This is a genomic window from Roseibium album (genome assembly GCF_001404515.1).
In the GTDB taxonomy this organism is placed as follows: domain Bacteria; phylum Pseudomonadota; class Alphaproteobacteria; order Rhizobiales; family Stappiaceae; genus Roseibium; species Roseibium album.
On the sequence record NZ_CXWE01000006.1, the window covers coordinates 344,643 to 401,964 of the forward strand.

54 protein-coding genes (3 of these 54 cut by a window edge) are annotated in these 57,322 nt (G+C 56.1%); 31 read left to right on the forward strand and 23 right to left on the reverse strand.

Features of this window, described 5'->3' with window-relative positions; genetic code table 11:
* Positions 1-17 carry the end of a DUF4344 domain-containing metallopeptidase gene (locus LA5095_RS21325; protein WP_055118563.1) on the forward strand. 853 nt of this gene lie to the left of the window's left edge, so the window shows 17 of its 870 coding nt (coding positions 854-870); the start codon falls outside the window, past its left edge; its stop codon occupies positions 15-17.
* Here the strand turns inward: LA5095_RS21325 and LA5095_RS21330 are convergent.
* Positions 1-1,024, reverse strand: the 5' portion of a protein-coding gene (locus LA5095_RS21330) for a helix-turn-helix domain-containing protein (protein ID WP_055118565.1). Its footprint begins 44 nt before the window's first position; only the first 1,024 of its 1,068 coding nucleotides appear in the window; it begins with the start codon at positions 1,022-1,024; its stop codon lies beyond the left edge, outside the window. The genes LA5095_RS21325 and LA5095_RS21330 overlap by 61 nt on opposite strands.
* Before the next feature lie 137 nt (positions 1,025-1,161).
* Between LA5095_RS21330 and LA5095_RS21335 the strand changes: the two genes are divergently transcribed.
* From LA5095_RS21335 to LA5095_RS32815, 3 genes are all read left to right on the forward strand, one after another.
* Positions 1,162-2,238, forward strand: coding sequence for an alpha/beta hydrolase family protein (locus tag LA5095_RS21335; RefSeq protein WP_082442824.1), 1,077 nt, complete (start codon positions 1,162-1,164; stop codon positions 2,236-2,238).
* A 106-nt stretch (positions 2,239-2,344) separates the two neighbouring features.
* The gene (locus LA5095_RS21340) at positions 2,345-4,228 is read left to right on the forward strand and encodes an ABC-F family ATP-binding cassette domain-containing protein (protein ID WP_055118569.1); all 1,884 of its coding nucleotides are present in this window, start codon (positions 2,345-2,347) and stop codon (positions 4,226-4,228) included.
* 333 nt (positions 4,229-4,561) lie between these two features.
* Positions 4,562-5,767, forward strand: a complete 1,206-nt coding sequence (locus LA5095_RS32815) for a hypothetical protein (protein WP_158510424.1) — start codon at positions 4,562-4,564, stop codon at positions 5,765-5,767.
* 17 nt (positions 5,768-5,784) lie between these two features.
* Here LA5095_RS32815 and LA5095_RS21350 read toward each other — a convergent pair whose 3' ends face one another.
* The 3 genes from LA5095_RS21350 to LA5095_RS21360 all read right to left on the reverse strand — a co-directional run bounded on the left by LA5095_RS21350 (position 5,785) and on the right by LA5095_RS21360 (position 8,596).
* A complete protein-coding gene (locus tag LA5095_RS21350; protein ID WP_082442851.1) occupies positions 5,785-6,162 on the reverse strand; it encodes a rhodanese-like domain-containing protein in 378 nt (125 codons plus the stop codon).
* 32 nt (positions 6,163-6,194) lie between these two features.
* The gene (locus LA5095_RS21355) at positions 6,195-6,647 is read right to left on the reverse strand and encodes a DNA polymerase III subunit chi (protein ID WP_055118573.1); all 453 of its coding nucleotides are present in this window, start codon (positions 6,645-6,647) and stop codon (positions 6,195-6,197) included.
* 449 nt (positions 6,648-7,096) lie between these two features.
* Positions 7,097-8,596 carry a leucyl aminopeptidase gene (locus LA5095_RS21360; protein WP_055118575.1) on the reverse strand — a complete coding sequence of 500 codons (1,500 nt, stop codon included), beginning with the start codon at positions 8,594-8,596 and terminating at the stop codon, positions 7,097-7,099.
* Positions 8,597-8,834: 238 nt separating this feature from the next.
* Here LA5095_RS21360 and lptF point away from each other — a divergent pair, with 238 nt between their 5' ends.
* The 7 genes from lptF (at position 8,835) to LA5095_RS21400 (ending at position 17,680) form a co-directional block, all read left to right on the forward strand.
* The gene (gene lptF / locus LA5095_RS21365) at positions 8,835-10,019 is read left to right on the forward strand and encodes an LPS export ABC transporter permease LptF (protein ID WP_055118577.1); all 1,185 of its coding nucleotides are present in this window, start codon (positions 8,835-8,837) and stop codon (positions 10,017-10,019) included.
* The gene (gene lptG, locus LA5095_RS21370; protein WP_055118579.1) at positions 10,016-11,110 is read left to right on the forward strand and encodes an LPS export ABC transporter permease LptG; all 1,095 of its coding nucleotides are present in this window, start codon (positions 10,016-10,018) and stop codon (positions 11,108-11,110) included. The genes lptF and lptG overlap by 4 nt, the downstream gene beginning before the upstream one ends.
* A 5-nt stretch (positions 11,111-11,115) precedes the next feature.
* Positions 11,116-13,488: an LPS-assembly protein LptD gene (locus LA5095_RS21375; RefSeq protein ID WP_055118581.1), complete on the forward strand. Its 2,373-nt coding sequence runs from the start codon at positions 11,116-11,118 to the stop codon at positions 13,486-13,488.
* A gap of 196 nt (positions 13,489-13,684) precedes the next feature.
* Positions 13,685-14,605: a SurA N-terminal domain-containing protein gene (locus LA5095_RS21380; RefSeq protein WP_104705127.1), complete on the forward strand. Its 921-nt coding sequence runs from the start codon at positions 13,685-13,687 to the stop codon at positions 14,603-14,605.
* 5 nt (positions 14,606-14,610) lie between these two features.
* Positions 14,611-15,630 (forward strand): 4-hydroxythreonine-4-phosphate dehydrogenase PdxA, encoded by a 1,020-nt coding sequence (pdxA, locus tag LA5095_RS21385; protein ID WP_055118585.1) that lies wholly within the window; start codon positions 14,611-14,613, stop codon positions 15,628-15,630.
* Between the two features lie 10 nt (positions 15,631-15,640).
* A complete protein-coding gene (rsmA, locus tag LA5095_RS21390) occupies positions 15,641-16,492 on the forward strand; it encodes a 16S rRNA (adenine(1518)-N(6)/adenine(1519)-N(6))-dimethyltransferase RsmA (RefSeq protein ID WP_055118587.1) in 852 nt (283 codons plus the stop codon).
* Between the two features lie 276 nt (positions 16,493-16,768).
* Positions 16,769-17,680 carry a LysR family transcriptional regulator gene (locus LA5095_RS21400; RefSeq protein WP_055118592.1) on the forward strand — a complete coding sequence of 304 codons (912 nt, stop codon included), beginning with the start codon at positions 16,769-16,771 and terminating at the stop codon, positions 17,678-17,680.
* Positions 17,681-17,700: 20 nt separating this feature from the next.
* Here the strand turns inward: LA5095_RS21400 and gmk are convergent, their stop codons facing one another.
* From gmk to fabD, 7 genes are all read right to left on the reverse strand, one after another.
* Positions 17,701-18,396: a guanylate kinase gene (gene gmk, locus LA5095_RS21405; protein WP_055118594.1), complete on the reverse strand. Its 696-nt coding sequence runs from the start codon at positions 18,394-18,396 to the stop codon at positions 17,701-17,703.
* 5 nt (positions 18,397-18,401) lie between these two features.
* A complete protein-coding gene (locus LA5095_RS21410) occupies positions 18,402-19,295 on the reverse strand; it encodes a YicC/YloC family endoribonuclease (RefSeq protein WP_055118596.1) in 894 nt (297 codons plus the stop codon).
* Positions 19,296-19,363: 68 nt separating this feature from the next.
* On the reverse strand, positions 19,364-20,494 hold the full coding sequence (mltG, locus tag LA5095_RS21415; protein ID WP_055118598.1) for an endolytic transglycosylase MltG: 1,131 nt from the start codon (positions 20,492-20,494) through the stop codon (positions 19,364-19,366).
* 123 nt (positions 20,495-20,617) lie between these two features.
* A complete protein-coding gene (gene fabF, locus LA5095_RS21420; RefSeq protein WP_082442821.1) occupies positions 20,618-21,883 on the reverse strand; it encodes a beta-ketoacyl-ACP synthase II in 1,266 nt (421 codons plus the stop codon).
* Positions 21,884-21,966: 83 nt separating this feature from the next.
* Positions 21,967-22,200, reverse strand: a complete 234-nt coding sequence (locus LA5095_RS21425; RefSeq protein ID WP_008194310.1) for an acyl carrier protein — start codon at positions 22,198-22,200, stop codon at positions 21,967-21,969.
* A gap of 245 nt (positions 22,201-22,445) precedes the next feature.
* Positions 22,446-23,183: a 3-oxoacyl-[acyl-carrier-protein] reductase gene (gene fabG / locus LA5095_RS21430; RefSeq protein ID WP_055118603.1), complete on the reverse strand. Its 738-nt coding sequence runs from the start codon at positions 23,181-23,183 to the stop codon at positions 22,446-22,448.
* A 61-nt stretch (positions 23,184-23,244) separates the two neighbouring features.
* On the reverse strand, positions 23,245-24,189 hold the full coding sequence (gene fabD / locus LA5095_RS21435) for an ACP S-malonyltransferase (protein WP_055118605.1): 945 nt from the start codon (positions 24,187-24,189) through the stop codon (positions 23,245-23,247).
* A 447-nt stretch (positions 24,190-24,636) separates the two neighbouring features.
* Between fabD and LA5095_RS21440 the strand changes: the two genes are divergently transcribed.
* The 13 genes from LA5095_RS21440 to LA5095_RS21500 all read left to right on the forward strand — a co-directional run bounded on the left by LA5095_RS21440 (position 24,637) and on the right by LA5095_RS21500 (position 36,157).
* Positions 24,637-25,188, forward strand: coding sequence for a VPLPA-CTERM sorting domain-containing protein (locus tag LA5095_RS21440; protein ID WP_144436145.1), 552 nt, complete (start codon positions 24,637-24,639; stop codon positions 25,186-25,188).
* 349 nt (positions 25,189-25,537) lie between these two features.
* Positions 25,538-25,975 (forward strand): 30S ribosomal protein S6, encoded by a 438-nt coding sequence (gene rpsF / locus LA5095_RS21445; RefSeq protein ID WP_055118609.1) that lies wholly within the window; start codon positions 25,538-25,540, stop codon positions 25,973-25,975.
* 6 nt (positions 25,976-25,981) lie between these two features.
* Positions 25,982-26,230, forward strand: coding sequence for a 30S ribosomal protein S18 (rpsR, locus tag LA5095_RS21450; protein WP_029066450.1), 249 nt, complete (start codon positions 25,982-25,984; stop codon positions 26,228-26,230).
* A 109-nt stretch (positions 26,231-26,339) separates the two neighbouring features.
* Positions 26,340-26,936 (forward strand): 50S ribosomal protein L9, encoded by a 597-nt coding sequence (gene rplI, locus LA5095_RS21455; RefSeq protein WP_055118611.1) that lies wholly within the window; start codon positions 26,340-26,342, stop codon positions 26,934-26,936.
* A 368-nt stretch (positions 26,937-27,304) separates the two neighbouring features.
* Entirely contained in the window at positions 27,305-28,789 is a 1,485-nt protein-coding gene (locus LA5095_RS21460; RefSeq protein ID WP_055119039.1) for a replicative DNA helicase, read from the forward strand.
* Between the two features lie 249 nt (positions 28,790-29,038).
* Positions 29,039-29,302, forward strand: a complete 264-nt coding sequence (locus LA5095_RS21465) for a PilZ domain-containing protein (protein ID WP_158510425.1) — start codon at positions 29,039-29,041, stop codon at positions 29,300-29,302.
* 173 nt (positions 29,303-29,475) lie between these two features.
* Complete coding sequence (gene alr / locus LA5095_RS21470) at positions 29,476-30,618, forward strand: alanine racemase (protein ID WP_082442819.1); 1,143 nt, start codon at positions 29,476-29,478, stop codon at positions 30,616-30,618.
* Positions 30,619-30,629: 11 nt separating this feature from the next.
* Complete coding sequence (radA, locus tag LA5095_RS21475) at positions 30,630-32,030, forward strand: DNA repair protein RadA (protein ID WP_055118617.1); 1,401 nt, start codon at positions 30,630-30,632, stop codon at positions 32,028-32,030.
* Positions 32,031-32,098: 68 nt separating this feature from the next.
* Positions 32,099-32,710, forward strand: a complete 612-nt coding sequence (locus LA5095_RS21480) for a CvpA family protein (RefSeq protein ID WP_055118619.1) — start codon at positions 32,099-32,101, stop codon at positions 32,708-32,710.
* A 140-nt stretch (positions 32,711-32,850) separates the two neighbouring features.
* Positions 32,851-34,323, forward strand: a complete 1,473-nt coding sequence (gene purF, locus LA5095_RS21485; protein WP_055118621.1) for an amidophosphoribosyltransferase — start codon at positions 32,851-32,853, stop codon at positions 34,321-34,323.
* A 10-nt stretch (positions 34,324-34,333) separates the two neighbouring features.
* Entirely contained in the window at positions 34,334-35,059 is a 726-nt protein-coding gene (locus tag LA5095_RS21490; protein WP_055118623.1) for an SDR family NAD(P)-dependent oxidoreductase, read from the forward strand.
* A 69-nt stretch (positions 35,060-35,128) separates the two neighbouring features.
* Complete coding sequence (locus LA5095_RS21495; RefSeq protein ID WP_158510426.1) at positions 35,129-35,743, forward strand: HAD family hydrolase; 615 nt, start codon at positions 35,129-35,131, stop codon at positions 35,741-35,743.
* A gap of 42 nt (positions 35,744-35,785) precedes the next feature.
* Positions 35,786-36,157 carry a VOC family protein gene (locus LA5095_RS21500; protein ID WP_055118627.1) on the forward strand — a complete coding sequence of 124 codons (372 nt, stop codon included), beginning with the start codon at positions 35,786-35,788 and terminating at the stop codon, positions 36,155-36,157.
* A gap of 6 nt (positions 36,158-36,163) precedes the next feature.
* Here the strand turns inward: LA5095_RS21500 and LA5095_RS21505 are convergent, their stop codons facing one another.
* The 8 genes from LA5095_RS21505 to LA5095_RS21540 all read right to left on the reverse strand — a co-directional run bounded on the left by LA5095_RS21505 (position 36,164) and on the right by LA5095_RS21540 (position 43,714).
* Positions 36,164-36,964 (reverse strand): inositol monophosphatase family protein, encoded by an 801-nt coding sequence (locus LA5095_RS21505; protein ID WP_055118628.1) that lies wholly within the window; start codon positions 36,962-36,964, stop codon positions 36,164-36,166.
* An 84-nt stretch (positions 36,965-37,048) separates the two neighbouring features.
* Complete coding sequence (der, locus tag LA5095_RS21510) at positions 37,049-38,476, reverse strand: ribosome biogenesis GTPase Der (RefSeq protein WP_055118631.1); 1,428 nt, start codon at positions 38,474-38,476, stop codon at positions 37,049-37,051.
* A 152-nt stretch (positions 38,477-38,628) separates the two neighbouring features.
* The gene (locus tag LA5095_RS21515; RefSeq protein ID WP_208992804.1) at positions 38,629-39,849 is read right to left on the reverse strand and encodes an outer membrane protein assembly factor BamB family protein; all 1,221 of its coding nucleotides are present in this window, start codon (positions 39,847-39,849) and stop codon (positions 38,629-38,631) included.
* Positions 39,850-39,980: 131 nt separating this feature from the next.
* A complete protein-coding gene (locus LA5095_RS21520; RefSeq protein WP_055118633.1) occupies positions 39,981-40,661 on the reverse strand; it encodes a tetratricopeptide repeat protein in 681 nt (226 codons plus the stop codon).
* Between the two features lie 198 nt (positions 40,662-40,859).
* Positions 40,860-41,438, reverse strand: a complete 579-nt coding sequence (locus LA5095_RS21525; RefSeq protein ID WP_055118635.1) for an NnrU family protein — start codon at positions 41,436-41,438, stop codon at positions 40,860-40,862.
* Between the two features lie 181 nt (positions 41,439-41,619).
* The gene (locus tag LA5095_RS21530; RefSeq protein WP_055119041.1) at positions 41,620-42,027 is read right to left on the reverse strand and encodes a Fur family transcriptional regulator; all 408 of its coding nucleotides are present in this window, start codon (positions 42,025-42,027) and stop codon (positions 41,620-41,622) included.
* 39 nt (positions 42,028-42,066) lie between these two features.
* The gene (locus LA5095_RS21535; protein ID WP_029066466.1) at positions 42,067-42,885 is read right to left on the reverse strand and encodes a metal ABC transporter permease; all 819 of its coding nucleotides are present in this window, start codon (positions 42,883-42,885) and stop codon (positions 42,067-42,069) included.
* Positions 42,878-43,714: an ATP-binding cassette domain-containing protein gene (locus LA5095_RS21540; protein ID WP_055118637.1), complete on the reverse strand. Its 837-nt coding sequence runs from the start codon at positions 43,712-43,714 to the stop codon at positions 42,878-42,880. Before LA5095_RS21540 ends, LA5095_RS21535 begins: the two co-directional genes overlap by 8 nt.
* A gap of 179 nt (positions 43,715-43,893) precedes the next feature.
* Here LA5095_RS21540 and LA5095_RS21545 point away from each other — a divergent pair, with 179 nt between their 5' ends.
* The gene (locus LA5095_RS21545; RefSeq protein WP_055118639.1) at positions 43,894-45,288 is read left to right on the forward strand and encodes a mannose-1-phosphate guanylyltransferase/mannose-6-phosphate isomerase; all 1,395 of its coding nucleotides are present in this window, start codon (positions 43,894-43,896) and stop codon (positions 45,286-45,288) included.
* A 100-nt stretch (positions 45,289-45,388) separates the two neighbouring features.
* Complete coding sequence (gene pcaF / locus LA5095_RS21550) at positions 45,389-46,594, forward strand: 3-oxoadipyl-CoA thiolase (RefSeq protein WP_055118642.1); 1,206 nt, start codon at positions 45,389-45,391, stop codon at positions 46,592-46,594.
* On the opposite strand, the gene LA5095_RS21555 is transcribed toward pcaF, so the two are convergent.
* Entirely contained in the window at positions 46,561-46,902 is a 342-nt protein-coding gene (locus LA5095_RS21555; protein WP_144436146.1) for a hypothetical protein, read from the reverse strand. The two genes, pcaF and LA5095_RS21555, sit on opposite strands and share 34 nt — an antisense overlap.
* A gap of 246 nt (positions 46,903-47,148) precedes the next feature.
* On the reverse strand, positions 47,149-47,532 hold the full coding sequence (locus LA5095_RS21560) for a winged helix-turn-helix domain-containing protein (RefSeq protein WP_055118646.1): 384 nt from the start codon (positions 47,530-47,532) through the stop codon (positions 47,149-47,151).
* 1,016 nt (positions 47,533-48,548) lie between these two features.
* Here LA5095_RS21560 and LA5095_RS21565 point away from each other — a divergent pair.
* Positions 48,549-49,280, forward strand: coding sequence for a VPLPA-CTERM sorting domain-containing protein (locus LA5095_RS21565; protein WP_055118648.1), 732 nt, complete (start codon positions 48,549-48,551; stop codon positions 49,278-49,280).
* A gap of 497 nt (positions 49,281-49,777) precedes the next feature.
* Here LA5095_RS21565 and puuE read toward each other — a convergent pair whose 3' ends face one another.
* Entirely contained in the window at positions 49,778-50,698 is a 921-nt protein-coding gene (puuE, locus tag LA5095_RS21575; protein WP_055118652.1) for an allantoinase PuuE, read from the reverse strand.
* Positions 50,699-50,879: 181 nt separating this feature from the next.
* Here puuE and LA5095_RS32820 point away from each other — a divergent pair, with 181 nt between their 5' ends.
* Positions 50,880-51,029, forward strand: a complete 150-nt coding sequence (locus LA5095_RS32820; RefSeq protein WP_158510427.1) for a hypothetical protein — start codon at positions 50,880-50,882, stop codon at positions 51,027-51,029.
* 51 nt (positions 51,030-51,080) lie between these two features.
* On the opposite strand, the gene LA5095_RS21580 is transcribed toward LA5095_RS32820, so the two are convergent.
* On the reverse strand, positions 51,081-51,437 hold the full coding sequence (locus LA5095_RS21580) for a hypothetical protein (protein ID WP_055119043.1): 357 nt from the start codon (positions 51,435-51,437) through the stop codon (positions 51,081-51,083).
* A 320-nt stretch (positions 51,438-51,757) separates the two neighbouring features.
* On the opposite strand from LA5095_RS21580, the gene LA5095_RS21585 reads away from it, so the two are divergent.
* The 3 genes in view from LA5095_RS21585 to LA5095_RS21595 are tightly spaced (at most 24 nt apart) and all read left to right on the forward strand, a layout consistent with a single transcriptional unit that may run on beyond the window.
* Positions 51,758-52,309: a PadR family transcriptional regulator gene (locus LA5095_RS21585; protein WP_055118654.1), complete on the forward strand. Its 552-nt coding sequence runs from the start codon at positions 51,758-51,760 to the stop codon at positions 52,307-52,309.
* Between the two features lie 24 nt (positions 52,310-52,333).
* Entirely contained in the window at positions 52,334-53,437 is a 1,104-nt protein-coding gene (locus tag LA5095_RS21590; RefSeq protein ID WP_055118656.1) for an efflux RND transporter periplasmic adaptor subunit, read from the forward strand.
* Positions 53,434-57,322, forward strand: partial view of an efflux RND transporter permease subunit gene (locus tag LA5095_RS21595; protein WP_055118658.1) — the 5' portion only. 71 nt of this gene lie beyond the right edge of the window; 3,889 of the gene's 3,960 nt are visible here — the first part of the coding sequence; its start codon is at positions 53,434-53,436; its stop codon lies off the right edge, out of view. The genes LA5095_RS21590 and LA5095_RS21595 overlap by 4 nt, the downstream gene beginning before the upstream one ends.

Below are 57,322 nucleotides of genomic sequence, written 5' to 3' on the forward strand. Positions count from 1 at the left end.
TGTCTGGCGAGGACTGAATGTTCTTGCGATAGGCACCCGGTGCCTCTTCAAACATCCGCTGGAATTCCCGGTAAAAGTTCGAACGGGTCAGAAACCCGACCTGTTCGTGAATTCTGGTCACTGGCGCATTTGTCTCTGCCAGCAGCCTTGCAGCCTCTTCCAACCTGATCTGATTGACAAACTGGCTGACATTGACACCGACAACTTTGTTGACGGCCTGAGACAGGTCCCTGTCCGGAGTTCCGGTCCGTCTTGCCAGGCGCGTCAGCGTCAAGGCGGGATCGCGATAAAGCTCCTGCTCCAACAGGATCCGTCTTGCCGCCTCAACAAGGGCGACCTTGTCGGCTTGTGCTGCCGATACATTTTTTTCTGAACGACGAGGCGGACGATAGCGCAAAGCAAGCACGGCAAGTCCAAAGGCCGCGAGCAGAAAGGCCAGACTGGCATAGGAGATGATATCCGCGGCCATCGCGAATTTCTGCTGCGCAAACAGCAGAGCAATCCATGCATCTGTTGCAAGTGTCGCGGCCATGACCAGAATCGCCACCAGCTGAAGCTTGTGCAAAAGACCGCTTTGACCGGTGGGCGCCTCCGATAACCTGTCAGGCCCGCCGATCCAGACCAGAAACAGGGCCAGGCAGTAAACCGCGAAAGTCATGCCAATGACGACGTCCACAAAGCCTGGGATCGGGACCGGCAACATCATGGCTAGTGTCAAGAAGGTGGCGACCAGAGCGTTCAAACGGATCAGACGCTTCGCCCCGTCGAAAGGTACCGTCAGGGTCGCAAAGGCAAGATAGAGAGTTGGTGCAATCCAGACCGGCAGACTTCTTTGCAAGGCAAGAAAATCGACGTTGCCGTGCGCAAAGCGCAATCCAACCAACCCGGCTTCCACGCAAAGCAATAAGAAAAAGACCGCAAAAAGCAGTCGGGAGAAGAGCGGTAGCGCCCGCCAGAAAACCGCCAAAAGACCGAGTCCGAGGAAGATTGCTGCAAGCAGAAAGGAAACCGGAATGCTGATCATGTCTTTGCCTGCAGGGGGGACGGGCTGGCCACCTGTCCTTTATCACGTTTAAGGACAGGACAAAGCTTTCCCCGCGATTGTCAACACCTGCAGTCCGCACCCACGTTGGTGGAGTTGTCAATCGAACCGGAGGTCCCATGCCCTCACTCTTCTTCCGCCACCGCCTCGCGCAAAGACTTCTGCTCCCGGCCGCATTTGTTGTGGCTTGTTCTCTCGCTGTGAACGCAGCACAGGCCGACAGCGAAACTGCCCTGCCCTACGGTCCGGGCGTCGCTAAAATCAACGTCGCAGACGAGCGGCCCGAAAGACCGCTTTCCGGTGACCTCTGGTTTCCGACGCCAACACCTGGAAAGCACAGCCGCGCAGACAAGAGCAAGGTCTGGCAAATGGCGCTTGCGGACACGCGTGGCACGGTCGCCGATGGCACATTTCCGCTGGTAGTGGTTTCACACGGCATGTACGGCAACACGTTCAATCAGGCTTGGCTCGCATCTGAACTTGCACGCCGTGGATATGTCGTCGCAATGATCAACCATCCCGGGACCAGCACTTTCCTGCGCGACGCGGACCAAGCCCGTGAATTGTGGCAGCGGCCCGTCGATCTTTCCAGGCTGATCTCTTTTCTCATCGACAAGAGCGAATATGCACCCGTCATCGACCGGAACAGGATATACGCCGCGGGTCATTCGCTGGGCGGCTTCACGGTGATGATGCTGGCGGGTGCGGAATTCGACAACGCCCGGTACAGGACCGTGTGCGATGGCCAAGACCTTCCCGTGGCCTGTGAAGTTCTGAGCGGCTGGTCTGTCGCGGAAACGAAAGACGATCAGGCCGAAATGGCAACTTCCCGGAAGGATGACAGGATCAGCAAAGTCATCAGTCTGGATCTTGGCGGCACTCCCGTCTTCTCTCGAGACAGTCTTGCCCGGTTTGACATACCGGTCCTGGTGCTGGGTTCCGGACGTGCAGACATGCTGAACCAGGAGATCGAATCCCGTGCGCTCGCAACTGCCCTGCCAGGGCAAAAAGTCAAACACCTTGAACTGCCGGATGCAGGCCACTTCGATTTCATGGGAGTGTGCAAGCCGGAAGGTTACGCCATTTTGGAAGAACACGAGCCTGGCGATGAAATTGTCTGCATCAAGGGACATCGCGAGCGTCAATCGCAGCATCAGCGCATCTTGAAGGAAATACTGACTTTTCTGGACAAGTGAGTGTGCGGGCGGCGGGCATTGCATCGAAGCCACAGCCCACCGTCGGATGACGGGGACCGACGCTTTCCGCTTGCATCCCCGGCCATGCTCCGCCAAACATCCGGCCATGTTGCAGATTTCAGACCTAACCTATCGGATCGGGGACCGTCTCCTGATCGAAAAAGCCAGTGTGACGCTGCCCGGCAAAGCCAAGACCGGGCTTGTCGGCCGCAATGGTGCGGGCAAATCCACCTTGTTCAAGATCATTACCGGAGATCTTTCCACCGAGACCGGCTTCGTTCAAATCCCCAAAAGAGCGCGGATTGGACAGGTCGCTCAGGAGGCTCCGGGAACCGAAGACACCTTGATGGAAGTGGTTCTGGCAGCCGACAAGGAGCGCAGCGGACTGCTACGCGAGGCCGAAACGGAAACCGATCCCGAACGCATAGCTGATATCCACACGAGGCTTGCCGATATCGGTGCCCACACGGCGGAAGCACGAGCAGGCGCCATCCTGGCCGGACTGGGATTTGATGCAGCCGCCCAGCAACGACCCTGCTCCTCCTTTTCCGGTGGCTGGCGCATGCGTGTCGCGCTGGCAGCGGTGCTTTTTTCCGAACCCGATCTCCTGCTTCTGGACGAACCAACCAACTATCTTGATCTCGAAGGGACGCTCTGGCTCGAAAACTACGTCGCCCGTTACCCGCATCAAGTCCTCCTGATCTCCCACGACAGGGATCTTCTGAACAAGGCCGTTGACAGCATTGTTCACCTGGAGCGCGGCAAACTGACCTACTATTCCGGTGGCTACGACAGCTTCGACCGTCAGCGCCGCGAAGCGTTGGTGCTGGCGGAAAAAGCCAGGGAGAAACAGGATGCCCAGCGCAAGCACATGCAGGCATTTGTCGACCGCTTTCGCTACAAGGCCAGCAAGGCCCGTCAGGCTCAATCCCGGCTCAAGATGCTGGAACGGCTGCAGCCAATCGCCGCGCTGACGGAAGCAAGCGGCAAGCCGATCCAGTTTCCGGATCCGGAAAACCAGCTCGCGCCGCCGATCCTGAAACTGGAGAATGTGTCGACAGGATACGGTGACACAAAAATCCTGTCGCACCTGACACTGAATATCGACACAGATGACCGTATTGCGCTGCTTGGCGCCAACGGCAACGGCAAATCCACCTTCGCCAAGTTGATTTCGGGACGCCTTGGGGCGATGGACGGCGAAATCACAAAGGCGTCAAAACTGAAGATCGCCTTCTTTGCCCAGCATCAGCTTGATGAGCTGAAGCCTTCGGAAAATTCCGTTGCGCATGTCCGAGCGCTGATGCCGGATGCGCCGGAGGCAAAAGTCCGCGCCCGGGTTGCACGCTTCGGATTGCCGACAGACCGCATGGACACCCCGGCAAAGGACCTGTCAGGCGGAGAGAAGGCAAGGCTCCTTCTCGGGCTTGCGACCTTTGACGGTCCGCATCTTCTGATTTTGGATGAACCGACAAACCATCTCGACATCGACAGCCGTGAAGCCCTGGTCATGGCCCTGAATGACTATCAGGGTGCCGTCGTCCTGATCAGCCATGACCGGCATCTGGTCGAGGCCTGTGCCGACCGGCTATGGCTGGTCGCCGATGGCAAGGTCGACCCCTATGATGGCGACATGGAGGACTATCGCCGGCTGATCCTGCAAGGCCCGGAGGCCGTTCAAAAAGCTCGTATGCGGGCGGCCGAAGAAGCCGAAAAGGCATCCGCACAGGAAAAACGCCGCGAGGCCGCCCAGAAGCGCACACAGCTCAAGCCGCTCAGGCAGAAAATCGAGGCGGCGGAGAAGGAAATGGCGCGTCTGCAGGACAAGATCGCCAAGCTTGACGAAGCCCTGGCAGACCCCGAGTTTTTTCTGCGCGAAGCGGATCGCGCGACGAAATTCGCCAAGGAACGCGCTTTTTGCGAGAAAAAACTGGTCAAGGCGGAAGAAGACTGGCTGGAACTGTCAGCCGAATATGAGGACACCGGCTGACGCTACGAAACGTCCGGTTGCCATGGTCTCATGACCAACTCTCTCCCAAGCTTGAAACCAAAGTATTCGTGACCAAACTGATGTATCTAAAACCCATGGAAGCGGCCGGCTCGCACACTCAACCAACGCTTGCTTTCGCGAAAAATCAACGGGTGCGACTAGACGGTTAAAATAAAAAAACAAAACCCGTGTCACTCAAAATTATTTCAAATTCTCCACAGCACGCGCATAATTCATTCGGAATTGGATCCCAGTATTAATACCGCTGCGAAGAAAAAAGCGTTCGTTTGCGCTTGCAATTTCCTGAATAGCGAAATGCGGAAGGTCGAATTTATGTCCCGGAAGAATTCCCTTCTCGTCCTTATTTGTACCGGAACTCTTGTGCTGGCACCCGTCGTAACCCCTGAGCTCATTCCTTTCCTGGAAACGAACGGCGAGGCTTACGCGAAAAACGGGAATGGAAATGGTAACGGGAACGGGAACGGGAACGGAAACGGCAACGGTGGTGGAAACGGGAACGGGAACGGGCATGGCGGCAACTCAAAGAAGTCGGGTAACGCTAATCGTGCGGGCGGGAATGGCGGGTTCGAAATATTCAACAACCGCAAGAACAAAACCCATGCCAGAAAGAACAAGGACAATTCAAACGGCTTGAAGGGGTTCTTCGGCAACGTTTTTGGAAACAATGCAGGGAACGGAAACAAAAAATTTAGTCGGCGCGGATCCTCCAACTCCAACTTTCGTCTTTCAAAGGCCGAGCGTGCGAGTCTTGGCAGTGTTGCCACAATACCCGCACGGAGACCCAGCCTGAAGGAGAAAAATCTCAATGCCAGACTGGGGCGCTTGAATTCTCTCAAAAGGAATTACAGGGCCTTCCTGAACTCCAATGACCCTCATCTTGCCTCGGTCAAGGAATTCATCGGTTCTTCGATTGAATTTCGCGAGGCAACCGAAACTCTCAAAGGTCTTACCGATGAATTTACTAAGGCACGCGACCGGCTGGCAGACGTTCTGGAAGGAAACGAACTGCCTGATGATTTCGAAGATCTTTCATCTGACGAAATATCGGATCGGATCGCGGAGCAAATAAAATCGCTGGAAGACGAGATTGCGGAACTGCAAGCCTCCACCAACCCGGATGGCAGATTCCCGAACGAAGAGGAAGTTGCAGCACTGCAAGAAGAGATCGATAATCTGAGCGATTTCCTTGGAAGTCCGGAGTTTGAACAATACGCAAAAGCAGAGGCAGCGTTCAGCGATGCCGAAGATAGTGTAGCTGAGTTGCAGGAGAGTGTCTCGGATGAGGCACTTAGGGAGGCACTGTCGGAAATGATCAACGACAATCGGGCCGACGCTGTTGATGACGAAATGGTCGATTGGGCGAAGTCGGTTCTGGATGGAAAGATAGAAGAAATCCGGGACGCCTCGGAGGATGAGGAAGAATTCGCCAAACCCGAAGCAACCCCGGGGGAAAATGCAAGCTTGGATCCGGATCTTCTTCCAGACGAAAACGATCTTCGCCCGACACTCGCCAACTGAAACCCGCCAATAGGAACTTAGGGCGACTGTTCCACCGGCCCGCCCTGCTTTGCCCAATCGTTGAATCCGTCTTTCAGGTGAGCGGCCTCAAACCCCATGTCGTTGAGGGTCGACACGCTCAAGGCCGAGCGCCAGCCGGAAGCGCAATGGAAGACGAACTTCTTGTCTTCGGCAAATACATCCTTGAAATAGGGACTTTCCGGATCAACCCAGAATTCGAGCATACCCCTCGGGCAATGGATGCTCCCCGGAATAAACCCCAGTTTCTGACGCTCGCGGACGTCGCGGATATCGACGAAGACGACGTCAGGGTCCTCAAACAGCCTGATGCCCTCTTCCGTCCCGATCTCCTCGATCCGTTCCTTTGCCCGTGTCACCATTTCGGCTGACGACATCTTCAGTTTCTTCACACCCGTCTCCCCTGGCTTCAAGCCTTTTTCTCCCAGCCGCCAACTTGCGTCTGTTGCCAATAGGCGATCTCAAACCCTTCGGATTTCGCCTCTTTCCAACGCCTGCGCGCTTCCTCGAGCGCTGTCTGGTCGTTGCCGTCAAACATGTAGATCGCCCGTTTGTAATCCTTCAGAGATGGCGGATCGGCCCTGTCCACCAGAAAGCGCACCTCGGCAGCGTTTGGATTGTCCTGTTCCGACGTCAGATAAATAGGTTGTTGTTCCGCAAAACCGTCCGTTTTGGTTCCGTGGGGAAGAAAACTGTCGTCGGCAAAGGTCCAAAGATGCGCATCGAGTGCATTGCAGCGCTCCTCGCTTCCGGTCTGAATAACCACCTTCCAGTCACGTTCAAGGCATTTGAGCAGAAGTTGCGGCAAGGCCGCTTCGAGCGGCTTGTGCAGCAGATGGTAGAACATCACTTCCACGCTCATTTTCCACTCCGGCGCATGTTGCACGCGTATCGGTTTGATCGCGGCAAGTGTCGATATGGACCTCCCGAGTGATGCGCTCGTGCAACAGCGTCTCACACAAATCCGTTTCATCGCAATTGCGACATAGACAGGTCACAAGACTCGTATCATTAACCCTTCGCAAATGTCGATTGACTAGGGTTTGTTCCCGGGGACGATCCAAGGATCATTTCTGGGTGGCCGGTGTGCGGTGGTCCCGAACCGGCCAATAAGGGGAATAGTGAATGATTGCACGTGTTGTTGTGTTTTGTGCATTGGTAGCCGTTGTTGCAGGCGCCACGCTTGGAATGGGAATGCTGGTCGAACCGGCAACCGCTTGTCAGACATACAAAACCTGTTGAGCAAGCCGGATAGTCTTGAAAAACCCGCCTTTCCGGCGGGTTTTTCTTTTGCTTTCATGACAAGGCTACTCAGTTTTCGTAGTGATCTGCGACCAGTTGGTTGAGCAGCCGCACCCCGTATCCCGACGCCCAGCTTTGGCAGATATCGTCTTTCGGGGCACCAAACGCGGTGCCAGCGATGTCCAGATGTGCCCAGGGAACGTCATTGGCGAAGCGCTGAAGAAATTGCGCTGCCGTAATCGAGCCGGCCCAGCGGCCGCCGGTATTCTTCACATCGGCATTTGGTGTGTCGATGATCTTGTCGTAGTCCTTTGACAAGGGAAGCCGCCACAGCGGTTCACCACTTGCCTTCGCAGATGCAAGCAGCTTGTCGGCCAAGTCGTCATTGTTGGTAAACAGACCTGCATTGAGATTGCCGAGCGCGACTAGGACCGCCCCTGTCAGCGTTGCAAGGTCGATCATGATTGCAGGCTTGAACTTCTCCTGGGTGTACCAGAGTGCATCCGCCAGAACGAGACGTCCCTCGGCATCCGTATTAAGAATTTCAATCGTGGTACCGGACATTGCGGTGACGATGTCGCCGGGACGCTGGGCGTTTCCATCCGGCATGTTCTCCACCAGCCCGATTACACCGATGACATTTGCTTTCGCCTTGCGAGCGGCGACTGCATGCATTGCCCCGATGACCGCGGCGGCACCGCCCATGTCACCCTTCATCTCTTCCATGCCACCAGCCGGCTTGATTGAAATGCCACCGGTATCAAAGACTACACCCTTGCCGACGAACGCAACCGGAGCATCGGCTTTCTTGCCACCGTTCCAGCGCATGACGGCCAGCCGCGGCGGACGAACGGAGCCTTGAGCAACGCCAAGCAGTGCCGCCATCTTCAGCTTTTTCATTTCCTTTTCGCCGAGGATTTCAACTTCAACGCCGAGCTTTTCCAGATCGGAGGCTTTCCTGGCAAACTCTACAGGACCGAGAACATTTGCCGGTTCATTGACCAGATCCCGCGCCAGAACGACACCATCGGCAACGGCCTGCGACACACCCCAGTACTTTCTCGCCGACTTCGGATCTGTGACTTTCAACGTGAGCTTGAGATCCTTGCTGCCCGTCTCGTCCTTCTTTTTGGTTTTGTAGGCATCAAATGCATACGCCCGCAGTTTTGCGCCCATAGCGAATTCGGCCACCGCACAGGCAGGGATATCCACTCCCTGCGGCGCCTCAAGGAGAACCTCGACGGTCTCTGCCTTCACTTTCTGCAACTCCGCGAATACGGCGCCACCGAAAGACCGCCAGTCTGCGTCGGTCAGGTCTTCGGCCTTGCCGATGCCGAATGCGATCAGGCGATCGAGACCAAGGCCTGCAGGGGCGACAAGGTCCAGGCTTGTTTTTTTCTTTCCCGAAAAACCCGCGATACCGGCGACCCGCTCAAGGCCGCCCTCCAGGCCGGCAACCACCTCTCCTGAGATTGCCCCGAGGCCGAGCCCATCGGCAACCAGTACAACGGCTACTCCCTTCTTCGGAGCGTCAGCCTTGGAAAAGGAAATTTTTGCAAGCTTGGTCATTCGTCGGTCCTTGTTGAAATTGCTGATTGATCCTTGACTGCCGGCGCACCAGATCGCCCACTCTCAAAGAAGCCTGATTTGTCCGCAAATCATGGCGTTTGCACACCTTTTCGGCAAGAGCCAGCAAAATTAATGTATATTAACCATTCTTATTTATGCGGCGTTCACCACATTCCGTGTTATTCGGTGGCTGAGCGGAATTTTCACCGAAAAAACAAGGGACCTGGTCCGGCCAGACATGAAAACGCTTGAACGCTACATAATGCGCCGGACACTGTACGCATTCACGCTGACGATTGCGGCAATGACCGGTGTTGTATGGGCGACACAAGCTTTGCGGCAGCTGGATCTGGTGACTTCCAAAGGGCAAACGATTGTCCAGTTCATCGGCATCACGATGCTCGCCTTGCCGTTTCTTATCATGATTGTCGCGCCTTTCGCGCTGATGCTTGCGCTCATCCTCGTACTAAACGCTCTTTCCGGTGATAGTGAACTGATTGTCATCGATGCAAGCGGTGGCTCGAGATTTCTCGTTCTCAAACCCGTATTGCTGTTTTCATTTGCCGTCATGCTGTTGATCGGCAGTCTGTCGCTTTACATCGCCCCGGGCGGGCTGGCACAGCTGCGCACTGAAATCACCCGGGTCAGGGCTGATCTTGTTGCCAACATCGTGAAACCCGGCAAATTCATCTCGGTCGAGGGCGGTCTGACGTTTCATATCAGAAACCGGACCGGCAACGGCACGCTCGACGGCCTTTTGCTCCACGACACACGCGACGCAGAAACCGCCTTCACCTACCAGGCGGATACAGGACAGATTGTCGAAGCGGCTGATCGCACTTTGCTCGTGATGAACAACGGAACGATCCAGAGACGTCCGAAGCAGGAAGGCGACATATCCATTGTCCGTTTTCAGTCCTATGCGTTTGATCTGTCCAATCTGATACCAGAAGCCGGAGAACCGGTCTTCAAGGCAAGCGAACGCACCACGGCCAATCTGTTCGCTCCGGGCAAAAACGACGCGTATGCCCTGAAAAATTCCGACAAACTGACGCAGGAACTACACGAGCGTTTCAGTCAACCTCTCTATGCGATCGCATTTGGACTGATTGTTTTCGCTTTTCTGGGCAAGGCAAGAACCACCAGACAGGGGCGCGGTGCCGCCATCGTGGGTGCGATTGCCTGCTGTGTGATCCTGCGTACGTCCGGGTTTGGCGTAACGGCGATTTCCGGCGGGCCGACGGCACTGCTGGGTCTGCTTTATGCCGTGCCGATTGCAGGATCCGTTCTGGCGCTCATATCGATATTCAAGGAACAGCGTTCGCAGCCCAGATGGCTGAGCAATCTGCAGCACACTGTACAGGATCGCATCGAGGCAATCGGCAATCGGCTGAACAACCGGCAGACCGGGGGAGCCTCATGATCCTCGGAAGAACCCTGTCGATTTATTTCTCTAACCGGTTCCTCAAGGCCATACTGGGACTGTTTCTTTTCGCGGCTGTCCTCATTTTTCTGTTTGACGTTCTGGAACTGGTTCGCAGGGGTGGCGACCGCGAAGGATTTTCCGTTTTGCGGGTCGCACTCATCTCCGCGCTGCGCGTGCCCTTGCTTCTCGAGCAGGTCATTCCTTTCACCGTCCTTTTCGGTTCTATCGCGGCTTTTGTTACACTTAGCCGTGCTCTGGAACTCGTGGTTACCAGAGCCTCCGGAATTTCGGTTTGGCAATTCTCCCTGCCTGCGATCCTGGTTGGCATCTGCCTCGGGATATTATCCGTAACAGTCTACAATCCGGCGGCAGTCTGGTTCCAGAAGAAGTCCGACGAGGTCGCGACCGGCCTTTTCGGTTCGGACCAGACATTTTTGCTGCAGAACAGCAATGAGGTGTGGGTCAGGCAGGATGGTCTCGACGGTGAGTCGGTGCTTCTTGCCCGGCAGTTGCTTGACGGTGGAACACGACTTCTCGGCGTTACGGTTTTTACCTTCGACAAGGATGGCACGTTCCGGGAGCGTATCGAGGCAGATGAAGCTCGGCTCGGAGATGAAATCTGGTATCTCAATGACGCTATCGTCTATACGACCGAGCAAGATCCACAGCCTTATGGACAATATCAGGTCAGCACATTTTTAACGGCAACCGAAGTACGCGAGAGCATCGGTTCGCCGGAGTCCATCTCGTTCTGGAACCTGCCGCGCTTTATTGAACTGGCAAGAAACGCAGGGTTACCCGCATATAGGTATAATTTGCAGTACCAGACTTTGTTGGCACGGCCGCTTCTTTTGGTCGCCATGATTTTGATTGCAGCCGCAGTTTCCCTTAAAGTTTCACGGTTTGGTGGATTGGGAAGTATGATTCTGGGTGGAATCCTGTCCGGGTTCGTGCTTTACGTTCTCACCGAGTTGGCCAAGGATTTCGGGGGCGCGGGTATCGTCCCCCCCTTGGTAGCAGCATGGGCGCCTGGAATATTTGGAGTACTTATGGGTTTGACTATTCTCTTGCATCAGGAGGACGGATAAGGCCGATGTCTTTACCGGTTTTCCTGAAGACAGAGATGTGGGCCAAAAGGGGCAGCCTGCTGGCGGCGGCAAGTACGCTCGCCATAGCCGTCTCCCTGTTGCAGGACGTCATCCCCGGCGCGAATGCGCAAGACCTTACAAGCGGGCTGGCCGGCGAAGTAGACCCGAACAAGGAACTGCTGCTCGAATCCAGTGAAGTTACATACGATTTCGACAATGACGTCATTCTGGCGACCGGCAGCGTGCAGGTCTATTATGACGGCAATACGGTTCAGGCCCATCAGATTGTCTTCGACCGAAAGAGCGGACAGCTGACGGCAAAGGGCAATGTTATATTCATCGAGTCGAACGGAAATGTCGTTCGCACCTCCGAATTGACGCTTTCTGAAGATTTTGCCGAAGGATTTGCAAGAGCCCTGCAGATCGACACGACGAAACGCACACGTTTTCTGGCGGAAAAGGCGCGACGTGAGGGAGACAACGTCACCTCGATCGAAAACGGCGTCTATACCGTTTACACCAAGCCGACCAATCCGCCCGACAAGCCGCCTCTCTGGCGCGTTCGAGCCGAAAAGATCATTCACAAGCAGCAGGAAAAAATTATCCGGTTCGAGAATGCTGCATTCGAAGTCTATGGAAAGCCCATTGCGTATCTGCCGTATCTTTCCATGCCGGACCCGACCATCAAGCGCAAGTCAGGTTTCCTGATCCCGAGCGGTATTGTGAACGACAAGCTCGGCTACGGAGTTACGGTTCCTTATTATTGGGCGCTCAGTCCGCACTACGACCTGACGACGACACTCACGCCGCTGACCAAACAGGGCCTGTTCGGCGACGTTCAATACAGGCACAGGTTTGAAGCTGGACAGGTCAGTTTTTCTGCCGCGGGTCTTTTCCAGGCGCAACCGGGTCAGTTCACCACGTCGCGGGCCGATGAACGCTGGCGCGGCGCGGTCAATTCCACGGCCTCATTTTCGTTGAGCAAGGACTGGACGCTCGGCTGGAATGTTACCTACAAAAGTGACCGTCAGTTCTTCCAGGACTACTCGATGGCCAGCTTTTCGGGTGGTGATCCGTCCGAAGTCTTTTTCGAAGGCAGAAATGAGCGCAACCTGCTGTCGGTCAGGGCCTATGCCTTCCAGATCAGTCAGGAAGATTACGAGGACAGCGAATTCGACGCGCTCGGGTTCTCGCCAGTCGGCAGTTCGCTGCAGGACAAACAGCCACTTGTCCTTCCTGTCATCGACTACGACTACGTATTCGCCGACCCTGTCCTGGCAGGTGAACTTTCCCTCGCCGCGAATTTCACATCCCTGACACGGGATGAAACCGACGCGTTTTCGATCGACGGGGGAACAACCGCCAAGTTCCGCGGCGTTGACGGAACCTTTTCCCGCCTGTCGCTGCAAGGTGATTGGCGGCGAACTTTCATAGATCCTCTCGGTCAGACATTTACACCCTTTGCCTATATGCGCGGAGACCTTTTCTTCCTGGCGTCGCCGGATGCAGATGTTACCGCGCTTGCAGGTGAGAGCTTTGTCGGACGGGCCATGCCCGCAGTTGGTCTCGAGTACCGCTATCCGATCATTGCTGCCTTCGACGGCGGCAACCAGGTGTTCGAACCGATTGCACAGGTTGTCGTGCGCCCCAACGAACAACGGATAGGCGAGCTTCCGAATGATGATGCACAAAGTATCGTCTTCGACACGACCACGTTGTTCGATTACGACAAGTTCTCCGGCTTCGATCGGGCCGAGGGCGGTACACGCCTGAATCTCGGCCTGAACTACAAACTTCAACTCAACAGCGGCTACTACCTGAGTGGCCTTTTTGGCCGCTCTTACCAGCTTGCGGGTGAAAACTCCTACGCAAATCCCGACATTCTCGGGGCAACAGCCGATTCCGGTCTTGCGTCCGATCTTTCGGATTATGTGGGCAGCCTCTATCTGGACACCCAATACGGCGTAAAATTGGGCGCACAGGCGCGCTTCGACAAAGACGACTTTTCCGTCAACCGCCTGCAGGCGCAGGCCAGCGCGATCTACGGACCTGTCGTGTCTTCCCTTGCCTACGCGTTTCTCGGTGAACAACCGGATGTCGGTATCGACAATCCCCGCGAGGAGATTTTGGGGTCTGCGAGCCTGCGGCTTCAGGAAAACTGGCGCGTTTTTGGCTCGATGCGCTACGATATTGAAAATGCCAACATCGTGCAGGACGGTGTCGGGATCGGTTATGATGACGAAGGTTTCTCGCTTTCAGTCTCCTACGCTGAAGACCGAAGCCGGAATGACGGCGACTCCGTCAACCGGACGCTCTATTTCCGCATCGGGCTGAGAACGATCGGCAACACCCAGGTTTCAAGTGGCGCCCTGAACTAAAGTGACCCCAGGCAACAGGAAATTCGCTCAGGGATCACGATATTATGTGCGTATTGTTTTCACTCAGACATTTTGCCGCCATGAATTCAGGCATCATGCCGGTAATATTTTGAATTTGTGACTGTGATATGCGAGAAAGCAGACCACAATAACATTAACTTCGGTTTGGCTTCAGGCCTGCACGGATGGTTGAGCAATGCGACTCCGTTTTGTCCCGGTAATTATGGGCCTTTTTCTGGCATTGGCCATGCCGATCGTCACCCCGGCTTACGCTGCCATCAAGGTGATCGTGAATGATACTCCGATCACCGACTACGATATCAGTCAGCGCGCCAGGTTGATCACGCTTACTCAGCGAAAATCCGCCTCCATAGCGAAGCGCCAGGCGGAACAGGAGCTGATCGATGATCAGGTGAAGCTTGCGGAAGCGGAAAGAATGGGGATCGAAGTTGGTTCCTCCGAGATCGACAACGCATTCAACAACATTGCGCGCAACGTCAAGATGTCACCGTCCCAGCTTTCCAAGGCTCTGCGAAGCGGTGGGGTCAAGCCGGAAACCCTGAAGGCGCGCCTGAAGGCTCAACTGGCCTGGAACCAGCTTCTGAGACGTCGGTTCAGCGGCAAGATTGAAGTCGATGAGTCGGATATTATCGCTGCTCTCCAGAAGAAGGATGAAGCAGACAGGCAAAAATCGGTTGAATACGACCTCAAGCGTGTAATCGTTGTTGTCCCGAAAAATTCCTCCGGCGGCTTCAAGTCGAAGCGCAAGCAGGAAAGCAACAAGATCCGTGCTGCATTCAGCAGTTGTGAAGAAGTCGGAAGCGTTCTGGGTCAATACAGCGAAGTCGTTGTTCAGCCCATCGGACGCCGCCTTGAGACCGAGTTGCCTGCAGAAATGCGGGAGGAAATCAATTCTCTCGGCCCGGGCAAACTGACCAAGCCATCGGCCACGCCTGTGGGTTATGAGATGATTGCCATATGCGGCAAGCGGGAAATTGCCTCCGATATCGCGGTGCGCGCCGAACTGGAAAACGAGCTGCGCGCCAAGGAAGGCGAGAGCCAATCCAGAAAGTATCTCATGGATGTTCGGCGCCGCGCGACGATCATCTATCGCTAAGCTGAATGAAAACTCGTCACAAGCCGATTGCCGTCAGTATGGGTGAACCGGCCGGAATCGGCCCCGAACTCGCCCTTCTTGCCTGGACCAAACGTAAATCGCTTGGACTGCCGCCGTTCTATGTGCGTGGCGACCGATCGCTGTTCATCGAACGGGCACGGACAATCGGCTTGAAACCGCAGATCAGTTCCTGTGCAGCCGAAGATGCTCCGGATGCATTTAACAAGGGACTTCCGATTGTTCAGACAGGCAACACCCTGTCAGACTGTCCCGGGATCGAACAGGAAGAAACGGCATCAACAGTCGTTGCGTCCATAGAACGATGCGTTGAAGATGTGCGCGATGGACTCGCGACCGGCGTCGTCACCAACCCGATCAACAAAGCCGCACTTTACAGGACCGGCTTTTCCTTTCCAGGTCATACGGAATTTTTAGGCGAGCTCGCCTCAAGGCACTGGCCTGGCGAGCGAGCACGGCCCGTCATGATGATAGCAGGTCCCGACCTGATGGTCGTTCCGGTCACCATTCACATTCCGATCAAGGACGTGCCCTTGGCGCTGACGGAAGATCTCATCGTCGAAACCGCTGAGATCATCGCGAGTGACCTCAGGAATCGCTTTGGGTATTCCCAACCAAGGCTTGCGGTCTGTGGCCTCAATCCGCATGCCGGTGAAGGCGGGACCATGGGCACGGAAGATCTCGACATCATTGCGCCGGCAATCGCCAGACTAAAGGAAATCGGCATCGAGGCTTCGGGTCCCCATCCCGCCGATACCCTGTTTCATCCGCCAGCTCGCCAGAATTATGACTGCGCGCTCGGCATGTATCACGATCAGGTTCTCGTTCCGGCCAAGACGATCGGGTTTGATGACAGCGTCAATGTCACTCTGGGGTTACCGTTCGTGAGAACCTCACCGGACCACGGTACGGCCTATTCGCTCGCCGGATCCGGAACGGCCCGGGTTGATAGTTTTGCAGCGGCCCTGCGCATGGCACACGTGCTTGCAAATCCGGATATGTTCTGACGGTAAAACCATGGCACAGATCGATGACTTGCCTCCTCTGCGCGATGTAATTGCTGCGCATGGCCTCAATGCGAAAAAATCACTCGGCCAGAACTTTCTTCTGGATCTGAACCTCACATCCCGCATTGCACGCTCTGCGGGAGACCTGACGGATTGCACGGTTCTGGAAGTTGGCCCGGGACCAGGTGGTCTTACTCGCGCGTTGCTTGCAGCCGGTGCCAAAAAAGTGGTGGCGATTGAAAAGGACAGCCGTTGCCTGCCTGCCCTTTCTGAAATCTCGAGCCACTATCCCGGTCGACTGGACGTGGTCGAAGGCGATGCGCTCAAACTGGACCCAGTCACACTGACAGGCGGTGACAAGGTCAGGATTGCGGCGAACCTCCCCTACAATGTCGGAACGCAGCTGTTGCTGAACTGGATCACGACGCCCGACTGGCCTCCGTTCTGGTCTTCGCTGACGCTGATGTTCCAGAAGGAAGTAGCCGAACGGATCATTGCAGAGCCGGGATCGAAAGCCTTTGGCCGACTGGGCGTTCTGGCGGGATGGCGCTGCAAAGGCGGGATCCTGTTCGATATCAGTCCCAAGGCATTCACGCCGCCTCCGAAGGTCACATCGGCGGTTGTTCACCTGACACCCAATGACAGTCCCCTGCCCTGTAACCTGAAATCGCTGGAACAAGTAACAGCGGCTGCATTCGGCCAACGCCGAAAGATGCTGCGTGCCAGTCTCAAGTCTCTCTCTCGCGATGCGGAAGAGCTGATCGTCCAGGCGGGACTGAAACCAACAGCACGAGCCGAAGAGATTGATATTGCAGGATTTGTGTCGCTTGCAAACATGATCAGTAAAACGGAAAACAGCTAGGTTTCGGATCGCTCGCACTTCTGCCATTGCAGCGAAGACGGCTGGCCTCTTCCGCTTTTCCGGATCGTTCATCCAACGCCAGGTCCCGCACAAGCCAGGACGGCCAGCATGATGGGTCGCGCGACAGATAAAGAGCGGCCGGAATGACGGTTTTTCGCCGCCGTTTGAATTTCTTGAGCCAAAAAAACAGCACTACATCCTCCTGTTTCATCGTCGGGAGAATGTCTGCTCAACTTCTATTTGTATCTGAATGTTATTGCATGATATTATTCATTAATGAAAAATATGGACTGGAATTCCATTCGCATCTTTCTCGCTGTCGCGGAGCAAGGCAGCCTTAGCGCAGCCGCACAGGTGCTGTTGGTCTCGCAACCAACAATCGGACGACAGATTTCGCGCCTAGAAGATCAATTGGGCTTGCGGCTGTTTGACAGGCGCCAGACGGGCTATGAACTAACCGAAGAAGGAAAACGGCTGGTCACAGAAGCTCAGGCAATGGCACGCGGAGCAGCCGATTTCAAACGGGCGGTCGATTTTGAAAAATCGGCTGCGCCGCTTCAGGTCTTCAGAATTACGCTTGGCGAATGGGGTCTTCATTTCCTGTCCGGGAAAATGGAGGCAGTTGTTGCGGGTGTCGACGGGGTAAGGCTGGAATTGTATGCAGATGATGCCTTTTGGGATCTCGGCATGAATTCCGCGGATATTGCGATCGGGAATCAGGTTCCCAAACGCTCGCATCTGATAACCCAGAAACTTGGAGAAAGAAGTTTCTACGCATACGCGTCCGAAAGTTATCTGCGGTCGCATCCCGATGCAGTAAACGCCGATAGCTGGGACAGGCAGGTCTGGGCCGGGTACTGCGGAAGCAGGGCCCGCCTGAAGTCCGCACAGGTTCTGAGTGAAATTCTGGCTGGCAACGAATGCAGCTTCGCCGTGAACAGTTCGGTCGCCCTTCTGAAAATTCTCTTGTCAGGCCGTGCCATGGGCGTGCTACCGGACTGGATCGGAGAACATGAGAATCTGATCCGCCTTTCAGATCGTCCTCTTGCGCGAAACACTTCCTGGATGAGTTTTCACGAGAGACTGAAACTTCGTCCCAAACTGTCTGAAGTCAAACGCAGGATCGTGGGGATCTATAAGTCCCGGTACGAGTTGACGGACCGCATCGTGGTGACAGGCGGCCCCTGAGTTCAATCGGACCGCGCCGACTAGTCTTTATCCCTCAGTTCCATTTCCAGATCATCAACCATGCCCTGTATCAGCGGTCCGATTTTCGGCGAACGGAACTGTTTCAGGCGCTCAGCGCGCAAGATGGCGCGGACATTCTCGTACGCGCGTTCCAGATCGTCGTTTACGACAACGTAGTCGTATTCCGACCAGTGGCGCATTTCGCCGACGGCAGTCTTCATGCGTTTGGCGATGATTTCGTCCGCATCTTCGGCCCGTCGGAACAAGCGCGATTTCATTTCGGCGATGGACGGCGGCAGAATGAAGACTGAAACCACGTCCGAGCGCATCTTGTCATAGAGCTGGTATGTGCCCTGAATGTCGATATCGAAGAGAATGTCGCGACCGCTCTCGATCGCTTCCTCCACCGGACCTCTCGGCGTTGCATAATAATTGCCATGAACTTCCGCCCATTCCAGAAGCTCGTCGTGCTCCCGCATCTGCTCGAAGCGTTTCGGGTCCAGAAACTTATAGTGGACGCCGTCGACTTCGCTGGAACGGCGCGGTCGTGTCGTGACAGAAATGGAGAGTTCCAGATTGTCTTCCTTGTCCAGAAGCAGACGGGCAATCGTGGATTTCCCAGCACCTGAAGGAGATGACAGCACGAGCATCAGGCCCCGGCGTTGTTGCTCTGCCTCTTCCGCACTGACAATCGTTGCAGCGGGTGCTTCGGTCATGGGAACTACTCCAGGTTCTGTATCTGCTCGCGCATTTGATCGATAACCGCTTTCAAGTCCAGTCCGATCGCTGTCAGATCCACATCATTGGACTTTGAACACAAGGTGTTGGCTTCACGATTGAATTCCTGGGCAAGAAAATCAAGACGTCGTCCGATGGCCCCGCCGGTGCCCATCAGGTCCCGGGCAGCAGCAACGTGAGCATGCAAGCGGTCCAGCTCTTCACGAATGTCGGCCTTGGTTGCCAGGAACACGGCCTCCTGATGAAGACGCTGCGGGTCGAATTGGCCGTCCGAGGCGTCCATCAGGTCTGACACCTGTTTTTTGAGCCGTGCCTTGATCGCCTCGGGAAGTCTTGCGGGAAGGTCTTCTGCCGCCTGTGTCAGCCCGGCGATTCTGTCTATCTGTCCGGTAACGACCTGATTGATCGCCTGACCTTCGCTATGGCGCATGTCGACAAGATCAATCAACGCGCCGTCAAGCGTCGTCAGCAGTGTCTTGTGCAGCGCTGCCCGTGTTTCCTCGTCGTCTTCCGGTTCCTTCAGCTCAAAGACACCCTTTTGCGAGAGGATTCCGTCGAGCGAGGGTGGCGCTAGGTCCGGCACCTTCTCCTTGAGAAGGTCGATGGTCGACAGAACCGCCTCAAGAGCGACCTCATTGACCTGAAGCTGCTGTTCCGACTGATCCCGCTGCATGGCAAGCCCGATCGTGACATTGCCACGTCTCAGGATCTTGCTGCACCGTTCTCTGATCTGGGGTTCCAGTGTTTCCAGACCGGCGGGTATGCGGATACGCAGGTCAAGCGACTTGCCGTTGACCGATCTCAGTTCCCAGGTCCAGCGCACCGCCCCCATTTCCCCGAGGGATCTAGCAAATCCTGTCATGCTGGCAAGCGCCATGTGCCCCTCCGGAAGTCTTTGATGGCTTACTGCGCTGCAGACCTTGGTGTCAGGCGCAAAAAAATCACTTAGTTGGACGTCTCAGGCTCAACGTCCTGTTGCTGTTCAGCCTGCCGGCGCTGCCGCTCGACCTGACGCCATTTGCGGACATTTTCCTGGTGCTGTTCATAGGTTTCGGCAAAGGCATGACCGCCCGTACCATCCGCGACAAAAAACAGATCCTGCGTGCGTGAAGGATTGGCAACCGCTTCCATCGCGGCGCGGCCCGGATTGCCGATCGGCCCCGGTGGCAACCCATCGATCTGGTAGGTGTTGTATTCGTTTTTCGCGTCAATCTCGGACTGCTTGATGGCCGACCGATCTTTTAACCAGGCTTCACCGCCATAAAGGCCGTAGAGAATCGTCGGATCGGATTGCAGTCGCATGTTCTTGTTCAAACGGTTGACGAACACACCTGCGACGCGAGAACGCTCATCGGCCAGTGCAGTTTCCTTTTCCACGATGGACGCCAGAATCACCAGTTCCTCGGGTGAGTTGACCGGCAATTCATCCGTACGTCTTTCCCAGACCTCGGCGAGCAGACGTTGCTGTGCCTGTTTCATCTGGTTGAGAACTTCCTGGCGGCTTGTTCCCCTTGCGAAAGTGTAGGTTTCAGGCAAAAGGTCTCCTTCAGCAGGGACCTCGGTGATTTCACCTTCCAGAATCGGATGTGCCCGAACACGTTCGATGATTTGCGCGGTTGTCCATCCTTCAGGAACGGTAACCGAATGGGTAACGGCATTGCCTTCCACGAGATCCGTCATGATCTCGTGCATAGAGACACCTGGCGCAAAGGCATATTCGCCGGCTTTCAACGCCGTCGCATTCTTGTAAAACCGAATACCGAGATTGAAGACCCATTCGTCGAACATGCTGTCATTGATGACACCCTTGCCGGCAAGACGGTCGGTAATGCCTGACAAACCGGAACCGGAGGAAATCACCACCATTGCCTCCTCGGACAAGGGTCCTGGTTCCTCGAATTTCTGCTTGCCGAAATAAAGCGCGCCACCGACGGCCGCAAGACCGAAAACCGCGAGGGTAATGATCAGATTGCTCAGGATCACAAGGGGATTGCGCACGTGCCGGGAGCGTTGCGGCGGTTCCGGAGCCGGCTCGGGTTGCAGGGCTTCACGCGGGCTTTTCGGCTTTATGCGCATATCGGGTCACATCTCCAAGATTGATCCCAAAACCGTGACACAGGCTCAAGCAGACCAGTTGACACAATCAAATTCTCAGGCCGGGCAAGAGAATCAGGCCCGGCCTGAGAGAACTTGAAAGGGTTATGCGGCAACTTTACGGAAGACGAGCGATGCATTCGTGCCGCCGAAACCAAATGAGTTCGACAACGCGACGTCAATATTCATCGCCTTAGCCGTGTGCGGCACCAGATCGATCTCGGTCTGGACCGAAGGATTGTCCAGATTGATCGTCGGCGGCGCCATACCGTCCCTGATCGCAAGAACAGAGAAAATCGCTTCCACGGCACCCGCTGCCCCCAACAGGTGGCCGATCGAGGACTTTGTCGACGACATGGTCAGGTTCTTGGCATGCTCTCCTGCCAGCCTGCTGACCGCACCAAGCTCGATTTCGTCTCCAAGCGGAGTGGATGTTCCGTGTGCGTTGACGTAGTCGATATCGCCAGGCGTTATTTCTGCGCGTTTCAATGCGGCTTCCATGCACCTGTAGGCGCCATCGCCATCAGATGACGGTGCCGTAATGTGATGGGCATCGCCGGAGAGACCATAGCCGATGACTTCGGCATAGATCCGGGCCCCGCGCTGAACAGCGTGCTCGTACTCTTCCAGCACAACCACGCCAGCTCCCTCGCCCATGACAAAACCGTCCCGAGCCACATCATAGGGGCGTGAGCCCCTTTCAGGGGTGTCGTTGAACCCGGTCGACAAGGCCCGACATGCGGCAAATCCGGCGATTGCCAGACGGCAGAGAGGTGATTCCGCCCCGCCGGCAACCATGACATCCGCATCACCGAAGGCAATCAGGCGAGAAGCATCACCGATCGCGTGCGCCCCTGTGGAGCACGCGGTCACAACGGCGTGGTTCGGTCCCTTCAATCCGTGGCGAATGGAAACATAACCGCCCGCCAGGTTGATAAGACGCCCGGGAATGAAGAACGGGCTGATCCGCCGCGGACCCTTCTCCGCAAGGAGATGAGCCCCTTGTTCAATTCCCTGCAATCCGCCAATGCCGGAGCCGATCAGAACACCGGAGCGTGCCTGCTGTTCGTACGTTTCCGCCTTGAAACCGGAATCGGCCATTGCCTGATCGGCCGCGGCCATGGCGTAGACGATAAAGTCATCAACCTTGCGCTGTTCCTTGACGTCCATCCAGTCATTGGGATCGAACGCGCCGTCCTCGCCCGGATCACGCGGAATCTGGCAGGCAATCTGGCAGGCCAGATCGTCAACCTTGAAATTCGTGACCTTGTTGGCCCCGCTCTTTCCTTCGAGGATCTTTTTCCAAGTGGCATCGACGTTACCGCCAAGCGGCGACACCATGCCCAACCCAGTTACGACAACTCGCCTCATTAACCCGCACTTACGTTGGAAGGGCCTGGCGGAGCTTTCCCCGCCGGCCCGGTCGTCATTCAGAACTCAAGCAGGGTTGCCCCTTACTTGTTGGCTTCCAGAAACTTGACAGCGTCGCCGACGGTCAGGATCGTTTCCGCAGCGGTGTCGGGAATCTCAACGCCGAACTCTTCTTCAAATGCCATGACCAGCTCAACGGTGTCGAGGCTGTCTGCGCCCAGGTCATCGATGAAGCTTGCGCCTTCCACAACCTTCTCCGCGTCTACACCCAGGTGCTCAACAACGATTTTCTTTACCCGATCCGCGATATCGCTCATCTTTCACTTCCTTGTTTTTCGTCTATTCGTCGCTCGCGATATTGTACCGGACCGGTTTTCAAAAAACGTCGGCGCCAACTCACGGCTTGAAGATGTCTCAGCATCATCGGACCAGTTCAACAGACTCGACAACGCAATTCGTAACAATCGGCGGGTAGGTAACACACTTTGTTGACCATTACCAGCCAGTCCCGGCCGCTTCAAAGCGGTCCGGATTCTTTTTGCCAGTTTGGCAAAACTCTCTTTTAAATCATGGCCATGCCACCGTTCACATGCAGTGTCTGGCCAGTGATGTATGCCGCCTCGTCGCTGGCAAGATAAAGCGCGGCAGAGGCAATCTCCGCCGACGTGCCCAGACGGCCTGCCGGAACGCTCGTCAGAATTGATTCTTTTTGCTTGTCGTTCAGCGCATCGGTCATCGCTGTTTCGATAAATCCGGGCGCAACCGTATTGACGGTGATGTTTCTGCTGGCCACCTCGCGTGCCAGAGACTTGTACATTCCGATCATTCCCGCCTTTGCGGCAGCATAGTTGACCTGCCCCGGATTGCCGGTCACACCGACAACCGATGTGATGCCGATGATACGGCCGGTACGACGTTTCATCATGCCCCTGATTGCAGCACGGCAAAGGCGGAAACCGGAACTCAGATTGACCTCCAGAACCTGGTCCCACTCTTCGTCCTTCATGCGCATGAAGATATTGTCACGGGTAATTCCGGCATTGTTGACGAGAATGTCTACAGAACCCATTTTCTCTTCAGCCAACGGCAACAAGGCGTCGACCGCATCACGATCGGACAAGTTTGCAGGTGTCACGAACGCGCGTTCGCCAAGGTCCGCCGCAAGGGCTTCCAGCTTTTCGGCACGTGTGCCTGACAGGGAAACCGATGCTCCCTGGGCATGCAACACCCGGGCGATTGCCTCGCCTATACCACCGGTCGCGCCGGTGACGAGCGCGTTTTTGCCTTCCAAGCTGAACATCTAAGGTCCTTCCCTCATCGTATTGCGTACCAGAATGTGACCGTTGCCGGCAGAACCGTTCCTATCCGCCGATCTTTGCCATCAGCGCGTCAATGTCTTCCGGCGTGTTCACGGACAAACCCGTGGATTCCTTGTGAATGCGTCTGACCATGCCCGACAGGACCTTGCCGGTCCCGACTTCTACAAAAGTATCGACACCTTGGCCAGCAAGCCACAGAATACTCTCACGCCAGCGAACCGTACCGGTCACCTGCTCGACCAGTCTGGAGCGGATCTCGGTAGGGTCCGTGATCGGTTCAGCAAGAACATTGGCGACCAGCGGAACCACCGGAACGTTGATTTCAGCATTCGCGAGTGCATCGGACATGGCGTCTGCAGCCTGCGCCATCAAGGAACAATGGAACGGGGCACTGACCGGCAACATGATTGCCCGACGGGCGCCTTTGGCCTTTGCTATCTCGACCGCGCGCTCTACGGCTGCAAGATGACCTGAGACAACGACCTGTCCCGGCGCATTGTCGTTCGCCGCCTGACAGACTTCACCCTGGGAGGCCTCCTGAGCTACTTCCACCGCAACATCGAAATCCAGTCCCAGCAAAGCCGCCATTGCACCAACGCCCACCGGAACGGCGTTCTGCATCGCGTCTCCGCGTACCCGCAACAATCGGGCGGTGGTGGCAATATCGAGACTTCCGGCTGCCGCAAGCGCGGAATATTCGCCAAGGGAATGACCTGCGACAAAGGCAACGCTCGACTTCAAGTCGAGGCCCCTGGCTTCAAGCACCCTCATTGTTGCAAGACTGACAGCCATCAACGCCGGCTGAGCGTTCGCGGTCAAAGTCAGAGTATCGTCAGGTCCGTTCCACATTACATCGGACAGCTTCTGTCCCAACGCGTCATCCACTTCATCAAAGACGGCCTTTGCTTCGGGGAAGGTTTCAGCGAGAACCTTGCCCATTCCAACGCTCTGGCTGCCCTGGCCGGGAAAAGTGAATGCTATGGTCATCTTGGAAACGCCTCCGTTGAAACGTGCGCGGGCCTGCCTCTTTCATAAGGTGTGGACCATCGGCTTTGGAAGAAAGCGAATTGCCTGCCCTGCTCTGGGCTGACGTCATACTTGGCGCGAGGCTATGGTACGCTCTTGCCCGACCTGTCAAGGCCCAGACAAAAATCAAGCGCAGATTCTTGCTTTTTTAAAGGGAATTTCGGTTTTTACGATGAACCGTTCTCTTTCTACCGGCACATTGTGCATGGAACAAAAGAAGGGTTTCAACCGGCAATCGCGGGAACAACTGTCGTATTTGGATGAAACGTTTGGGTTAGAGACCGGTCCGAAATCACCCTGTTGGACGATGCGAGCCCTGCAATCAACCTGCCAGTGTCACATTGCCACTTCACACTCTCGCCAAAGTAGCGTAATTGACAATTTTTACACTATCAGTGCGGGGGCATGATGAAAAATTCCATCTCTAGGGTGCTTGCGGCAGCCACAGTCGCGATATCGGTTCTGACTTCAAGCCACGTGGCACAAGCAGTCACTTTCGACTTCAATTTCTCCTTTTCAAACCCTGAATCGTTCGGTGGAGGCCACATTACCGGAATCGTCCGGGGACTCACGGAAGGAACTTCCAATGCAACAAGCGTTGAAATTCTAGGCAACACCGAAAACTTCGGCCTCGGCGGCTACATCGGACCGCCGGAGACGAACACGTTCATAAACCTCTGGAAGGTTGAAAGTGGTGCTGTCACACACGTCGATTTTGTTTCTTACATCGACAACACTCCAGGAGCAGGTAGCGATTGCTGCGTTTTGTACCTTTGGTTCTTCCCTCCGACGGGCGCTGCCGAAGGAGCGTTGAGATTGCGCAACAATTATACACCTTATCCCGAAGGTGACCTGGGACTCCGGTTCACGCCTGTTCCCCTTCCGGCAAGTGGCGGAATGCTGTTTGCTGCGATAATGGGCGTTGCAGGGGTTCGTCGCTGGAAAAAGTCCTCTGCCTGAACGAATTCACCAAACTCTTGCTTTGGGTCCAACCAAACGTGATCTCTTGCCTGGAACAAAAACTGCCAACCTGCGTCTTTGCAATTGGACGCAGGCTGACATCACCAGCAGCGTTCCAAAGGTAGGAGACAATGCTCGATTTGGACTTGCAATTCCCACAAAACAGAGTATAGAGCGCGCTTCATCCGGGTTTGGCCGGGGGCTGAACGGAAGGGCGTTTGCCAGGATTTTTTTGAGAGATCCGACTTCCCGTGTTCCCACTCCCGTAAGATTTCTCGTGCGCCTTTCCGGGTCTACGAGGAGGCTTTGCGCCAATCCCGCGTTGTCAACACGAAGAAAGGCTATTTTCATGCCTCTTTATGAGCACGTTTTCCTGGCGCGCCAGGATGTTTCGGCACAACAGGTCGAACAGCTCGTCGAACAGTACAAGGGCCTCATCGAAGGCGCTGGTGGTACTGTCGGCAAGATTGAAAACTGGGGTCTGCGGTCCCTTGCCTACCGCATCAAGAAAAATCGTAAAGCTCACTATACGCTTATGAACATCAACGCGCCGCATGCCGCTGTCGCCGAGATGGAGCGTCAGATGGGCCTCAGCGAAGATGTCCTGCGCTGCATGACCTTCCGCGTCGGTGAACTGGATGAAGAACCATCCGCCATGATGCAGAAGCGTGATCGCGACGACCGCCGTGGCGGTGGCCGGGGTGATCGCGGCGACCGTGGTGATCGTGGCGACCGTGGTGAGCGTTCTGGTGGTGGCCGTCCGCCACGCCGTGGTGATGAGGAGTAAGAGACAATGGTTGATATTGCACAGCTTCCGAGCCGCCGTCCGTTCTTCCGCCGCCGGAAAACCTGCCCGTTCTCCGGTTCCAATGCACCGAAGATCGACTACAAAGACATCCGTCTGCTGCAGCGTTACATCTCTGAGCGCGGCAAGATCGTTCCGAGCCGCATCACCGCGGTCTCCGCGAAGAAGCAGCGTGAACTGGCTCGTGCGATCAAACGTGCACGCCTGCTCGGCCTGCTGCCGTTCGTGATCAGCTAACGCTTCCTTTTGGAAGCCGACTTCTCCCGGGCCCTCCCGGGAGACCCGTATTGGGACCGCGGACATTCGGTCTCTAACCGCCGCACAGGCGGGACAGTAGGAGAAAAAAATGCAAATCATTCTTCTTGAGCGTATCGCAAGGCTCGGCCAGATGGGCGACACCGTTCGCGTCCGTGACGGCTATGCCCGTAACTACCTGCTGCCGCAAGGCAAGGCGCTCCGCGCCAACAAGGCAAACCTGGAGCGCTTCGAGCTTGAACGCGCGCAACTCGAAACCCGGAATCTGGAACGCAAGAGCGAAGCAGAAGCCGTTGCTTCCAAGCTCGACGGCGAAGCACTGGTGATGATTCGCTCGGCGGGCGAGACCGGCCAGCTCTACGGATCCGTTTCCACGAGAGACGTTGCAGATGGTCTGACAGAGAGTGGCTTCACGGTTGCCCGCAACCAGGTCGAACTGCGCACACCGATCAAGACAATCGGTCTGCACACCGTTCTGATCCGTTTGCATCCGGAAGTCGAAGTCACCATCTCCGTCAACGTCGCCCGCTCCGAAGACGAAGCAGCGCGCCAGGCAGCCGGTGAAGACCTGACGACGCCGGAACAGGACGTCTTCGAGTTTGAAGAAGACGAGGAAGACGCAGAAGCCGAAGGCACCGAGGAAGGTTCCGAGGCCGAAGAAGAAGCTCCTGCAGAAGACGAAGTCTGATCGGCTTTCACGTTCTTCTCCAGTCAAGCACAAAACGGCACTGCTCGCAGTGCCGTTTTTATTTTGCCAGCAATTCATTTCGCCAAAATTCGACGTTGCCTAAACCAGCAAATTCAAACTCCCATACAACGCGTTGAATCCACAGCCCAATTCCTTAACTGCTCATTAACCTCACTAAAAAAGCGATAGTTTTCAATGACTAAGATCTATCGCCTTGAGTCTCCAAACAGCTTTTGTGTCAAGCAGGATTCGAGTCTTTCCCCGCTGATCTGTGCAAGTCGGTGGGAAACAATGACAGTCGTTTTTGAGCCTTGAGACCGCCCGCGTCAGAAGGTATGCCCAATGAACTTGGGTCATTGGGGGTCGGTATGAAGGGCACGTTGCAGAAGGTCGAAACAGAAGAAGACATTCAGCGTCTCGCTCCGCACAATGCGGAAGCGGAACGTCAGCTTCTGGGTGCGATTCTCGTCAACAACGAAACCTTTTATCGGGTCTCCGACTTTTTGGAGCCACTTCATTTTTTCGTGCCATCGCATCACGACATCTACGAAAAGATCAGCCACCTGATTCGGGCCGGCAAGACGGCTTCTCCAATCACGCTGAAAACCTTCTATCCCGCAGACGCAAAGATAGCGGACCTGTCCGCGACGCAGTTTCTGCTGCGTCTTGCCGGTGATGCGGCCTCGATCATCAACGCGGAAGACTACGGACGAACCATCTATGACCTCGCCATTCGCAGGAACCTCATCCGGATTGGCGAAGACATGGTCAATATCGCTTTTGATGCCCCGATAGATGTGCCGCCGGGTCAGCAAATCGACGATGCTGAACGCAGGCTGTTTGAACTTGCCGAAACCGGCCGCAGCGAGGGTGGTTTCGTAGCTTTTGGCGATGCGCTTACCGAAACAATCGAAATGGCGCATGCCGCCTACAATCGTGAAGGTGCCCTTTCGGGAACGTCCACCGGCCTGAGGGAGCTGGACAAACTCATGGGCGGGTTGCAGCAATCCGATCTGATCGTTCTTGCCGGTCGTCCGGCAATGGGGAAAACCTCGCTTGCCACAAACATCGCCTACAACATCGCACAGGCGTTCAAATCGGAAGAACAACAGGATGGTTCGGTCAAGACCGTCAATGGCGGCGTGGTCGGCTTCTTCTCACTCGAAATGTCCGCAGAGCAGCTCGCGACACGTATAATTTCCGAACAGGCGGAGATCTCGTCTTCCAAGATCCGTCGTGGAGACATTACGGAAGCAGAATTTGAAAAACTTGCCGCGTGTGCCCAGACAATGCAGTCAGTGCCGCTGCATGTCGACCAAACGGGCGGTATCTCCATCGCTTCCCTGGTGGCGAAGGCACGCAGGCTGAAACGCCAGCGCGGCCTCGACCTGCTTGTGGTCGACTATATCCAGTTGTTGTCGGGGTCCGCCAAGAACACAGGCAACCGGGTACAGGAGATCACCGAAATCACTACCGGCCTGAAAGCACTGGCCAAGGAACTCAACGTTCCGATCATTGCGCTTTCTCAGCTGTCCCGCCAGGTCGAATCTCGTGACGACAAACGCCCGATGATGTCTGATCTTCGCGAATCGGGATCCATCGAGCAGGATGCCGACGTGATCCTGTTCGTTTACAGGGAAGAATATTACCTTTCCAAGACCGAGCCCGAGATCGGGTCACCTGAATATGCAGCTTGGGAATCCAAGCACGAGGCTGCAAGAGGCAAGGCAGAAGTGATCATCGCCAAGCAGCGACACGGTCCTACGGGGACGGCGAATCTCCACTTCCAGGGCGAGTTCACCCGGTTCTCCGATCTGGCTGAGGATGACCATCTGCCGGAGCGCTACGAATAGTCAGTCATTCACACCTGGACCGAACGCACTGTGATATTGCGTCATTTAGCACCGAGCGCTTAGCTGCTCTGCGCGGTTCATGGGCGTATCGTCAATATCGTGCGAAGAAAAATATCATCGGCAGATCATAGATATTGGCTTGTACGTTTTGACAATTTTAAGTCATCTTTAAGCCTCGTTATTTACCCTAAGTAATCAATCATTAGAATTCGCCGATTTTTCTGGAAATGGATCATCGTGGTTTCACCGGTGCAAAAATTGTTGGAGGAAGCCAGGATCTTCCCCCGGAAGAACTGCAAGTGGCCCGGGATCCTCAGGCTCGAGAAGATTCACCAACCGTGTGTCGTCGAGGATATCAGTGCCGGTGGCTGCAGGATTGCAACCAAAACCAAAAACCTGAAGCAGAACGCAAAGGTCGTCCTTGAAGTTGAAAGCAAAAAACTGCGTTTTCACGGGGAAATACGCTGGACCCGCACGGATGAGGCCGGCATCGAATTTCTCTATCAGGACTAAGGCGTCAGGACGCAAATGACGGGCGTTTTTACAACGCGCTGCCCGATCTAACACCCGCGATCACAGGCCGCGTCAATCTTCCATTTTTCAATTGGAACCGGGTCCGATCATTGCGGTAGAATACCACCTGATTCCACGGGAACATCCCAATCTACCGGAGCAAAATCAGGACTGTGCCCAATCGACTCGAAACCCCCTTCCATTCGGACCTCTATGGTGGACGCCTCACCATTGACCTGGGCGCGATTGCGCAAAACTGGACTGCGTTGAAAAACAGGCTGGGAGACGCAACTGAATGTGCCGCCGCGATCAAGGCGGACGCCTATGGCATGGGCCAGGCCCAGGCCGGACAGGCGCTGTACGACGAAGGATGCCGAACCTTCTTCGTTGCCGTTCCGACAGAAGCGATCGCGTTAAGGCGCGTGCTTCCAGATGCGGTCATATATGCCCTGAACGGCCTGCTGCCCGGGACAATCGACCATTATCTCGAGCACCGTATCCGTCCGGTTCTGGGCTCGCATGCCGAACTGGTGGAATGGATAGACCTTTGCAAGGGTGCCGGTAGGTCATTTGACGCAGCGGTTCATGTCGATACCGGAATTCACCGGCTTGGACTATCGCCGAGTGAATTCACCGCGACGTTTTCAAAACCCGATCAAATGGGTCCTTTCATTCCCTCGCTTCTCATGAGTCATCTGGCCTGCGGGTCCAACCCAACCCACGTGATGAATGATCATCAGCTCAGGCTATTCCGGGAGGTCACGGCTCCGCATGCTCACATTCGACGTTCTCTGGCGAACTCCGCAGGCGTTCTGATGGGTCCCGAGTTTCATTTCGATCTCGTGCGTCCCGGTATTTCCCTTTACGGCGGTCAGGCGATCGAAAATGAACCCAATCCGATGAAACCGGTTGCCAAGGTAGAGGCCCGCATCATGATCGTGCGTGACGTACCGGAGGGTGACACGATCGGCTACGGCGCCAGTCACACGGCTGGCCGGCCACTCAAAAACGCCGTCGTTGCCGCTGGTTATGCCGACGGACTGCTCCGGGGCGCGAGTTCGACAGATAGCCGCCCGGGCGGGTTTGCGATGATCGGCGGTCACAAGGCCCCGATCCTCGGTCGGATCTCGATGGACATGATTACGCTTGACGTTACCGACGTTCCCGATCATCTGGTCAGACGCGGCGCGTTTGTGGAAATGCTCGGACCCAATGTTGCAGCTGCGGACCTGGCAGCGTATGCCGAAACAATAGACTATGAATATCTGACAAGCTTGGGGCAGCGCTTCGAGCGCATCTATCGCCCACTCAGCTAACTGGAGATCCCATGGCCCGGCGGTCCAGCTCTTTCGTCTGCCAGTCCTGTGGCGCAGTTACTGCCAAATGGGTCGGGCGCTGCGAGTCGTGCGGTGAATGGAACACGATTGTCGAGGAACAGACCGGTGGCGGGGTCGGGGGCGGTCCGCAACGTGCACCGCGTAGCAAGGGACGCGTTGTTCCGCTTGTAGGCCTGTCCGGTGACACGAAAGAAGCTCCCCGTATCCAGACAAATGTTGCGGAACTGGACCGGGTGACCGGAGGCGGCTTTGTTCGCGGCTCGGCGCTATTGGTCGGCGGTGATCCAGGCATTGGCAAATCCACGCTTCTGATTCAGGCTGCCGCACAGTTGGCAAATCTCGGACACAAGACCATCTATATTTCAGGCGAGGAAGCGATCGGACAGGTTCGCCTGCGTGCCGAACGCCTGGATCTTGCCAACGCTCCGGTCGCACTTGCCGCCGAAACCAGTGTCGAAGACATCCTTGCGACGCTTGAGGCTGACAAACCGCCCGCGATGCTGATCCTGGACTCAGTTCAAACCCTGTGGACCGATCAGGTAGAATCGCCACCAGGCACAGTGACCCAGGTCCGCGCCTCGGCGCAGGCCATGGTTCGCTATGCGAAGAAAAACGGCACCACACTGGTACTTGTGGGTCATGTGACGAAGGACGGACAGATCGCCGGCCCACGTGTGGTGGAGCACATGGTCGACGCCGTGCTTTATTTTGAAGGTGATGGTGCGCACCAATACCGGATCCTGCGCTCGGTGAAAAACCGCTTCGGCGCAACCGATGAAATCGGCGTTTTTGAAATGACCGGCAAGGGGTTGGCGGAAGTCTCCAATCCATCGGCGCTCTTTTTGGGAGACCGGTCAACATCGTCACCTGGTGCAGCCGTGTTTGCCGCACTCGAAGGGTCCAGACCGCTTCTCATTGAAATCCAGGCACTCGTTGCTCAATCGACGCTTGGAACACCCCGCAGGGCAGTGATCGGTTGGGACAGTGCGCGTCTTTCCATGATCCTTGCGGTTCTGGAAGCGCGGTGTGGTGTGCGGTTTTCCCAGCACGATGTTTACCTGAATGTGGCTGGCGGCCTTAAAATCAACGAACCGGGAGCCGATCTTGCAGTTGCAGCGGCATTGATATCATCGCTTAGCGGGCTTGCCCTTCCGGCCAATTGCGTCTATTTCGGCGAGGTCAGCCTGTCAGGTGCCATCCGGCCTGTCGCCCAGGCCCAGTCCAGGCTGAAAGAAGCGGAGAAACTCGGCTTCGATCAGGCGATATGTCCGGAGGGGAACCTCAAGGACGGTGCGGCATCGTCATTCAAGGCATCCGGCCTGTCGGAACTTGGGGACTTTGTCGCGAAACTCTCGGCTGAGGCTAGTGCGTCGAAGGGCGCAGAAGCATAATGCCCATGGGATCGGAATAGAGAATTCAGCTCTTTTTTGAGCACCAGACAAAGGGACTTTTCAGGAACATGCCGATAACCATTCTGGACGGACTGCTCTTGGCCATCATGTTCATTTCGGCGGTGCTTGCCATGATCCGGGGATTTGTCCGCGAAGTCCTTTCGATCGTCTCCTGGGTTGCAGCGGCGGCCGCGGCCTTTCTGCTCTATGAACGGGTCTTGCCCTACGCAAAACAGTACATAACTCATGATCTGGTAGCTGCCGGCGCTTCGGCCGCAGCTGTGTTTCTGGTGACACTGGTCATTGTCAGCTATATTACGATGCGGATTTCGGATTTTGTGCTGGACAGCCGGATCGGTGCGCTGGATCGCACACTCGGCTTTGTGTTCGGCGCTGTACGCGGCCTTTTGTTGCTCGTCGTGGCGATGATGTTCTTCAACTGGTTCGTCCAGCCTGATCAGCAGCCGGAATGGGTCTTGGACGCGAAGTCGAGACCTATCCTGCTTTCGATTGGCGAACGCCTTGTCGCCGTCCTGCCGGAGGATCCGGAAAAGGCGATCCTGGACAGAATACGCGATGCTGATCTGACGGGTAACAACGCCGGAGCACCATCCGAGGAGCCTGAATACAGCGAAACCGAGCGTCAGGGCCTGGATCAGCTGACGAGCGACAACAACTGACGCCGACAGAAGCGAAGACCTATCCGCACCGGCAGTTCGCATTACCGCGTGCCAAACGACAATGCTGCTTTCGCGAGGAGGCAGGCCAATTCAAAGTCTCGGGCCGCAATCTCTGTCGGCCGAAAAGAGGAGTGTTCGCCATGACTGGCGGAACGGAAGTGGACGAGCTGTTTGATATGGATGGCGACACGCTTCGCGAAGAGTGCGGTGTCTTCGGCATTCTGGGACACGAGGACGCCAGCGCCCTCGCCGCCCTTGGTCTGCACGCCTTGCAACATCGGGGGCAGGAAGCAGCCGGTATAGTTACCTTCGACAATGATCAGTTCCGCGCAGAACGGCATCTGGGACTTGTCGGCGATCACTTTTCCGATGCAGATACGATCGGGCGCCTGACCGGCCGTGCTGCCGTCGGTCACGTCCGGTACTCCACGACCGGCGAAACAATCCTGCGAAACGTACAGCCACTGTTTGCCGAACTCGATGGAGGCGGGATCGCGGTCTGCCACAACGGGAACTTCACAAACGCTCTCACGCTGAGGCGACAGTTGATCCGCGACGGTGCGATCTGTCAGTCCACATCGGACTCCGAAGTCGTGCTCCAGCTGGTCGCCCGCTCCCGCAAGAACAAGATCGTCGACCGTTTCATTGAAGCGATCACGCAGATGGAAGGTGCCTACTCGCTCGTGGCGCTGACGTCCAAGAAGCTCATCGGCGCGCGGGATCCGCTTGGTATCCGTCCTCTCGTCCTCGGCGATCTGAACGGCGCGCCAATCCTGGCTTCAGAGACCTGTGCGCTTGATATCATCGGCGCGAAATTCATCAGGGAAGTCGAAAACGGTGAAGTGATCGTCTGTACGTCGACCGGCATCCAGTCCTTTTTTCCGTTCGGCAAACAGCAGGCACGGCCCTGCATCTTCGAATACATCTACTTTTCACGGCCGGACTCCGTTCTGAGTGGTCGCAGCGTCTACGATGTTCGCCGGGAAATGGGCAAGCAACTCGCGCGCGAAACCAGTGTTGAAGCCGATGTAATCGTACCGGTTCCCGACAGTGGCGTTCCGGCCGCGATCGGATACAGCCAGGAAAGCGGCATTCCGTTCGAACTTGGTATCATCCGAAATCACTATGTCGGCAGGACATTCATCGAACCAACGCAGCAGATCCGGGCGCTTGGTGTGAAGATGAAGCATTCGGCGAACCGGTCCCAGATCGAAGGCAAGCGCGTTGTTCTGGTCGACGACAGCCTCGTTCGCGGCACCACGTCGGTCAAGATCGTCCAGATGATACGTGAAGCCGGTGCCAAGGAAGTCCATTTCCGGCTTGCCAGCCCGCCGATCCGCTATTCCGACTATTACGGGATCGATACGCCGGTCCGGGAAAAACTTCTGGCCGCCAAATACAGCCTCGAAGAAATGTGCGCATATATCGGCGCCGACAGTCTCGCGTTCCTGTCCGTCGACGGCATGTACAAGTCCATGGGGTATGACGGTCGCGATAACGAAAACCCGCAATTCACCGATCACGGATTTACCGGCGACTATCCGACGCCGCTGACGGATCTTTCCGAAGACCAGGAATTCATCAGCGCACCGCGCCTGGTGGAGGTCGGTTAAGAGACATAGCATGACACAAGACTTTGACGGTCGGATCGCACTGGTGACCGGCGCCTCTCGCGGTATTGGCTATCAGATCGCAAAACAACTCGGTGAACGCGGCGCACATGTCATCGCACTCGCCCGGACCGTCGGCGGTCTGGAAGATCTCGACGACGAGATCAAGGCAGCAGGCGGCCAGACGACACTGGTGCCCGTGGACCTGATGGATTTCGATGCACTCGACCGGCTTGGCGCCGCCATTTTCGAGCGCTGGAAGAAACTCGACATTCTTGTCGGCAATGCCGGAATGCTCGGAGTTCTATCCCCCCTCGGCCATATCAGTCCGAAAGACTTTGAAAAGGTCATGGCTGTGAACGTCACAGCAAACTGGCGCCTCGTCCGGTCGCTGGACCCGTTGCTGCGCCAGTCGGATGCTGGTCGGGCATTGTTCCTGACCTGTGTCCAGGCACAAACGCGCACCGCGTTCTGGGGCTTGCAATCAATCAGCAAGTCCGCTGTTGAAGCAATGGCCAGAACCTGGGCAAATGAAAGCCTTCAAACTGCGATGAAAATCAACCTCGCTGACCCGGGCCCCACGCGAACAGGCCTTCGCGCCAAGACCATGCCAGGCGAAGCACCGGAGAACCTGCCGACAACCCAAGTGGTTGCAGCGGACCTTGTCGAACTGCTGAAACCCGAAATCTTTCGGACAGGTGAGCTTTATGACCGTATCAGCGGCGAGTGGACGAGCTAGGTTTCATCCTTCGCAGATGGTGTATTGAGGCACTGCCGGATCCAAGCCGGAATGCGAGAGCAGCACTTTATGCGCAAGAACACGAAAGCAATCGCCTGGGACTTCGATGGCGTCCTCAATCGCAATGTCATCGGAGGCAAGTTCGTCTGGTCCGAAACACTGGAAGAAGACCTCGGAATACCGTTGAAGGACTTTCAGGAGGGCATATTCAATCGGACTTTCATGCAAGTCATTTCCGGAAAGACAGACCTGAAAGACCATATACGGGATTGGTTGTGCAGGCAAGATCACCCACATACTGCAGATGCAATTCTGACCTACTGGTTTGCGAAGGACGACCTTCAAGATCCGCTTACCTGTGGCCTTGTTGAACGACTTCGTCTGACAGGGATCCGTCAGGTTGTCGCGACAAACAACGAACATCACCGCACAACATACATCGAGAGGACCTCAGGTTTTTCGGACCGTGTCGACAGGGTTTTCTCTTCAGGGCGGATTGGCCATGCAAAGCCGGATGCGGCGTTCTTCCAACATGTCAGCACATCTCTCGATCTTCCTCCGGAAGATATGCTGTTAATCGATGACAGCTCGGCAAACATCGCGGCAGCGCGCTCACTCGGCTGGGACGGCTTTCATTTTACGGAAGAAACCAGGACCGAGCTTGCATCCTTTCTCGGCCTTTGAAAGCATGTAGCCTTTCCTATCAGCGGTACAGGAGGCCGTTCCATGCAACTCGGTGCGTTTTCAATCAGCCTGACGGTCAAGGACCTTCAGAAATCAAAAGCCTTTTATGAAGGTCTCGGCTTCTCGGACCTGGGCGGATCGGGCGCGGACGGCTGGGCAATCCTGAAAAACGGGGACACCGTCATCGGTCTGTTCCAGGGCATGTTTGAAAAGAACATGCTGACCTTCAATCCGGGCTGGGACCAGGGTGCGCAAAAACTCGACACCTTTCAGGACATCCGTGAACTCCAGCAGCAATTGAAGTCCAAAGGTTATGCCTTTGAGGCAGAAGCGGACGAATCGACCACCGGTCCGGCCAGTTTCGTGCTGATCGATCCGGACGGAAACCCGGTGCTTGTCGACCAGCACGTCTGACACTTGTTACTCGGCAGCTTCCAGGGGTGCGAAGGAACTTTCGGCGATTTCCCTGATATCCCCGAAAACACCCGGTGCTCCCACGACTACGCGAGCCCCGTGATATAGCGAATTATTGACGTCCTGCTCCATCACCACGCCGCCTGCTTCCTTGATGAGCAACATGCCTGCCAGGCAATCCCAGGCATTCATGTGTGATTCCGCATAACCGATCAGCCGGCCGGCCGCTGTATAGGCGAGCATCAACCCACCCGAGGCATTACGGAAAAACACCCCGCCTTTTGATACAAGAGCGCCAATGACATTCACGGCATCCGTTACCGCCGTCCGGCCATTGAAACCGACACCGACAGATCCGTTGGACAAGCTGTCGCTGGTCGACACCTTGATTTGTTTGCCATTCAGGAAGGCGCCCTGCCCCGCTGCTGCGGTGAAAGTCTCCTTGGCCACCGGATCGTGGATCACGCCGACGATAACCTGGCCCTGGTGAACGCAAGCAATGATTACGCACCATTGTGGTATACCGGTGACGAAATTCGCAGTCCCGTCGATTGGATCGGTGATCCAGGTGTAGCCGGATGTACCTTCTTCTATGCCGTGCTCTTCACCCAAAATGCTGTCGTCGGGATATGAATTGGCGAGTTCCTTGCGGATCAGCGTTTCAACATTCCTGTCTGCTTCGGACACCAGGTCCTGGTGTCCTTTCTGGGTGATAGTCAGCGTGTCGAGTTTACGAAAATACTCCAGACCGAGTTCACCTGCCTGGATTGCAAGACGTTCGGCAAACGCAAGCCGTTCGGAAATCATTATTTTGCTCCTTCGAAACCCGATAAGTTGAGGCCGGTTTGCGATCGCTCCGAATACTTCGTCGCCCGCACACCGGATCCGTGACTACTGAATCTTTCGCTTTTTCCCGGGGGCGTACGGATTTTCCCCTTTGCGATACGTCAGGCGCACGGGAGTGCCCTGGATGTTGAACTTTTCCCGCAAGGAATTCACCAGATAACGTGTATAGCTCTCCGGCAACTGTTCCGGACGGGAACAGAAAACGATGAAATGAGGTGGCCGCGTTTTCGGTTGCGTCATGTAGCGCAGTCGAATCCGCCGACCCGCCACGGCAGGTGGCGGGTGATTTGCCGTGACCCTGTCGAGCCAGCGATTGAGTTTGGAAGTCGAAACGCGGGCGTTCCAGGCTTCATAGGACTTGAAGACGCTTTCGACCAATCGGTCGATGCCCTGCCCCTGAATCCCGGATAATGTTGTGATCTGAACACCGCGAATCTGATTGAAGTAGCGCTCGTTGGCGTCACGTATCTTCTTCCAAGCCGCTTCCCGATCTTCAACCAGGTCCCACTTGTTGATGGCGATCACCAGTGCCCGGCCTTCGCGCGCGACAAGATCGATTATCTGGAGATCCTGTTTTTCGAAAGACATCGTGGCATCGAGCGTGACGACGACAACTTCCGCGAACTTGATCGCTCTCAGCGCGTCGGCCACCGACAGTTTTTCGAGCTTTTCCTGAACCCTGGCTTTCCTGCGGATACCTGCCGTGTCGAACAGCTTGACATGCCGGTCGCGCCAGACCCAATCGACTGAAATCGAGTCGCGGGTGATGCCGGCCTCCGGCCCTGTCAGCATGCGGTCTTCACCCACCATCTCGTTGATCAGCGTGGATTTGCCCGCATTGGGCCTGCCGACGATCGCGACACGCAGGGGACGCTCTTTTGTGCCAGCCGGATCTTGCTCCTCGATGAACTCACCGTCTTCATCCACATCGACATTGACGACTGCCTCTTCGCGGTTCGACTGTTCTTCATCGGACACGCGGTCGACATGCGGTTTCAGTGCATCGTAAAGATCAGCAAGTCCTTCTCCATGCTCGGCGGAAATCGCGATCGGTTCACCGAGACCGAGCGAGTAGGACTCATAAAGACCACTCTCTCCCGCCCGGCCTTCCGCCTTGTTCGCAAGCAGGATCACGGGCCGTGTGGTCTTGCGGGCGACTTCGGCGAAATGCGCATCGAGCGGCGTAACGCCCGCGCGGGCATCGATCAAGAAAAGGACCGCATCCGCGGTCTCTATCGCTTCTTCGGTCTGCCGGCGCATCCGTCCTTCGAGCGAACTCTTGTCCGCCTCCTCCAGACCGGCTGTGTCGATGATCGTAAAACGGAGGTCGCCCAGACGCGCCTCCCCCGGCCGCCGATCCCTGGTGACACCGGGAGTATCGTCGACCAGCGCCAGGCGCTTGCCGACCAGGCGGTTGAACAAAGTGGACTTGCCGACATTCGGCCGTCCGATGATGGCGACAGTTGCGCCCACAGCAGTTTCTCCTGATGGGCAGGCTTCTTGAAGAGCCCGTCCCTGAAATCGAAAGCACCCGGCCCGCGATCAATCGAGCGCGGACAGGGCCTCTCATACTTATATCGATCGACAATGGACATCCAATCGATTCCGATTGGGTGCCCGCAGACTTAGTTGAACGCGGTAACCCCGTCATTGCCGGACAGCACGATAATTCGGCCACCGGCGACAATCGGTGTCACGTAGACATCCGCATTGGTTCTCTGGGTCGTCATAATGTTCCCGCTGGCCGCATCGACGATGGCGATCTGTCCATCGCTCGAAAATGCCACGAGCGCACCATTGGCCAGGATTGGCCCCGCCCAGTTGCGGCGGCGTTTCTTTTTCTCCGGCCGCGGCAGAGATGTTGCCCAAAGGGTTTCGCCGCTTTTCAGATCAAGTGCAACCATGCGGTCGTCCAGATCCACCATAAACAGTGCACTACCGGACACAATCGGCGTGTGTACGCTGCCGAGATCCTGTTCCCAACGCCGCAATCCCGTGCGCGCATCGACCGCCACGGTTCTACCGGCAACACCGGTTGCATACACCATGCTGCCGGTCACCACGGGACTTGCCGAAACATCGGCAAGACCGGATAGCGCAAGTGTACGGAAACCGCGTGAAACGCTATCGACCCATTGAGCCTCTCCGGACTTGATGTCAATTGCCATGATCTCGCCGGAGGAAAAGGGAACGATTACCCGGTTTCCGGAGATCGCCGGATTTGCTGCCGACAACAATCCGGCGGTTTCTTCAATTCCGGCATAGGTCCAGGCGATTTCACCATCTGCCTTTGAAACCGCATAAACTTCATTGGACTGGGAGACGACAAAGACGTGACCTGCGCCAGCGACCGGAGCACCGCGTGCCGGAGTGTCAAGTTCTGCGGTCCAAAGGACCTGTCCGGAACCGGCGTCCAGCGCGACCAGCTGACGGTAGCTTGTTCCTGCATAGACGACGCCGTCGGCAACGGTAACACCGCCACCAGGACCGACGTCCCGCTCACCTTCCGGGCGGAGGTTCTGCGTCCAGGCACGACCGCCGGCCGTCGACAGGGCAACGATCTCACCATTGGGCTTATAGACGTAGATCTTGCTGCCATCGCTTACCGGACGCGACGAAATTCGCAAGGCAGACGATGTCAGTCCGCGCCCCGATGTTCCGACATTGGAGCGCCAGGATGTCGTTCCGGATATCGACACGGCCACATTGCCCGGGTCGTTGGTAAGGCCGCCGCCACTTGTCGTCCAGGACTGGCCGCCCGTCGCGGGGCCTACCTTGGCAGTCTGGCCAAGTGCACGCGCAGCTGGATCGGCACCGTCGAAAACAGGTTGCCGTTCACCGGGCAAGATTTTTTCCCGAGAAAACGGGTTAATTGAATCACCGAATTCACTCACCGACCCGCAGCCGGTCAATGCCAGGGAGAATGCAAAAATACCCAGCAGTGCAAATCTGCCGGAAGAACCTGCCGCAAAAATCACTAGTTGCTTCCTTCACCAGCCGCTTCATCACCGCCATTGGCAGCACGGATCACATCGTTCAGAAGAGACACACGGCGGCTTACATCGACTGGAGACTCGGGGTCATTCTCAACGGCGGAAATCCAGCTTCTCGCAGTTTCCAAATCGCCGTTTTTCCATGCACTTACAGCAAGAAGCTCACGTGCGGCTGCACGAAATGGCGCCGTGTCGCCCGTCAGTTTTTCAACACGATCGGCAACTGCCGAATAACTCTCCAGATCAACAGCGATATAGCCGGCGCGCAACGCTGCCACGCTGCGAATGGCTTCCATTTGACCGCTCTCTCTGGAAAGCGCATCGAATGCCGCAAGCGCTTCCTGGGATTTTCCCGATTTTGCCAGATCCGTCGCTATGCGGAGTTTCGCCAGCGCCGGATACCCGCCAATGGAGCCCTCCAGTTCACCGTATAGCTCTGCTGCCTCCTGGTACTTCTGTTCTTCAGAAAGCTGAACTGCGTCGTAAAACTTGTCGCCCGCATCCTGAGACTGCGTTTCCTGCCAATAGAGCCAACCGCGATAGCCGCCGGTGCCAACCACGATAAGAACCGCGACGCCGATAATCCACAGACCAAACCTGCTCCAAAGTCGACGGTATTTTTCCTGGCGGATATCCTCATCGACTTCACGAAAAATGTCAGACATGCGTGTCTAGTTCCTGCATTGATCTTGCCGGTCCGCATTATTTATCGGACCACCACCCCTTTATGAGTGGCGCACATTATCCATTTGATCCGTCTCGGGCAATTCCCTGAACGGGCTTTAAGCTTCCCTTCGTGGCGCAAGTGGGGCAATCGCCGTCGAATTGACAAAAACACTTATGTTTTTCCCACGCTTCGTGCCTTACCCGACCGGGACACCAATGAGAAGTACGTGCAGTTTCCAGACAAACAGACCGTAAAGCGCCAGACCAATGAGAATCACCCAAACATCGGAATACCTGCCAGCGCTTCGCGCGGCTGCGATCTGGCCAACTCCCGGGCCACGCCTTTTTATCGAAATGCGATCAGCGACTGCCCAGAGGAAAAATCCGCCAAACAAAAGAACCGAGGCCAGATCGCCATTCGCAAGAAGGTGTGACAGCGCCCACAGTTTGATCGCGACCAGCATCGGATGCTTCAGCGCCCTGGAAATCTTGCAGGGAATGTATGCGGCTGCCAGAAAAATGAAGACTGGCACCATCAGCAGCATCGTGACATGACGCAGCCAGATTGGCGGATCGTAGATGAGTGGCGAGCCTTCAAATCGCGCCACTCCATAGCCGTATATCGTCAGCCCCAGGCCAATAACCGATACGAGCGTGAAGAGACCTTTGTAACCGTTTTCGCCAAGTCTGGCGACAAGATTGCTGCGGGTCGCCGGCAACATCGGCAAGATATGAAATCCCAAAAAAAGTACCAATCCGGCAATCAGCAGTGCCATCCCGCTCTCCCTCAATCTGCGCGCGCCCGGACGGATAGTCAGGTCCCCAACCGCAAGCGGACCATAAGAGGCGGGCGGACGGGCCGCAACAGATTGCAGTATTCTGTCCCGCCAAAAGACTCAGCTTCCGGTAAATGGCCTATTCTGCGGCAACCTTCAGGGAAATTTTGACGGAAGACCTTCAGTTTGGCTGGGAAATGCAGTCCCTGCAGGTTCCCCTCAACTCAATCGTCGTGCGCGCAAGCGTAAATCCCTCCGCCTGTGTCCACTCCTTGAGCAGTTTGATCACCTCGTCAGGTGTGAATTCGCTTACATCGCCGCAGTTTTCGCATATCGCGAACGCCGCAGTCCCATGCTCCGCACACCCCTTGTGACTACAGGCTACAAAGGCATTCAGGCTCTCGAGACGGTGAACCATGCCGTATTCGACCAGCTTGTCGAGCGCGCGATAAACCTGGAGTGGTGCCCTGAAGCCGTTCTCTCGCAGAAGATCCAGGATTGCATAAGCCGTCAAAGGTCCACCTGCGTCTGACAGGGACCCGAAAACCAATGCCTGGTTCTTGGTCAGTTCTGGCTGCGCATGAGCGATCACGGATGGTCTCCTGAATTCCTTGCCCCAGGTCAGGTCCTACTCCTGGGAACCTGTCCTCATCCTTGTCACAAGTCGCCCCCAGGGGACAAGACTGATTACGAACAATACCAAAGCAGCCACAACAATCGACGGACCCGACGGGGTGTCGTAGTTCAGGGACGTGTAAAGCCCGCCAACCACCGAGGCTGCGCCTGCAAAGGCAGCAAGGATCGCCATCTGTTCCGGAGATGACGACACTCTGCGCGCGGCGGCGGCAGGAATGATCAAAAGGGCGGTGATCAACAAGGCGCCGACAATCTTGAGAGAAATTGCGATCACGATCGCCGTCAATATCATGAAAACGAGTTCCATTCTTTCCGGCTGCAGCCCCTCGCCGCCAGCCAGATCAGGATTGACCGTTGCCGCGAACAGGCGCCTCCAGATCAGAACAAGGACGGTGAGCACCAATGCGCCACCAGCGTAGATCATCGCAATGTCCAGCCGGGTCACCGCCAGGATGTCTCCAAAGAGCAGACCCAGCAAATCAACACGGACCCAGGTCATGAAGGCCAGGCAGACAAGACCGAGTGCGAGAGCGGAATGGGACAAGAGCCCCAACAGGGCGTCGGATGACAGGGTTTCGCTCCTGCGCAACGACACCAACAGAACTGCAAGGATGATCGACGTGCCACCGACGGCAAGCGTCGTGTTGACGTCAAAGAGCAACGACAGGGCAACTCCCAGCAATGCAGCATGGGAGAGCGTATCGCCAAAATAGGCCATGCGCCGCCAGATCACGAAACAGCCAAGCGGACCGGCCACGATCGCGACACCTATCCCGGCAACAAGTGCTCTTGTAAAAAAATCATCAAGCATTGCCGACCCCGGTGCTTACACCCGGATTGTCATGGTCATGACCCTGGTGTTCTCCCGGACAATCAGTACACAAGCTGCCATCGGCATGCTTCACCGTACCGTCCGGAAGGTGAACATGGTCATGATGATGCTCATAGACCGCAAGGCCCACGCCTGCCCGCGCCCCGAATAGCGCCTGGTAGTTGTCGTCCTTGCTCACATCGGACGGCGTACCACGACAGCAGACGTGTCCGTTCAGACAAATCACCTGATCAGCTGCCGCCATAACCACATGCAGATCGTGCGAAATCATCAAGATACCGCAGCCAAGCGTGTTACGAATCTCGGAAATCAAATTGTAGATCGCAATTTCACCAGCATAGTCAACGCCTTGTACCGGCTCATCCAGCACGAGAAGATCCGGCCTTCTGGCAATCGCCCTCGCCAACATGACACGCTGCAGCTCACCACCGGAAAGTGTTCGCATTTCAAGCCCGATCAGCCTGGATGCACCGGTCTGTTCCAGGGCAATCGAACACTCTTCGTCGGAAAGCGCATTCGTCAGCCGCATGAATCGTCGCACGCTCAGTGGCAGCGTCCAGTCAATTGCGAGTTTCTGAGGGACATAGCCAACACTCAAACCGGTCTTCCGTCTGCTCGATCCTTCCGTTGGCTTCAAGATGCCGAGCGTCATTTTGGCCGTCGTCGATTTGCCGGATCCATTTGGGCCTATCAGTGTCACGATTTCGCCGGGAGAAACCGAAAGATCGACACCTCGCACCAGCCAGCTGGTGCCTCTGCGGACACCTGCCCTGTCGAGCTCAACCAACCGGTTGTTTTCTAGAACCATTTTCAGCAGACCTGTTCCACCATCGATAGGCGCTTCGTTTAGAAGTCGGAAGTGGCGTTATATTATTACATACTTTCCCGTCAAGTCCGAACACGTCCCGAACAAGATCCGTTAATCAATTCAGATGCATTCCGGTATATAAAGCAATCGAGAATTCGTATCTTGTCAGGACTTCGCTCATGATCTTCCCCTGTATCCTGTCCGGTGGCGTCGGTACGCGGCTCTGGCCCCTGTCGCGAAAGGACCGGCCCAAGCAGTTCCTGCCCTTGTTTGACGGGGAAAGTCTGTTTCAAATGACCTGCAAGCGGGTCAACCATACAGGGTTCGCAGCACCGATCGTGATCGGCAGCAACACACACCGTTTTCAGATGGGTGAACAGCTTTCCGATCTGAACATCGAGGCGAACACGATATTGCTGGAACCGGTCGGCAGAAACACGGCGCCTCCAGCTCTCATGGCGGCAATAATCGCGGCTGAAACCGATCCGGAAGCGTTGATACTCCTGCTGCCGTCAGATCATCTGATCCGCAAAGAAGATGTCTTTCTCGAAACGGTGCACGCTGCTGAAGACGCCGCGCGAAACGGCAAGATCGTGACCTTCGGAATTACCCCATCCGAACCCAATACCGGCTACGGATACATCAATGTGGCTTCAGGCGGGGAAGCGGTACGTCCGGTGGAACAGTTTGTCGAAAAACCGGATTATGAGCGGGCCAAGGCCTTCCTGAAGGAAGGAAGCTACGTCTGGAACGCTGGCATTTTTCTTTATTCCGCACGCACCATGATCGACGCCTTCAAGCAATTTCAACCCGAACTCTACCGCGACATCGCTGCTGTCATGGAGACGCGGCACAGCGATCTGGATTTTACCCGGCTTGATCAGGCCAGTTTCGAAAAGCTCGACAACATCTCCATCGACTACGCCATCATGGAGAAATCGGACAATGTGGTTTGCGCCCCCGTTTCGCCGGAATGGGATGACCTCGGGTCCTGGTCGGCGATCTGGTCGGTTCTCGACAAGGACGAGTGCGGAAATACAGGCCTGGGTGACACCCGCTTCCTGCAGAGCAGAAACTGCCTTGCCTATTCCCAGCAAAGTCTCGTTTCCGTTATCGGTCTGAAAGACGTGATGGTCATTGCCACCAGCGACAGCGTTCTGGTTGCTCACAAGGAAAATGCCCAGGACGTCAAGACGGTTGTCGACCAGTTGAAGGCAGAAGGCCGGCACGAAGCCGACCGCCATCCGCGAGCCTACAAACCGTGGGGCTATACCGAACGCATCAACGCCGGTGGCAGGTTTGCGGTTCAATCGATGATGATCAAGCCCGGGAAACGCCTCAGCCTTCAAAGCCACCTGCATCGGACCGAACATTGGATCGTGGTCTCCGGCACGGTCGAGATCACGATTGACGGGCAAACGCGTCTTCTGACTGAAAACCAGTCCGCGTTTGTACCGCTCGGAGCCCGTCATACGCTGCACAATCCAGGCAAGATACCGGTCAGGATGATCGAGGTTCAGTCCGGAACTTATCTTGCAGAAGATGACATCCAGCGGCACACCGGCGACGTATGATCCGGCACTTTCCACGCCGGAGCATGCTTGCATTCCAGGTTGAAACTCTACAAGACTTGCACAGGTTCCAACCTCCTAGCAGGCACCCGGGAAACAACTCATGCACCATGTCTATATCTGCGACTATGTCCGTACGCCGATCGGCAGATATGGGGGAATCCTGTCGTCCGTTCGCACGGATGACCTTGGCGCAATTCCAATCGAAGGCCTGATGGAGCGCAATCAGGATGTGGATTGGGCGGCGCTCGATGACGTCTTCTTCGGATGCGCCAACCAGGCTGGTGAAGACAACCGCAACGTCGCGCGGATGTCCGCACTGCTCGCCGGGCTTCCCGATACGGTTCCCGGTCTCACACTCAATCGGCTTTGCGGTTCGGGCATGGATGCGGTGATGACGGCGGCAAGAGCCATCAAGTCCGGCGAAATGGATCTGGCCATTGCCGGTGGTGTCGAAAGCATGTCACGCGCCCCCATGGTGATGCCCAAGGCGGACACTGCGTTTTCAAGAAAGGCGGAAATTTTCGACACCACGATCGGCTGGCGCTTCGTGAACCCCCTGCTCAAGCGGCAATATGGCATCGATTCAATGCCGGAAACGGCTGAGAATGTCGCGGAAGATTTTTCGATCTCGCGCGCCGATCAGGATGTCTTTGCCTTGAAGAGTCAGCAAAAAGCTGAAGCCGCCAGGAAAAACGGCCGCCTGGCGGAAGAGATCATCCCGGTGATGATCCCGCAGCGCAAGGGCGATCCGATCCTGGCTGACAAGGATGAGCACCCGAGGGCCGGAACAACGCTGGACATGCTGTCCGGCCTGAAGACACCTTTTCGGGAGAACGGGTCCGTGACGGCAGGCAACGCTTCAGGCGTCAATGACGGTGCCGCGGCCCTGTTGATTGCGTCAGAAACAGCGATTGAAAAAAACAATCTCCGTCCGATTGCGCGCATTGTCGGTGGCGCGACAGCCGGCGTACCACCTCGCATCATGGGTATTGGCCCAGCCCCTGCAACGCGCAAACTCTGCGCCAGGTTCGGTGTTTCACCTTCCGATTTCGATGTTGTCGAATTGAATGAAGCTTTCGCCGCTCAGGCTGTCGCCGTGATGCGAGACCTTGGCCTGCCGGAAGACAGCGAGACACTCAATCCCAATGGTGGTGCAATTGCGCTGGGTCACCCTCTCGGCATGTCCGGGGCCCGAATTGTCGGTTCGGCTGCACTGGAACTGAAGAAACGGTCCGGCAAACTTGCCCTAGCAACCATGTGCATCGGCGTCGGTCAGGGCATCGCGCTTGCAATAGCAGCCCCCTGAACTTGTGACGCGTTGATCACGGGTCGGGATCCGGAAGTCGCCGGCGTCGTGTCATCGGCGCGCCTTGACAGGTCCTCATTGAAATTGTCGAGCCGTTCGGCGAGTTTTTCAAAGACCAGCGAAGGCAGACGTATGGTCGTGACAAACAGCGCTTCAAATTCGTCATAAGCCACCTTCCAGTTGAAATCCCGTATCTCCTGGTACGCACCGGTGGCCAGCGTTTTCAGCTCGACGGCATCTTCAACCAAGGGACGAACCAACCGGGTAGCCCGCTCCGGGCCATTTGCAACCCAAACCGCCATTGACATCGAAAGAAATGCAAAAACAAACACATACAAATTTTTAAAAAGGAAACGCATTACAACCCCAGGCATCGATTAAGATTTCATTAACTCACAAGGGTCGTAGAAGATGCGCGTAGGACGCGCAACCTCATTCATTCAGTTTTAAGTTGTATTTTAGAGAGTAAGGTTAACTTCAGCGGCTCTCTGTGCAAAGACGCCGACAGGCAGATGTTGCAAGGCAACACCCGCCTGACTGCGATCACGGCCGCCCTAAGCGGGAAGCAAGGAAGTCGTCCGGAATTTTTCCTTCGTGTCGTCATCGAGCCTGTAGCCCATGCCGACGAGCCAACTGATGTTTACACCGCGCGGTTTGAGCTTTTTCCTGAGCAGGCAGATATGCACACGCACGTTTTCAAGCTCCGGTCCGCCATCTTCCCGGTCCGCATAGAGGAAAGCGTGGATCTGTTCACGATTTGCGAAGGTTCGTTTTAAAAGGAAACGCAGGATGCGTGTCTGAATGCGAGTGAGGTCCCACTCCGGCGGAAAGATCACCTGCTGATCGGCGATCAAACGCTCCAATTCGGCGATGCGGGCCTCTTTTCGCTCCAACTGCTCGCGCAGGTGAACGATCTCATAGTCAAGAGCAAGGCTCATCTCAGAACCTCCCGCAAGTCAGGGCATCGCATATCTTTTTCTGTTTCGCAGCCATTCGCATGTTCAACAGTTCCAGAAACTGTGCCCTGATCCGAATGGTACCCACGATTTAATGTCTGCCGCATGATTGGTTTCATTGAGTTTCGTTCTCTTTTGTCCGTGACAAACGGTAACTCGACACAGGACGATCTACCGGCACAGAGGTCACGGGTTTCAGTGTTGTTTTCTTTGAGAAGCGCTGTTTTTTCCATTCTGGAGAATTGACGAACGCACGTATCCAACAGCGTCGATACGCCCGTGTTACACCGCGCAGCATCAGCTTTGCAGCTGCGCTTTACTGAACAGGTTGACGAGACAGGCAACGATTTGAAAGTCAGGTTATGCGCGTGAACTCTGCGCGCCGGTGTGCTTTCTGCCACCGAACCAGACCCGGGCACCGCAGCTCTGCTCCAATTGCCACGACGCAACTGGAGAGGGTCTTTCCCCCGGCCTCCACCAGGAGGTCTATATGCGTATATGCGGTTCGCCGCATTACGAACAGTTGAGAGGTCCACAGTCTATTTGCCCGACGTCCACCTGGTCCGACATAACCGTTTGAGCGGTCATGTACTGAGTGATCCGGATCAGTCAGAGACCTTTCCGGTGTTACTCCCCCACTGTTTTCAAAACACGTGGATCCGGTCGGCCTTCCCGAAAAAACATCAAAAACCACATAATTTCGGTTCAATTCCGAATTTGAAACCAAGCTGACAATATTTTCATGGTTAAAAATAACATAGCAATTTCAACAAGTCAGGCATCATTCCGCTTGCTACGCCCGGCACTGCGCAACGACAACGTGGCCACCCCCGAGAAGGATAATGGCGAACGACCCCCATTCAAGAAAGATGGCAAGACCGAACAATGCGCATGGCCTCAAACTCATTGTGATCACTAAGGATATTGCCCTGTTACAACCGGTGTGTTAACCATGCGTTGCAATCAAATCCTGATTTCTCACACTGAGGTATTTTACAATGAAGGGCATTCTTATTGGTAGTGCCATACTACTTGCAAGTGTCGGCACCGCCAATGCTGCGCCTGTCGCTTTCGATCTCTCTCTGAGCCCGGGGCAATCGACAAACTACAATGTATTGCCGAATTCGTTTTCACTGACAGTCGATGGCCTCACCGCAACATTCACGGCGGGAGCTTTCACGAACGGTCTTGACAGCAGCGGAGGCAACCGGAACATCTCGAACACATCGGGCGGTTACACGATCGGCGGTCCGAGCAACACCCTTAATCAGGCCAGTGATATCCGGATTGGTCGCTATTATGGTGGCGCAGGCGTTGTAACCCGACCAGGTGAAGAACACTGGGTTGACGGTTCCGGTTGGGATAATTTCGTCACCGCGTCATTCAGCTACATGGGCGAAGCGGTTGATGTGGCCATGACTTCCGTTTCTTTCAGCTTCTTTGGCGGTAACGATGACTTTCGCTGGGGCTACGATCTGAGCGGAGACGGAAGCTACGGAACCGGCGACTTCCTGAGCTACAAAAACGATGCCAACCCGTTTTCCGGTTTCGGCGGTGTTGAAAGCGGCCTGTTCATGATCGGTGCCTTCGACAGCAATGATGAATGGAAGCTGAAATCCATAACGGTGGACTACACGCCGACGACACCTGTTCCCTTGCCTGCTGGTGGATTGCTGCTCATGGGTGGCCTTGGTGCGCTTGCCATTGCACGCAAGTTTCAGAAAGCCTGAGAAACACCAAAAGAATGACATCAGGCAGCCTCCCCGGGGGCTGCCTTTTTTGTGGCTTGCGGCGGTGCTCTGCTCAAACGTCAGTATTGGACTCATCAGTGAATAGCCGGGACTTGGCGCTCGCGTACCGATGGATGGTTGTTCATCGGCCCGCCTGCCCTCGTTTCATATTCCTTGCCGGTTCATGCATCTGTTGGACCCCGGGATTGCTGACAAAAGAACCGGCGAAGGTTCTCCGTCAGAACGATCAATGCTCCGGCGCAGACACGCGCGAATTCGCATCACTCCGGGTTCGAGGCGCCAATGAACACCTGTAGATTTGTACGTGGCGTCAGCCGTTAAGTATACTTGGCAGTTCGGGTGGGAATTCAATCTTAACGTTAAAATTAACGTCTTGTTTACTTATGCGTCCGGATGCTGTTTCTAGAGATTGTTGCAAGTAGATATTTTCAATACCCCGCGAGCTGCCCGGAAAACGGCTCGTGGGGTTATTTATTTCAAGCACTTTCCGACCGGCCATGATGGGCGTGCCAGTGCCAGGCAATGTCGATACGCCTTGTTACCCAGACATCCGCATGGCTGGCAATGTAGTCAAGGAAACTTGCAAGCGCAGCAGCGCGCCCCGGACGACCGGCCAGCCGGCAATGAAGACCGATGTTGAGCATTTTCGGCGATCCGCGGCGGCCCTCGTCGTAAAGCGTGTCGAATGCATCCTTCAGATAAGTGTAAAACTGGTCTCCGGAGTTGAAACCCTGGACAGACGCGAAGCGCATGTCATTTGTATCGAGCGCATAGGGAATGACGAGATGATCGCCATTCGGACCATCGACCCAGTATGGGAGATCGTCCGCATAGCTGTCAGAATCGTAGAGAAACCCACCCTCCTCAAGGACCAGTTTCTGGGTCTGCATCGAACAGCGGCCCGTATACCACCCCATCGGGCGGGCACCGGTGACTTCTTCATGAATGGTGATTGCTTCCCGAATCTGCCGGCGCTCTTCGTCTTCTTCCATGTCCGCGTGCTCGACCCATTTCAGACCGTGTGAGGCGATCTCCCAATCGGCCTCTTTCATAGCCGCAACCGCTTCACGATTGCGCATCAGAGCTGTTGCAACACCAAACACCGTTACCGGAAGTGCACGCTCCGTAAACAAACGCCACAAACGCCAGAACCCTGCCCGTGAGCCATACTCGTAGATCGATTCCATGTTCCAGTGACGTTTTCCGGGCCTGGGCTCGGCGCCGACAATTTCCGAGAGAAACGCTTCGGACGCAGGATCACCATGGAGAATGTTGTTCTCGCCGCCTTCCTCGTAATTGAGAACGAACTGGACCGCCAGTCTGGCACCGGCTGGCCACTCGGGATCCGGCGGTGTGCGGCCGTAACCGATCATGTCGCGCGGATAGGAATCGTTCATGCTGCTCTCCAGAGATTGCCAATCATCGGACAAAAGACCGCAACGCTCCACGCCGCGCAAGCTCCGGCCACTCAAAGCGCGCAGAAAAAACCGATGCCTAAAATTTTAGGTATCGGATTATGCACGTTTTAGAGCCTTCCGGATTATTACTGATCCTGCGGAACATTGCTGGGTGGCGATCATGATCGCTAGGACTGATGAAATGAAGCTTTCGTCCGCCGGTTTGCTGTTGCTTCTTGCCGCCGTCGTCATGACGCTGTTTTCCGATGCGGGATCGAGCACTTCGAACGAAGCCAAAGCCAACGTCATGTATCGGGGTCTGGCCGAGTGAAGCCGATTGTTTCGGCGACACGCGCCCGATCTTCACCACTTGGCGCGGTTGTCATTCTTGCGATCGGGTGGTGACGCGGACCGGCTGAAGCGCGCTCCCCTTGTCAACTTCCGGCAACCTGAATGCAGTTCCGCCACCGCGGTCTTCTTTTCCAAGCAGCATGATCGCTGAGCCGATGACCACCGAACCCAGCGTGATCACCAGCCCGAATGCCAGCATGAGAACGGGAAGTACAGGATCGTCCGCATTCAACACCAGGTTCCTCAGATTGCCGATATTGCTCCAGAAAATGCCGGCAAGAACCAAAATCGCAATGACAATGCCTGCAGCTCCGTTAATGGCAATGAGACGAAACAAGGGCTCATCGAATAGTCTGACCAATCCGAACGACCTGGTTTTGACCGCCATCGAATTTCTCCCGTTCGTTTCCATTTGAACTGTTACCAAAGCTAACGCCCGACAGGAAAACGACAACCTGTCAAATAGGACAGCTCCGACGCGGGTTGAGAACCTCGTTGCCTGACACCAACCAGGTCTGAAATCACTAATCCGGCAAAAAATTGTGCGGCGCACCCTTGATTCATTTCAGCATGATATATATTAGTTCGATATATCGAGCCAACATATACCCCTCGAGTGCGATACAGCCGGAGATATCAACCGGGCCTGGGCGCCGGGTGCGGTAGGGCCGAAAATCCGGAAGGACGCTTCCGGGAACGGAGAGACCCATGAGCGTACGCAGCCTGTGCCTCGCAATCCTTTCATTCGGGGATGCGACCGGATACGAGATCCGCAAAGAATCCACGGACGGCCGTTTCAGCTATTTTGAGGATGCGAGTTTCGGATCAATCTACCCGGCGCTGGCGCGGCTTGAATCGGAAGGTCTTGTAACCGTGCGGGAAGAACCGCAAGCCGGAAAACCTGCCCGCAAGGTCTATTCGATCACCGAAGTCGGCCGGGCGGAACTTATCGATTACCTGTGCGAGCCACAGGCACGTGACACATTCAAATCCCCCTTTCTTCTGATCGCCCTGAATGCGGCTCAGCTTCCGCCGGATGTCATCCGACGCGCTCTTGAGCGCCGCAAGGCCCAGGTTCGGGAGGAACTGCAATTGCTGACAGATACGGACAAGGAATGCGGCCATCCTGGATCCAACTGGACCAGGAGCTACGGCATCGCCTGCATGAATTGCACACTCGACTATCTGGAAGAACACGGCGAAGCACTTGTCAAGATCGCTGAAGACGCGGCAAAGCCGGTTTCGGACGCCGCCGAGTAGGCCTGAGTTTCGGAGTATTGACCAATGAAAGTAAAGTTTTCCTATGTTCTGGCAGCATGTCTTGCTGCGGGTATCGGCGTCTGGATGTCGAGTGGAACAGTCGTCGTCGGAGGTGTCGGTGACGGAGAAAACGCTGTGCCACCGCCGGCAGAACGGGTGGCGGAGGGCGCTGACGCCACGTTCCGGGTGCAGGTGCTGAAACTCACGGCGCAGGAACGTCAGGCTGTCCTTGAGGTCAGGGGACGCACCGAAGCGGAAGCCAAGGTTGCCGTCAGATCCGAGACGACCGACGATGTGGTTCGCCGACCTGCCCGTGAAGGCGCGCGCGTGTCTGCCGGGGACATCTTGTGCGAACTGGATCGGGGTACCCGCGAAGCCAGGATACTGGAAGCCAAGGCGCTCATTTCACAGGCTGAACTCGATCACGCCGCTGCAACACAGCTTGCGGACAAAGGGTTCACGTCACAGACCCGTGCTGCGGCAACGCAGGCCGGTCTCGATGCTGCGAAGGCACGCGTAAAGGAAGCGGAACTCGAACTGGAACGCACGATCATCCGCTCACCGATCGACGGGGTGATCGAAAGCCCGATGGCCGAAGTCGGAGCGCAGCTTGAAAGTGGCAGCATCTGCGCAACGGTCGTAAATTCCGATCCGATGATCGCCATAGGACAGGTTTCAGAACTCAATGTCGGACAGATTTCGATCGACATGCCAGCTGAAGTCGCACTTGTAACCGGTCAGACGATGGCGGGAAAGGTTCGCTATATTTCCCCGTCTGCGGACCCGGACACACGCACATTCCGCGTCGAAGTCGAGTTGCCGAATGCCGATGGCGCAGCACGTGACGGCGTCACCGCCGTGACCCGCCTGTCTCTTCCGCTCGAAAAGGCGCACAAGATTTCGCCCGCCATCCTGACGCTCAATGATGAAGGCGTTGTCGGAGTGCGTGCGATCGATGATGACAACAAGACCGCATTTTTCCCCGTCAGGGTCCTTGGCGGTGAACAGGACGGACTGTGGGTCGGCGGATTGCCGGAAGATGTCACTGTAATTGTTGTTGGTCAGGAATATGTCGGAGACGGCGAAACCGTTCAGCCAGTCTTTGAAACCGCGGAGCTCGGTAAATGATAAACATGCTTGAAGGCGTCCTGCGGCGTCCCAAGACAGTCTTCGTGTTGATGATAGCGCTCCTGGTTGCCGGGGTCTTCAGCTATATCAACATTCCGAAGGAAGACAGTCCGGACATCGATGTCCCTGTCTTTTATGTCTCCGTCGTCCAGCAAGGGATTTCACCGGAAGATGCCGAACGGCTTCTGGTCCGTCCGATGGAAACGGAATTGCGTGGCCTGGATGGTCTGAAGGAGATCACGGCCGTCGCATCGGAAGGTCATGCCGGTATCGTTCTGGAATTCGACATTTCCTTCGACAAGGACGAGGCTCTTGCCGATGTTCGGGACAAGGTCGACGCAGCAAAGGGCGAACTGCCTGCGGATGCCGAAGAACCGACGATTTCCGAAACCAACTTTGCTCTGGTTCCCACGATCACCATCGCCCTGTCAGGCAATGTGCCTGAACGCACGCTCTACCAGCATGCAAGGCGCCTGAAGGATCTGGTCGAGGCGATTGATACCGTTCGTTCCGCCGATCTCAAGGGTCACCGGGAAGAGCAGCTCGAAGTCCTGATCGATTCACAAAAGCTGGAATCCTACGCGATCACCCAGCAGGAACTCCTGACCTCTCTGTCGAACAACAACCAGCTTGTCCCCGCGGGCTATATCGATGGCGGTCAGGGCCGCTTCAACGTCAAGGTTCCGGGCCTTATCGAGACGGCTCTTGATGTCTATTCGCTGCCGATCAAGCAGGCCGGTGAAGGCGTCGTGACCCTGAGCGATGTGGCCGAAGTCCGCCGCACGTTCAAGGATGCCGATTCCTATACCCGGGTAAACGGCAGCCCTGCCATTGCGCTGGACGTGACCAAGCGTATCGGCACCAACATCATCGAAAACAACCTTGCCATCCGCGCGGTCGTCGATGAAGCGACCAAGGACTGGCCGGAGACGATCCAGGTCGATTACATGATCGACATGTCGTCGAACATTTTTGAGGTGCTGGGGTCCCTGCAATCCTCGATCCTGACGGCGATCTTCCTTGTCATGATCCTGGTTCTGGCCGCGCTCGGAATGCGCTCGGCGCTGCTTGTCGGTCTCGCGATCCCGACCTCGTTCATGGTCGGCTTCCTGATCCTGTCGGGGCTTGGATACACCGTGAACATCATGGTGATGTTTGGCCTCGTGCTGACCGTCGGTATGCTCGTCGACGGCGCAATCGTCATGGTCGAATATGCTGACCGCAAGGTGCATGAAGGCATGGAGGACCGCGAAGCCTATATCCGGGCCGCACGTCTCATGTTCTGGCCGATCGTGTCGTCCACGGCAACAACGCTTGTCGCGTTCCTGCCCATGCTGCTGTGGCCAGGTGTTGCCGGCGAGTTCATGAGCTACCTGCCGATCATGGTCATCATCGTCCTGACAGCGGCGCTGCTGACAGCCATGGTGTTCCTGCCCGTTACCGGTGGCATCTTCGCCATGGTCACGCATTTCATCGAACGGAATGCTGCCGGCGTTCTGGCGTTGGTTTTTGCCGCTCTGGCAATCCTTGCGACCTTGGCGGCTTTCGGCGCCAATCCGGGGGCACCTGGATTTGCAGAGGCGCTAGGTGCTTCACCACTCGCAATACCAACAGCAGCGCTTGCATTTGTTCTAGTTGGTGTCAGCTCGTTCCTTATCCTGCGCCCCTTCGTGCGTTGGAGGCGTGAGCGTGCTGCAAAACAGGGGCAAGTCGAAAACCAGAAACCGGTCAAACAATACCGGTCCGTGACGTTTGTCTCGCTCGCTTTCGAGATGGTTGCCGTCGGGTTTGCGGCCTACTTCGCCTATTTCCTCGCGACCAGCAAACCCGCGATCATCACGGATACGATCGGTTCCGTGTTCGGATATCTCTCCGGACTGGCTCAACCGCTCGCCACCCTTTCGCATCCCATAGCACTTGATACAGGGTTCTATCTTGTGGTTTTCGGATTTGCGATCGTGGCGGTATGGGCGGCTTACAAGACGATATCGCCACTCGTGCATTTGCTTGAATGGGGTTTTGACGAAATCCGCAAGACACTTGGTTTCGGCACGCGGAATGGCGGGTCGGAAAATGACAAGCCTGAGGAACTCCGCTTCGATGCGAGCACCGTCAAAGGTCTGACAGGTCTATACGTCCGTCACCTGAAGCTGCTGGCCGGCAATCCGATCGGCAACGTCCTGACGCTCGTCGCTGTTCTCGGCACCTGTGCGTTGATCTTCATGTCATTTTCCTCCAATCCGACCGGTGTCGAGTTCTTCGTGGACGAGGAACCCGATCAGGCCGTGGTCATGGTGTCTGCAAGGGGCAACATGTCCGCAATGGAATCTCTGGAGATCGTCAAGCAGGTCGAGGCTGAAGTGCTTCAGACAGCCGGTATCCAGAACGTCATCACGTCTGCGTTCCCACCAGGCGGTGGCAGCGGTCCCCAGTTCATTGGCGGGGTCCAGGACAAGCCGGCTGACGTCATCGGTGAAATGTCGCTTGAGCTGGCAAAATACTGTTGCCGCCGAAATGCCTCGGAGATCTTTGCTGAAATCCGCGACCGGACCGCCTCCATTCCCGGCATCAGGGTCGAGACCCGCAAGATCGAGGGCGGCCCTCCAACCGGCAAGGACCTCCAGCTGGAAGTCAAGTCCACCGACTATGACACGATGGTGGAGCAGGTAGCCCGCATCCGCACCAAACTCGACGAGATGAAGCATCTTCTCGATCAGGAAGACGGTCGGCCCCTGCCCGGCATCGAGTGGCAGATCGAAATCGACCGCGAACAGGCGGGCCGTTATCAGGCCGGGATCGGTTCCGTCGGCAACATGGTTCAGCTCGTCACCAATGGTGTTCTGATCGGAAACTACCGTCCGACAGACTCCGAGGACGAAGTTGATATCCGCGTTCGGCTTCCCGCCGACGAGCGGACGCTCGACCGCTTTGACCAGTTGCGCCTTCAAACACCCCTTGGCCTTGTGCCGATCGCAAACTTCATCGACCGCTCACCTGAGCAGAAAGTCTCGTCGATTACCCGGCGCGACGGTCTTTATTCGATGATGCTGAAGGCGACCGTCGACAAGACCGCGGTGGACGAAGACGGCAAACCTGTCACGGTGGACGCCAAGGTGCAGGAGCTGAACGAATGGCTGGATGCCCAGACCTTCCCGGACAATATCTACCTGCAGTTCCGCGGCGCTGATGAAGATCAGAAGGAGTCGGGTGAATTCCTGATGAAGGCGATGGTGGCATCGCTGTTCCTGATGTTCCTCATCCTGCTCACCCAGTTCAACTCGTTCTACCAGACGTTCCTGACCCTTTCGACTGTCGTCATGTCGGTCATGGGCGTGTTGCTCGGCATGATGCTGACTGGCCAGAAGTTCTCGATCATCATGACCGGGACCGGGGTGGTGGCGCTTGCCGGGATCGTGGTCAACAACGCGATCGTCCTGATCGACACCTATAACCGCTTCCGGCATGATGGTTTCGATCCGCTCGACGCGATCCTGAAGACATCGGGTCAGCGTATCCGTCCGATCCTGCTGACCACGGTCACGACAATTGTCGGTCTGGTGCCGATGGCAACTGCCGTCAACCTGGACTTCTTCACCCAGACCGTCGCGGTTGGCGGTATCACGGCGATCTGGTGGATCCAGCTGTCGACCGCGGTGATTTCCGGCCTCGCCTTCTCCACGATCCTGACACTGGTCATGATCCCGGTGATGATCGCGGTGCCAAGCACCTGGGCCAATAGCGGCCGGGCTATCTGGGCCATGGTGTCCAGCAGGCCTGCCGAACAGGTCGCAGAGCAGCCGGAACAGGGTGAAATCGATACCGACCTTGAACAGGATGGCGAGTGGACCGATCCGGACCTCGAAAAGGAACGTCCCGCCGCAAAGG

What these genes read in the sequence shown, in the direction of transcription:
- LA5095_RS21480 (WP_055118619.1), top strand. Translation starts at nt 32,099, where the DNA reads ATGCCGATAACCATTCTGGACGGACTGCTCTTGGCCATCATGTTCATT.
- rpsR (WP_029066450.1), top strand. Translation starts at nt 25,982, where the DNA reads ATGGTTGATATTGCACAGCTTCCGAGCCGCCGTCCGTTCTTCCGCCGC.
- LA5095_RS21380 (WP_104705127.1), top strand. Translation starts at nt 13,685, where the DNA reads ATGCGACTCCGTTTTGTCCCGGTAATTATGGGCCTTTTTCTGGCATTG.
- LA5095_RS21500 (WP_055118627.1), top strand. Translation starts at nt 35,786, where the DNA reads ATGCAACTCGGTGCGTTTTCAATCAGCCTGACGGTCAAGGACCTTCAG.
- LA5095_RS21335 (WP_082442824.1), top strand. Translation starts at nt 1,162, where the DNA reads ATGCCCTCACTCTTCTTCCGCCACCGCCTCGCGCAAAGACTTCTGCTC.
- gmk (WP_055118594.1), bottom strand. Translation starts at nt 18,396, where the DNA reads ATGACCGAAGCACCCGCTGCAACGATTGTCAGTGCGGAAGAGGCAGAG.
- fabF (WP_082442821.1), bottom strand. Translation starts at nt 21,883, where the DNA reads ATGAGGCGAGTTGTCGTAACTGGGTTGGGCATGGTGTCGCCGCTTGGC.
- LA5095_RS32815 (WP_158510424.1), top strand. Translation starts at nt 4,562, where the DNA reads ATGTCCCGGAAGAATTCCCTTCTCGTCCTTATTTGTACCGGAACTCTT.
- purF (WP_055118621.1), top strand. Translation starts at nt 32,851, where the DNA reads ATGACTGGCGGAACGGAAGTGGACGAGCTGTTTGATATGGATGGCGAC.
- LA5095_RS21585 (WP_055118654.1), top strand. Translation starts at nt 51,758, where the DNA reads ATGAGCGTACGCAGCCTGTGCCTCGCAATCCTTTCATTCGGGGATGCG.
- LA5095_RS21355 (WP_055118573.1), bottom strand. Translation starts at nt 6,647, where the DNA reads ATGAGCGTGGAAGTGATGTTCTACCATCTGCTGCACAAGCCGCTCGAA.
- pcaF (WP_055118642.1), top strand. Translation starts at nt 45,389, where the DNA reads ATGCACCATGTCTATATCTGCGACTATGTCCGTACGCCGATCGGCAGA.
- LA5095_RS32820 (WP_158510427.1), top strand. Translation starts at nt 50,880, where the DNA reads ATGATCGCTAGGACTGATGAAATGAAGCTTTCGTCCGCCGGTTTGCTG.
- rpsF (WP_055118609.1), top strand. Translation starts at nt 25,538, where the DNA reads ATGCCTCTTTATGAGCACGTTTTCCTGGCGCGCCAGGATGTTTCGGCA.
- LA5095_RS21425 (WP_008194310.1), bottom strand. Translation starts at nt 22,200, where the DNA reads ATGAGCGATATCGCGGATCGGGTAAAGAAAATCGTTGTTGAGCACCTG.
- lptG (WP_055118579.1), top strand. Translation starts at nt 10,016, where the DNA reads ATGATCCTCGGAAGAACCCTGTCGATTTATTTCTCTAACCGGTTCCTC.
- LA5095_RS21440 (WP_144436145.1), top strand. Translation starts at nt 24,637, where the DNA reads ATGAAAAATTCCATCTCTAGGGTGCTTGCGGCAGCCACAGTCGCGATA.
- pdxA (WP_055118585.1), top strand. Translation starts at nt 14,611, where the DNA reads ATGAAAACTCGTCACAAGCCGATTGCCGTCAGTATGGGTGAACCGGCC.
- LA5095_RS21410 (WP_055118596.1), bottom strand. Translation starts at nt 19,295, where the DNA reads ATGGCGCTTGCCAGCATGACAGGATTTGCTAGATCCCTCGGGGAAATG.
- lptF (WP_055118577.1), top strand. Translation starts at nt 8,835, where the DNA reads ATGAAAACGCTTGAACGCTACATAATGCGCCGGACACTGTACGCATTC.
- LA5095_RS21540 (WP_055118637.1), bottom strand. Translation starts at nt 43,714, where the DNA reads ATGGTTCTAGAAAACAACCGGTTGGTTGAGCTCGACAGGGCAGGTGTC.
- rplI (WP_055118611.1), top strand. Translation starts at nt 26,340, where the DNA reads ATGCAAATCATTCTTCTTGAGCGTATCGCAAGGCTCGGCCAGATGGGC.
- LA5095_RS21460 (WP_055119039.1), top strand. Translation starts at nt 27,305, where the DNA reads ATGAAGGGCACGTTGCAGAAGGTCGAAACAGAAGAAGACATTCAGCGT.
- LA5095_RS21520 (WP_055118633.1), bottom strand. Translation starts at nt 40,661, where the DNA reads ATGTCTGACATTTTTCGTGAAGTCGATGAGGATATCCGCCAGGAAAAA.
- LA5095_RS21545 (WP_055118639.1), top strand. Translation starts at nt 43,894, where the DNA reads ATGATCTTCCCCTGTATCCTGTCCGGTGGCGTCGGTACGCGGCTCTGG.
- LA5095_RS21350 (WP_082442851.1), bottom strand. Translation starts at nt 6,162, where the DNA reads ATGTCGTCAGCCGAAATGGTGACACGGGCAAAGGAACGGATCGAGGAG.
- mltG (WP_055118598.1), bottom strand. Translation starts at nt 20,494, where the DNA reads ATGCGCATAAAGCCGAAAAGCCCGCGTGAAGCCCTGCAACCCGAGCCG.
- LA5095_RS21565 (WP_055118648.1), top strand. Translation starts at nt 48,549, where the DNA reads ATGAAGGGCATTCTTATTGGTAGTGCCATACTACTTGCAAGTGTCGGC.
- LA5095_RS21525 (WP_055118635.1), bottom strand. Translation starts at nt 41,438, where the DNA reads ATGGCACTGCTGATTGCCGGATTGGTACTTTTTTTGGGATTTCATATC.
- LA5095_RS21490 (WP_055118623.1), top strand. Translation starts at nt 34,334, where the DNA reads ATGACACAAGACTTTGACGGTCGGATCGCACTGGTGACCGGCGCCTCT.
- LA5095_RS21590 (WP_055118656.1), top strand. Translation starts at nt 52,334, where the DNA reads ATGAAAGTAAAGTTTTCCTATGTTCTGGCAGCATGTCTTGCTGCGGGT.
- LA5095_RS21560 (WP_055118646.1), bottom strand. Translation starts at nt 47,532, where the DNA reads ATGAGCCTTGCTCTTGACTATGAGATCGTTCACCTGCGCGAGCAGTTG.
- LA5095_RS21580 (WP_055119043.1), bottom strand. Translation starts at nt 51,437, where the DNA reads ATGGCGGTCAAAACCAGGTCGTTCGGATTGGTCAGACTATTCGATGAG.
- fabG (WP_055118603.1), bottom strand. Translation starts at nt 23,183, where the DNA reads ATGTTCAGCTTGGAAGGCAAAAACGCGCTCGTCACCGGCGCGACCGGT.
- puuE (WP_055118652.1), bottom strand. Translation starts at nt 50,698, where the DNA reads ATGAACGATTCCTATCCGCGCGACATGATCGGTTACGGCCGCACACCG.
- LA5095_RS21400 (WP_055118592.1), top strand. Translation starts at nt 16,769, where the DNA reads ATGAAAAATATGGACTGGAATTCCATTCGCATCTTTCTCGCTGTCGCG.
- LA5095_RS21340 (WP_055118569.1), top strand. Translation starts at nt 2,345, where the DNA reads ATGTTGCAGATTTCAGACCTAACCTATCGGATCGGGGACCGTCTCCTG.
- fabD (WP_055118605.1), bottom strand. Translation starts at nt 24,189, where the DNA reads ATGACCATAGCATTCACTTTTCCCGGCCAGGGCAGCCAGAGCGTTGGA.
- LA5095_RS21535 (WP_029066466.1), bottom strand. Translation starts at nt 42,885, where the DNA reads ATGCTTGATGATTTTTTTACAAGAGCACTTGTTGCCGGGATAGGTGTC.
- LA5095_RS21505 (WP_055118628.1), bottom strand. Translation starts at nt 36,964, where the DNA reads ATGATTTCCGAACGGCTTGCGTTTGCCGAACGTCTTGCAATCCAGGCA.
- LA5095_RS21495 (WP_158510426.1), top strand. Translation starts at nt 35,129, where the DNA reads ATGCGCAAGAACACGAAAGCAATCGCCTGGGACTTCGATGGCGTCCTC.
- radA (WP_055118617.1), top strand. Translation starts at nt 30,630, where the DNA reads ATGGCCCGGCGGTCCAGCTCTTTCGTCTGCCAGTCCTGTGGCGCAGTT.
- LA5095_RS21375 (WP_055118581.1), top strand. Translation starts at nt 11,116, where the DNA reads ATGTCTTTACCGGTTTTCCTGAAGACAGAGATGTGGGCCAAAAGGGGC.
- rsmA (WP_055118587.1), top strand. Translation starts at nt 15,641, where the DNA reads ATGGCACAGATCGATGACTTGCCTCCTCTGCGCGATGTAATTGCTGCG.
- LA5095_RS21360 (WP_055118575.1), bottom strand. Translation starts at nt 8,596, where the DNA reads ATGACCAAGCTTGCAAAAATTTCCTTTTCCAAGGCTGACGCTCCGAAG.
- LA5095_RS21555 (WP_144436146.1), bottom strand. Translation starts at nt 46,902, where the DNA reads ATGTCAATGGCGGTTTGGGTTGCAAATGGCCCGGAGCGGGCTACCCGG.